This is a genomic window from Gracilibacillus phocaeensis, from assembly GCF_900626275.1.
In the GTDB taxonomy this organism is placed as follows: Bacteria; Bacillota; Bacilli; order Bacillales; family Amphibacillaceae; genus Gracilibacillus; species Gracilibacillus timonensis.
The window spans coordinates 403700-461370 of the sequence record NZ_LR131143.1; the positions used below are offsets into that span (position 1 = coordinate 403700).

At 39.3% G+C, this 57671-nt stretch carries 52 protein-coding genes and 1 riboswitch (2 of these 53 running past the window's edge); of the genes, 10 read left to right on the top strand and 42 right to left on the bottom strand.

What is annotated here, in order from left to right; all coding sequences use genetic code 11:
- Both E0E32_RS06430 and E0E32_RS06435 read left to right on the top strand, forming a co-directional pair.
- On the top strand, positions 1-503 hold the 3' portion of the coding sequence (locus E0E32_RS06430) for an ExeA family protein (RefSeq protein ID WP_066189525.1). Its footprint begins 298 nt before the window's first position; 503 of the gene's 801 nt are visible here — the last part of the coding sequence; the start codon falls outside the window, past its left edge; its stop codon occupies positions 501-503.
- Positions 500-754, top strand: a complete 255-nt coding sequence (locus E0E32_RS06435) for a DUF5348 domain-containing protein (RefSeq protein ID WP_066189527.1) — start codon at positions 500-502, stop codon at positions 752-754. Before E0E32_RS06430 ends, E0E32_RS06435 begins: the two co-directional genes overlap by 4 nt.
- An 83-nt stretch (positions 755-837) precedes the next feature.
- Here the strand turns inward: E0E32_RS06435 and E0E32_RS06440 are convergent, their stop codons facing one another.
- The 6 genes from E0E32_RS06440 to E0E32_RS06465 all read right to left on the bottom strand — a co-directional run bounded on the left by E0E32_RS06440 (position 838) and on the right by E0E32_RS06465 (position 10791).
- On the bottom strand, positions 838-1869 hold the full coding sequence (locus E0E32_RS06440) for a cache domain-containing protein (RefSeq protein ID WP_130859314.1): 1032 nt from the start codon (positions 1867-1869) through the stop codon (positions 838-840).
- A gap of 291 nt (positions 1870-2160) precedes the next feature.
- Positions 2161-3567, bottom strand: a complete 1407-nt coding sequence (locus E0E32_RS06445) for a sulfatase family protein (RefSeq protein ID WP_434059207.1) — start codon at positions 3565-3567, stop codon at positions 2161-2163.
- Positions 3568-3653: 86 nt separating this feature from the next.
- On the bottom strand, positions 3654-5141 hold the full coding sequence (locus E0E32_RS06450; RefSeq protein ID WP_286171763.1) for a sulfatase family protein: 1488 nt from the start codon (positions 5139-5141) through the stop codon (positions 3654-3656).
- 225 nt (positions 5142-5366) lie between these two features.
- On the bottom strand, positions 5367-6725 hold the full coding sequence (locus tag E0E32_RS06455; protein WP_130859316.1) for a sulfatase family protein: 1359 nt from the start codon (positions 6723-6725) through the stop codon (positions 5367-5369).
- 97 nt (positions 6726-6822) lie between these two features.
- Complete coding sequence (locus E0E32_RS06460; RefSeq protein ID WP_130859317.1) at positions 6823-8445, bottom strand: extracellular solute-binding protein; 1623 nt, start codon at positions 8443-8445, stop codon at positions 6823-6825.
- Positions 8446-9069: 624 nt separating this feature from the next.
- On the bottom strand, positions 9070-10791 hold the full coding sequence (locus E0E32_RS06465; protein WP_066188209.1) for a phospho-sugar mutase: 1722 nt from the start codon (positions 10789-10791) through the stop codon (positions 9070-9072).
- 138 nt (positions 10792-10929) lie between these two features.
- On the opposite strand from E0E32_RS06465, the gene E0E32_RS06470 reads away from it, so the two are divergent.
- The gene (locus tag E0E32_RS06470; RefSeq protein ID WP_350308620.1) at positions 10930-12021 is read left to right on the top strand and encodes an AI-2E family transporter; all 1092 of its coding nucleotides are present in this window, start codon (positions 10930-10932) and stop codon (positions 12019-12021) included.
- 131 nt (positions 12022-12152) lie between these two features.
- Here the strand turns inward: E0E32_RS06470 and E0E32_RS06475 are convergent, their stop codons facing one another.
- The 5 genes from E0E32_RS06475 to E0E32_RS06495 all read right to left on the bottom strand — a co-directional run bounded on the left by E0E32_RS06475 (position 12153) and on the right by E0E32_RS06495 (position 16777).
- Positions 12153-12674 (bottom strand): GNAT family N-acetyltransferase, encoded by a 522-nt coding sequence (locus E0E32_RS06475; protein WP_066188213.1) that lies wholly within the window; start codon positions 12672-12674, stop codon positions 12153-12155.
- Between the two features lie 199 nt (positions 12675-12873).
- Complete coding sequence (locus tag E0E32_RS06480) at positions 12874-13605, bottom strand: hypothetical protein (RefSeq protein WP_130859318.1); 732 nt, start codon at positions 13603-13605, stop codon at positions 12874-12876.
- Positions 13606-13760: 155 nt separating this feature from the next.
- Positions 13761-14852, bottom strand: a complete 1092-nt coding sequence (gene dctP / locus E0E32_RS06485; protein ID WP_066188217.1) for a TRAP transporter substrate-binding protein DctP — start codon at positions 14850-14852, stop codon at positions 13761-13763.
- A 52-nt stretch (positions 14853-14904) separates the two neighbouring features.
- Entirely contained in the window at positions 14905-16179 is a 1275-nt protein-coding gene (locus tag E0E32_RS06490; RefSeq protein WP_066188218.1) for a TRAP transporter large permease, read from the bottom strand.
- A gap of 28 nt (positions 16180-16207) precedes the next feature.
- Entirely contained in the window at positions 16208-16777 is a 570-nt protein-coding gene (locus E0E32_RS06495) for a TRAP transporter small permease (RefSeq protein ID WP_066188220.1), read from the bottom strand.
- A gap of 315 nt (positions 16778-17092) precedes the next feature.
- On the opposite strand from E0E32_RS06495, the gene E0E32_RS06500 reads away from it, so the two are divergent.
- Complete coding sequence (locus E0E32_RS06500; protein WP_066188222.1) at positions 17093-17272, top strand: SE1832 family protein; 180 nt, start codon at positions 17093-17095, stop codon at positions 17270-17272.
- Positions 17273-17469: 197 nt separating this feature from the next.
- On the top strand, positions 17470-19263 hold the full coding sequence (gene recQ / locus E0E32_RS06505) for a DNA helicase RecQ (protein ID WP_066188224.1): 1794 nt from the start codon (positions 17470-17472) through the stop codon (positions 19261-19263).
- On the opposite strand, the gene E0E32_RS06510 is transcribed toward recQ, so the two are convergent.
- The 7 genes from E0E32_RS06510 to E0E32_RS06540 all read right to left on the bottom strand — a co-directional run bounded on the left by E0E32_RS06510 (position 19252) and on the right by E0E32_RS06540 (position 28154).
- Positions 19252-19668, bottom strand: a complete 417-nt coding sequence (locus E0E32_RS06510; protein WP_130859319.1) for a hypothetical protein — start codon at positions 19666-19668, stop codon at positions 19252-19254. The two genes, recQ and E0E32_RS06510, sit on opposite strands and share 12 nt — an antisense overlap.
- 96 nt (positions 19669-19764) lie before the next feature.
- Positions 19765-20874 (bottom strand): hypothetical protein, encoded by a 1110-nt coding sequence (locus tag E0E32_RS06515; protein ID WP_130859320.1) that lies wholly within the window; start codon positions 20872-20874, stop codon positions 19765-19767.
- 120 nt (positions 20875-20994) lie between these two features.
- Positions 20995-22233, bottom strand: coding sequence for an aminopeptidase (locus E0E32_RS06520; protein WP_066188234.1), 1239 nt, complete (start codon positions 22231-22233; stop codon positions 20995-20997).
- Positions 22233-24116, bottom strand: coding sequence for an ABC-F family ATP-binding cassette domain-containing protein (locus E0E32_RS06525; protein ID WP_130859321.1), 1884 nt, complete (start codon positions 24114-24116; stop codon positions 22233-22235). The genes E0E32_RS06520 and E0E32_RS06525 overlap by 1 nt, the downstream gene beginning before the upstream one ends.
- Before the next feature lie 46 nt (positions 24117-24162).
- Positions 24163-25605 carry a cardiolipin synthase gene (gene cls / locus E0E32_RS06530; protein ID WP_066188237.1) on the bottom strand — a complete coding sequence of 481 codons (1443 nt, stop codon included), beginning with the start codon at positions 25603-25605 and terminating at the stop codon, positions 24163-24165.
- 118 nt (positions 25606-25723) lie between these two features.
- On the bottom strand, positions 25724-26182 hold the full coding sequence (locus E0E32_RS06535; protein WP_066188243.1) for an Hsp20/alpha crystallin family protein: 459 nt from the start codon (positions 26180-26182) through the stop codon (positions 25724-25726).
- A gap of 124 nt (positions 26183-26306) precedes the next feature.
- On the bottom strand, positions 26307-28154 hold the full coding sequence (locus E0E32_RS06540) for a DUF2207 domain-containing protein (protein ID WP_130859322.1): 1848 nt from the start codon (positions 28152-28154) through the stop codon (positions 26307-26309).
- Positions 28155-28434: 280 nt separating this feature from the next.
- Positions 28435-28536: riboswitch (SAM riboswitch) on the top strand.
- 187 nt (positions 28537-28723) lie between these two features.
- On the opposite strand from E0E32_RS06540, the gene E0E32_RS06545 reads away from it, so the two are divergent.
- The 3 genes from E0E32_RS06545 (at position 28724) to E0E32_RS06555 (ending at position 32598) form a co-directional block, all read left to right on the top strand.
- A complete protein-coding gene (locus E0E32_RS06545) occupies positions 28724-30394 on the top strand; it encodes a PLP-dependent aspartate aminotransferase family protein (protein WP_130859323.1) in 1671 nt (556 codons plus the stop codon).
- Positions 30395-31098: 704 nt separating this feature from the next.
- Positions 31099-31980: an SGNH/GDSL hydrolase family protein gene (locus E0E32_RS06550; RefSeq protein ID WP_066188254.1), complete on the top strand. Its 882-nt coding sequence runs from the start codon at positions 31099-31101 to the stop codon at positions 31978-31980.
- A gap of 12 nt (positions 31981-31992) precedes the next feature.
- Positions 31993-32598 carry a YpmS family protein gene (locus E0E32_RS06555; protein ID WP_066188255.1) on the top strand — a complete coding sequence of 202 codons (606 nt, stop codon included), beginning with the start codon at positions 31993-31995 and terminating at the stop codon, positions 32596-32598.
- 40 nt (positions 32599-32638) lie between these two features.
- Here the strand turns inward: E0E32_RS06555 and E0E32_RS06560 are convergent, their stop codons facing one another.
- From E0E32_RS06560 to E0E32_RS06600, 9 genes are all read right to left on the bottom strand, one after another.
- A complete protein-coding gene (locus tag E0E32_RS06560) occupies positions 32639-33271 on the bottom strand; it encodes a response regulator (RefSeq protein WP_066188257.1) in 633 nt (210 codons plus the stop codon).
- Entirely contained in the window at positions 33268-34305 is a 1038-nt protein-coding gene (locus E0E32_RS06565; protein ID WP_066188259.1) for a sensor histidine kinase, read from the bottom strand. Before E0E32_RS06565 ends, E0E32_RS06560 begins: the two co-directional genes overlap by 4 nt.
- Positions 34302-35021, bottom strand: coding sequence for a cell wall-active antibiotics response protein LiaF (liaF, locus tag E0E32_RS06570; protein WP_130859324.1), 720 nt, complete (start codon positions 35019-35021; stop codon positions 34302-34304). The genes E0E32_RS06565 and liaF overlap by 4 nt, the downstream gene beginning before the upstream one ends.
- Before the next feature lie 79 nt (positions 35022-35100).
- A complete protein-coding gene (locus E0E32_RS06575) occupies positions 35101-35484 on the bottom strand; it encodes a YdeH family membrane protein (RefSeq protein ID WP_066188263.1) in 384 nt (127 codons plus the stop codon).
- 113 nt (positions 35485-35597) lie between these two features.
- Positions 35598-36227, bottom strand: a complete 630-nt coding sequence (locus E0E32_RS06580; protein ID WP_066188265.1) for a PspA/IM30 family protein — start codon at positions 36225-36227, stop codon at positions 35598-35600.
- A gap of 22 nt (positions 36228-36249) precedes the next feature.
- Positions 36250-36558 carry a lmo0954 family membrane protein gene (locus E0E32_RS06585; RefSeq protein WP_066188267.1) on the bottom strand — a complete coding sequence of 103 codons (309 nt, stop codon included), beginning with the start codon at positions 36556-36558 and terminating at the stop codon, positions 36250-36252.
- A 318-nt stretch (positions 36559-36876) separates the two neighbouring features.
- The gene (locus E0E32_RS06590; protein ID WP_066188269.1) at positions 36877-37461 is read right to left on the bottom strand and encodes a DUF3889 domain-containing protein; all 585 of its coding nucleotides are present in this window, start codon (positions 37459-37461) and stop codon (positions 36877-36879) included.
- A 118-nt stretch (positions 37462-37579) separates the two neighbouring features.
- Positions 37580-39748, bottom strand: a complete 2169-nt coding sequence (locus tag E0E32_RS06595; protein WP_130859325.1) for a DNA topoisomerase III — start codon at positions 39746-39748, stop codon at positions 37580-37582.
- Positions 39749-40230: 482 nt separating this feature from the next.
- A complete protein-coding gene (locus tag E0E32_RS06600) occupies positions 40231-41316 on the bottom strand; it encodes a DNA alkylation repair protein (protein ID WP_066188275.1) in 1086 nt (361 codons plus the stop codon).
- An 82-nt stretch (positions 41317-41398) separates the two neighbouring features.
- On the opposite strand from E0E32_RS06600, the gene E0E32_RS06605 reads away from it, so the two are divergent.
- Positions 41399-42505: a YibE/F family protein gene (locus E0E32_RS06605; RefSeq protein WP_130859326.1), complete on the top strand. Its 1107-nt coding sequence runs from the start codon at positions 41399-41401 to the stop codon at positions 42503-42505.
- The gene (locus tag E0E32_RS06610) at positions 42502-43269 is read left to right on the top strand and encodes a YibE/F family protein (protein ID WP_130859327.1); all 768 of its coding nucleotides are present in this window, start codon (positions 42502-42504) and stop codon (positions 43267-43269) included. Before E0E32_RS06605 ends, E0E32_RS06610 begins: the two co-directional genes overlap by 4 nt.
- A gap of 72 nt (positions 43270-43341) precedes the next feature.
- Here E0E32_RS06610 and E0E32_RS06615 read toward each other — a convergent pair whose 3' ends face one another.
- From E0E32_RS06615 to E0E32_RS06685, 15 genes are all read right to left on the bottom strand, one after another.
- Positions 43342-44340, bottom strand: a complete 999-nt coding sequence (locus E0E32_RS06615; protein ID WP_130859328.1) for a Gfo/Idh/MocA family protein — start codon at positions 44338-44340, stop codon at positions 43342-43344.
- 160 nt (positions 44341-44500) lie between these two features.
- A complete protein-coding gene (gene ftsW, locus E0E32_RS06620; RefSeq protein ID WP_130859508.1) occupies positions 44501-45664 on the bottom strand; it encodes a putative lipid II flippase FtsW in 1164 nt (387 codons plus the stop codon).
- A gap of 36 nt (positions 45665-45700) precedes the next feature.
- Positions 45701-46864 (bottom strand): rod shape-determining protein RodA, encoded by a 1164-nt coding sequence (rodA, locus tag E0E32_RS06625; RefSeq protein WP_130859329.1) that lies wholly within the window; start codon positions 46862-46864, stop codon positions 45701-45703.
- Between the two features lie 12 nt (positions 46865-46876).
- Complete coding sequence (locus tag E0E32_RS06630) at positions 46877-47473, bottom strand: helix-turn-helix domain-containing protein (protein ID WP_130859330.1); 597 nt, start codon at positions 47471-47473, stop codon at positions 46877-46879.
- Between the two features lie 116 nt (positions 47474-47589).
- Positions 47590-48420 (bottom strand): carbohydrate ABC transporter permease, encoded by an 831-nt coding sequence (locus E0E32_RS06635; protein WP_130859331.1) that lies wholly within the window; start codon positions 48418-48420, stop codon positions 47590-47592.
- A complete protein-coding gene (locus tag E0E32_RS06640) occupies positions 48420-49316 on the bottom strand; it encodes a carbohydrate ABC transporter permease (RefSeq protein WP_130859332.1) in 897 nt (298 codons plus the stop codon). Before E0E32_RS06640 ends, E0E32_RS06635 begins: the two co-directional genes overlap by 1 nt.
- A 65-nt stretch (positions 49317-49381) precedes the next feature.
- Positions 49382-50653, bottom strand: a complete 1272-nt coding sequence (locus E0E32_RS06645) for an ABC transporter substrate-binding protein (protein WP_130859333.1) — start codon at positions 50651-50653, stop codon at positions 49382-49384.
- Between the two features lie 189 nt (positions 50654-50842).
- Positions 50843-51673, bottom strand: coding sequence for a substrate-binding domain-containing protein (locus E0E32_RS06650; protein WP_130859334.1), 831 nt, complete (start codon positions 51671-51673; stop codon positions 50843-50845).
- Positions 51674-51707: 34 nt separating this feature from the next.
- Positions 51708-51881 (bottom strand): LacI family DNA-binding transcriptional regulator, encoded by a 174-nt coding sequence (locus E0E32_RS06655; RefSeq protein WP_130859335.1) that lies wholly within the window; start codon positions 51879-51881, stop codon positions 51708-51710.
- A gap of 477 nt (positions 51882-52358) precedes the next feature.
- The gene (locus tag E0E32_RS06660; RefSeq protein ID WP_130859336.1) at positions 52359-53387 is read right to left on the bottom strand and encodes a LacI family DNA-binding transcriptional regulator; all 1029 of its coding nucleotides are present in this window, start codon (positions 53385-53387) and stop codon (positions 52359-52361) included.
- Positions 53388-53550: 163 nt separating this feature from the next.
- Entirely contained in the window at positions 53551-54594 is a 1044-nt protein-coding gene (locus E0E32_RS06665; RefSeq protein ID WP_130859337.1) for a LacI family DNA-binding transcriptional regulator, read from the bottom strand.
- 37 nt (positions 54595-54631) lie between these two features.
- Entirely contained in the window at positions 54632-55255 is a 624-nt protein-coding gene (locus E0E32_RS06670) for a YesL family protein (RefSeq protein ID WP_130859338.1), read from the bottom strand.
- Between the two features lie 66 nt (positions 55256-55321).
- The gene (locus E0E32_RS06675) at positions 55322-56152 is read right to left on the bottom strand and encodes a carbohydrate ABC transporter permease (protein ID WP_066188307.1); all 831 of its coding nucleotides are present in this window, start codon (positions 56150-56152) and stop codon (positions 55322-55324) included.
- Complete coding sequence (locus E0E32_RS06680) at positions 56142-57011, bottom strand: carbohydrate ABC transporter permease (RefSeq protein ID WP_066188311.1); 870 nt, start codon at positions 57009-57011, stop codon at positions 56142-56144. Before E0E32_RS06680 ends, E0E32_RS06675 begins: the two co-directional genes overlap by 11 nt.
- A 71-nt stretch (positions 57012-57082) precedes the next feature.
- Positions 57083-57671: the 3' end of an ABC transporter substrate-binding protein gene (locus tag E0E32_RS06685; RefSeq protein ID WP_066188313.1), read on the bottom strand. It continues 737 nt past the right edge of the window; only the last 589 of its 1326 coding nucleotides appear in the window; its start codon lies off the right edge, out of view; its stop codon occupies positions 57083-57085.

Here is a 57671-nt window from a genome sequence, read left to right on the forward strand (position 1 = left end):
TTCGTAAAGTAGATTTATTTCGTCAGATTCAACAAGGAATTGAACGGATGGAGCAGGAGCGTAAAATAACGCCCATATTTATTTTAGATGAAATGCATATGGCAAAAGATGCTTTTTTACAGGACTTAGCTATTCTTTTCAATTTCCAAATGGATTCGTCGAATCCATTTATTCTGATACTAGCTGGTCTGCCGCATTTGAAAACGCGGCTCCATTTGAATCACCATCGCCCGTTGGCTCAACGAATTATTATGAGATACCAATTCCAGCCATTGAATAAAGAAGACGTTACTGCTTATATGGAGCATCAGTTAAAACTGGCAGGGGCAAAGATGCCGATTTTTACAGAGACAGGTTTAGAAGCTATCGCTTTACGTTCGCAAGGATGGCCACGCATCATTAACACATTAGCTTCAAATTGTCTTCTGTATGGAGCGCAGTTAAAAAAACAACAAATTGATGAAGAGATTGTTCGTATGGCAACAGAGGAAAGTGGCCTATGATGCGGCAAGGAATCATGATATTTGATTTACAGGGATGGAAGATCTGGATTGGCCAGCAAGACTATGAAACATTTGAAGGAATGGCTTTTGAATTACGTATTCAAAAGCATTATTTCAAAGCATATTTAGGAAAAGAAGATCAAGAGTGGTATGTGATATTAGATGAAGATGTAGCATTTAATTTACGTGTATTCGAGGTTTACAAAGTTCGTATAGAATACATAGATATCACATCAGGAAATGCCTCTTAAAAGGGGCATTTTTTCTGGAATAGTATCTGAAATAATTTTACAAAGTTTTTTCAAATCGGAAATTAAATGAATAAACGAGCACATTACTCCAGATTTCTCCCTGATATAAAATGGAAAAGGATGTCTGAATTAATGTGGTAGTTTACAATAATATCCGCCATTTTTTTTATTGGTTTAAAATTTTTAAATGCTAAATAGATGGTAAGTATAGAGGCAACAATAGCAATTAGTAATAATACTAAAAACATAAATGTCTTAAATTCTGATACTTTACTAAAAAATTGTTGTGTAGGTAACGCCATAATATAAGACCAATTACTCAATTCAGATTCCACTTTTACTACAGAATGCGTAATATCGTTAACATCTATTTCTTGAATACTAGAATGATCATTGATTATTTTTTCTAATTGATAAGAGGTAAATAAAGAATCATTATTAGAATATGTTGACACTAATTGGTTATTTTGATCAAATACTAATACACTGCCTTCATAACTGCCTAAAGTATTATAAATCATTCTCTCTAAAAAAGCGCTTTCTAATTTCATAAGAACAACTCCATAATTTTCCGTTGCTCTGGAAACCAGAGGATAAAAAAAAGTAGAATCTAAGCCTAATACTTCTTCCTTTGATACGATACTAGGATATTGAATCATTTCCATATTATTCGAAAAAGAATGCCATGATGTATTTTGTGCGTTTGAATATAGTTCAACAAAAGTATCTACTGGCATACGACCATCGCTAGAAGTGATTGTTTCTTCATTTAGATAATACAAGTATATATCATCAATAATGACACTACTTTGCTTATACTTGTATAATCCGTCGATAGCTTCTGGAAGGAACTCAAGTTTGTTAACTCGATAAGGAGTTAATCGAGCATCCATTGCAATGAGAGCTCCAATATTATTTAATTCACTTATACGCGCATCCATAATATTTTTTATATTGTTAAGATTGTTAATATTTGATATTTCAATTTCTTCTCTCAGACTATTAACAGAACTATTATAAAAAAACAAAGATATGATGGAGAAAGGAATGATAAAAATAAGAAAATAGGTTATCACATAGAGAAATTGTAGTCGATTAGTCATTAAAAATTTCATTATTATTGTTCCTCCTCGCGTATTAAGTTTTTACGTATTTTTCTCATCTTTCATTCCTTACTTCATTATATATCACAATCCATATGTGTGACTTTTATATTTTTTAATAGAGGATGATCATCTAATTCCTTAAATTTGTGACATATATAAAATGACCACCCAATACCTCTGTTATTACTTAGAAGTAACTATTCTAATCTCGTTCAGTAGTTAATCTTCTAGCTTTGGGTCTTTTTGTATCCTTAACGTTCATTCAACTTATATAACAACCTAGATTGCTTTTATTTTGTGTTAGTCAAAATCGCAAACTTTTTTCTTTAATAAAAATAATTCCTTTTTCAATTCCTTGACCGTTTCTTGATATTGAGGGTGATGATAAACATTATTAAGTTCAGAAGGATCTTTTTCCAAATCAAACAATTCCCATTCTGGTTCTTTTGGATCATCATAAGAACCTGGAACATTTAAACTTTTACCATAATAGTAAATTAGCTTATGAGTATGAGTACGCACACCAAAATGCGCACCTACTTTATGTGGGTCACTCATATGTTCCCAATAACGATAGTACATTGACTGTTGCCAATCCGCCGGGTTCTTTCCTTCCAAAATTGGTCTTAGGCTTGTCCCTTGCATATCCGTTGGAGCTTCTACTTCTGCATAGTCAAGAAACGTTTGCGCAAAATCTACATTCAACGCAAAAGAACTGGTAGAACTATTCGCCTTAACCATTTTTGGATATCTCACCAAAAATGGCATTCTAAGTGATTCTTCATACATAAATCGTTTATCATACCAGCCATGGTCTCCTAGGAAAAAGCCTTGATCAGAAGTATAAATAACGATGGTGTTGTCTGTTATTCCTTCTGTGTCCAAATAATCAAGCATCCTACCCACGTTATCATCAATTGAAGCAACACAACGCAAATAGTCTTTAATATATCTTTGATAATACCAACTTTTTAATGCCTCAGGAGACAAATCATTAGGTGGATCCATTTTTACGTCTCGTTTTTGTAAATCTCTATCAACCCGCATCACTGCTTCAAAAGCAGCTAATGAGCGGTTTTGATAATCATCATGAAAAGTTTCTGGTTCTTGAATATCAATATCTTCATAAAGGTTCTTGTATTTTTCATCTGGTTTCCATGGTCGATGTGGTGCTTTATGATGGCACATTAAGAAAAAAGGTTTGTTATTATCTCTTTTATTCATCCAGTCCAAGCTTAGATCGGTTATAATATCTGTAACGTATCCCGGATAACTCTTTGTCTCTCCCATCTCTATCATATCTGGATTATTGTAATCTCCTTGATCAGGTAGTATGTTCCAATAATCAAATCCTGTTGGATCACTATTTTTTCCATGCCCTAAATGCCATTTACCAATCATAGCTGTTTGATATCCATTACCCTGTAAAACCTTAGCAACATGCTGTTGACGAGTATCCATTGGTTCCCAAAGTGTCCTGACTCCATTTTCATGATTATATTTTCCAGTCAGAATGGACGCACGACTTGGAGCACAAATAGAATTTGTACAAAAACAGTTATCAAATCTAATACCTTCCTTTGCAATACGGTCAATATAGGGTGTTTCATTGATGCGACTTCCATATGCGCTGATTGCATGTGCAGCATGATCATCACTCATGATAAATAAAATATTAGGTTGTTTCTGTTCGATCAAAAGAATCACCTTTCTTTTTTGTTCCAATTATTGTAATTTTGTGATTAACCATTAATTTTCAAATTATTTTACCATTTATGGATTTATTTGATTACTTAGCTTGATGTTAACCAATGTAATCCCGGCCACGGATCTGCCTCCGTATTTTTCTGTGGTGCACCAGGAGTACTCCTTCCTTCGGTTATAAATTTGGTTAATAAAGAGACTAACTCTTCAACCTTATCTGGATGTTCCCTCACTATATTTCTTTTCTCTTGGATATCTGTTTCTAAATCATATAACTGGAATTCCGGATCCATCTCCGATTCTTCCCCTGGCCTTGGATAACTCCAGCCACCTGAGCCTGGGCATAGCTCCAATTTCCACCGACCTTGACGAATGGAAAATGAACCATTGATAGAATGATGAACAATTGCTTCATGTAATGGCCCGCGTTGTTTTCCCTTCCAGAAAAGTAAATGACTTCTGCTGTCCACCCCTTCATTCTCCTGTAGTGAGTAGCCAATAACCTCTGCTACTGTTGCCATAAAGTCCGCCAAACAAACGGGCTCATCTGTTTGCGTATTAGGTGTAATTTCTTCCGGCCACCTGATCAGTAATGGGATACGGTGACCACCTTCATAAATATCAGCTTTATGACCACGAAACACATAGCTTGGGTTGTGTCCATATCTAGCTAGTTCTTGGTAATTAACATGTGGAGCACAACCATTATCACTTGTAAATATCACTATTGTATTCTCTGATATTCCTTTATCATCTAGCTTTTGTAAAACTTGCCCTACGATGTCATCTGTCATTAATACAAAGTCTCCATAGGCATTAGTACCAGATTTTCCTTGGAAATCAGAACTTGGAAGAATTGGTGTGTGTGGAGAAGTTAATGGGAAATAGACAAAAAACGGGTTGTCTTCACTCACACGATCAATATAGTCTAGCACCTTAGTGGTTATATGCGGTAAGACTTCGTCATGCTTGAAATCTGGGGCTGTATGCCCTTCACGCCACCAGCCGTAAGTAGATTCTTCTTCACTTTGAGAAGTGATGCGGTCAGGCACCTGTGTTACTCGATCATTTTCAATATAAACATAAGGTGGCATGTCCAGTGAAGCACTAATACCGTAATAATAATCAAACCCAAATGCAGTAGGTCCGTTTTCAATCGGCTGTGTAAAGTCAATATCACTATAACCAGGTCCAGTTTTCGTCCAGTCCATACCTAAATGCCACTTTCCCATACAAGCAGTTTGATAGTTATATTTTTGAAGCATAGAAGCCACTGTTAGGCGATCCTCTTCCATCAAATGCGGGCTGTACCCTCCAACAACTCCTTCTTTCAAGCTAGAACGCCAATTATACCGTCCTGTTAGTATGCTATAACGAGACGGAGTGCACACTGCAGACGTCGCATGAGCGTCCGTATAAGAGATTCCTTCAGCAGCAATCCGATCCAAATTCGGTGTTTTCCATTGAGCGTTCTCATTCAAACATGATAGGTCTCCATACCCCATATCATCTGCCAAAATATAAATAATATTAGGCTGTTTCTTACTACTATTATTTCTTTTATTAGCATTTATCACATTCATTCCTCCAGCGTATGAGTCTCACCATAATAATTAATATTAAAAACATTATTACTATTTGCATGGTCTTCTTTTTAGTAAGATAATTCGATTTTGCTATTGGTTCAGTGAAACGCAAAAAGATAAGATAGCTGATGTGAAAATAAACGTTTTTTTCTATATAGTGACTTTTATCTTTATTACAAGCGAAAAATGCACATCAGGCATCTAATTGATAACTTATTATGATAAATCTTCTTTAACTAATGGATCTGATACTTGCTTTTGCCATTCTTGAAGTTTACCCAATAAGTCTTCCAATCTTTGTTTTTGCGACTTGTCATTGGAAAGGTCATTCATTTCCCATGGATCATTTTCAAGATCAAAAAGTTGCATACATGTTGTACCAGCGTCATGTTGCTTAGATCGATCATATTTTATCAATTTCCAACGTTCATCTCGAATCATTCGCTGTACATCTGTATAAACAGCAAAAACCGTCCTCCTTATATAATCTTTTTGCCCAGTCAGTAGTGGCACTAAGCTTTGACCTTCAATGTTTTCCGGAGGTGTTATCTCTGCTAAATCACAAATGGTTGGAAAAATATCATATTGGCACGCCAAACTATCTACTGTTTTACCTTTAGGAATATGTTTACCATTGATTATAAATGGAATGTGAAGGCTGTGCTCATACATATTCTGTTTCGCCATTAGACCATGTTGTCCAACCGCAAGTCCATGATCTGACGTATAAACAATCAATGTGTCCTGTGCCAATCCATTATTAGATAGTGCTTGCAACACCTTACCGATTTGCTGATCAAGATGGCTAATCATTCCATAATATTCTGCAATATGTTTGCGAATCTCCTTGGGCGTACGGGGAAAAGACGCAAGTGCTTCTCCCCGAATATTTATAGCACCAATATCGAAAGGATGCTGACCCATGAAATTTTCAGGAAGTGTAATATCATCAGGATCATACATTTCCTTATATGTCTTTGGAGGTGTACGAGGATCATGTGGAGCCGTTAATGCCACATATAGAAAAAAAGGTTCTTCTTTTTGATAATTATCAATAAATTGAATTGCTTCTTCACAAAATAAATTGGTAGAAAAACGCTCTTCGAAATAGCAATTCTCTTCAGGATAATTTCCCGTTGGATCAAAATCATGTACAGGCACTTTATCATGATCACTCATTCCCCGAAACATAATTTTACTCCCACTAGTAAATCCTTCTGCAAAACTGTTTTTATCATTATGCCATTTCCCTATGGCATGTGTGTGGTATCCTGATTCCCTCATTACTTTTGGAAAAGAAGTCAATTCGGGATTCAATACTTGTAGATTTGGATAGTCTTCTACTTTATTACTGGCAGAAGCACGAAAAGGATTTACGCCTGTATGAAGTGCAGCTCTACTTGGCACACAAACAGCTCCAGTCAAGCCATTCATTGTATACATTTTATTAAATGCAACACCATTTGTCGCTAATGCATCCAGATTGGGCGTTTCTACTTCTGTATTTCCGGATGCACCAATGGCGTCATAACGATGATCATCAGCTATAATAAATAAAATATTTGGTTTACTCATGTGTACTCCTCTCTACGTAATCGTACTAATAGTTGAGCTAATCATTTTTCATTACATTTCTCTATCTATCTTAAAACTTTATAATTAAGATGGAATATTAACTATCAACCCATCGGTCGTATGCTTCCTGGTGAATTTGTACATATTGATCAATATTCATATTTTCAATCGTTTTAATATATGACTCCCAACTAGAAAATGGTTCTACTCCTGTAATAAATTTTGCTTCCATTTGTCTAACATAAGATTCCAAGTCAACTTCAACCGTGTTTACTTTTTCTTGTTCTTCTGTTGTTAAATAAACAAGAGGAAATGGAATTTCTGCAAACGGTTCTATTTTTGTTTCGGTTTCTTCTCGTTCAAATTTTTGATAATCAGATTCTGGAATGCCTCTAATAGGTGCTTTGAAAGTGGGAGCGGAAATCCCAAAATCAGGTGATATGGTTCCACGATATTCTTCTAATGTGTCAAACCCATCTGGTGGATCAAGAAGTACTTTTTCTCCACCTTCTTCATCAGCCCATTCCCAAATGTGACCTTCTGGACCTTGCCCCAGAAATTCCATTCCTTCTTGTGAATAGAACCAATCTACCCAACGAATGGAGGCTTCTGGATATTCATTACTACTAGAAAGGGAAAAAGCTCCTCTCGAAATTCCTGGATTACGAGGTAATAAAGGCTCGTTCGTATATTCACTCGTTAATGGGTAAAGCATAGGATTATTCAAAGCTTCCTCTTCTGTCTCACCGGTAACGAAGAATGAGGACCAAGCCTTAAACACGCCTAATCTATTATCTTGTCCACTTGCCTTTCGCTGTTCTTCAGACTGAGTAAATGTTTCAGGATCCAACAAGTTTTCTTCATAAAGCTTATTCATATACTCTAGATAAGCTTTATAATTTTCTGTAATAGGAGTATATCTCACGTCACCATTAACTTCTTCAATTCCCCACTCTTTTAAGCCGAATGCACCTAAAAACCACAAACGAATACCATCCATTTTAACATCTGTTAATGGGATTTCATCTAATTCCCCATTATCATTTGGATCTTCATCCCTAAAGCGAACTAATAATTCATAGAACTCATCCGTGGTACTTGGTAATTCATCGACTTCTAACGCTTCTAACCAACGTCCATTAAACCATAGTGGATTACTTCCCCAAATAGCAGTTACTTCTTCACTTACTCTAGGTAACGAATAAATATGTCCATCAGCAGTAGTTACCGATTTTTTAATATCTGGATTTTCATCGAACATCTTTTGAATATTTGGTGCGTATTCTTCAATTAATCCTTCTAAAGGTAGTAAATCACCCTGTTCTCCGTAATCAGCTTCCATTCCGGGTGTTAAATTATCCGTTCCTGCCCCATAAATAATATCTGCAATATCACGACTTGCAAATGTTAAATTTAATTTGGTGGCAAAATCACTCATTGGTGGTGTATCAAAATTAAAATTAATATTAGTCATTCCTGCATATTCTTGCAAGATAAGCATATCTTTCCACTCGGCTTGTCCCGTAGATGGCGCCATCATAGATAAGGTGATTTCATCATCTACAATAGGAAAGTCTTCCTTATTTACTGTAATTTCCTCACTGCTCGCGGTATTATCATTTTCTCCAATTTCTTCATTATTTGATTGTTCTGAATTACAAGCAGATAATAACAACATGAAAATAGCTATTGTAAATAAGAACTGAAATGTACTTTTCATTTTTAAATTCAAACCCCTTTTAAGATATTTTTATTTAGACTTATTGGTATAGACTTGTAACATTTCGATTTAAATACAGATTTTTCCTTATTATAGTTCAACATTCTTTCCTCCTCTCCATGAGATCACCCTAATTGTATTCGCTTACAAAAATACTTACAATATGTTATTTTTGCGGAGGTTCATATACAACACAGGCCAGCAACAAAATAACTATGCATACCTATAATAAATAAATAACATCATTTTATAAATGTGTTAATTTTAATACACTATGCGATTTTTGCAAACTAAAAAAGAGAGATAATAAGCAAGTATATAGCAAACCAAAATTCCTCTGTTCTTTAAAGCTAGCGTTAATAATGAAGTAGCAGGATAAAAAATCATCTAGATTTTGGCCTTTTAAAGTAAAGATCAGCTTGCTATGATAGTTTCTTTGGTTTGTCGAAGTGATGCAGGAAGCCTTAAAGTAAGCTGTCATATTTTTCGCAGAACGTTATGTGCTATTAAATCATAGACCACATACCCGAAGGAAATATATTTTGTTTGTTTTAAAGTAAAGAATTTTTATATGCAAAGGAAAACCCACGACATCCTATCGTGGGTTTTTCTTGTGAATTATTCTTATTTCTCATCAATAACTCGATCAATTCTTACACTAACTTCTTCTTGTATTTGCTTTAACAGCTGTTCACTTTCTTCTTTGCTATCCGACTTGACTGCAAAATAACTTTTCATCTTTGGCTCCGTTCCTGATGGACGGAAACATACCCATGCGTCCTGTTCTAACAAAAATTTCACGACATTGGCCTGAGGTAAATCAATGGTTGTCACTTCACCTGATCGGATTTGTGTTCGTTGGCTGCTATGAAAATCTTCAACTGCTATAACTTCTAACCCCGCTAATTGTTCAAATGGCTGCCGACGAACGTCCTCCATTATCGATTCAATTTGCGCAGCACCATCTTTCCCTTTTAGCGTCAATGCTTGTAATTCTTCCTGATAATAGCCGTGACGTTGATACAAAGCCTCCAAGGCAGTTAAGAGTGTTTCACCCTTCAGTTTCCAATAATTCGCCATTTCACAAGCAGCCACCGCAATTTGAACAGCATCCTTGTCACGAACAAAATCACCAATCAAATAACCATAACTCTCTTCATAGCCAAACAAAAAGTGTCTGATATCTGTCTCAAACTCTTTGATCTTCTCTCCAATATACTTAAAGCCGGTCAAGGTATTCACTGTTTCAACTTGATAATAATCAGCAATTGCTCGCCCTAATTCCGTAGTTACCACCGTTTTTATAAATACACCGTTTTCTCGTTGAGGAGCACTCAATTGAGACAGGGTATAATCCAATAACAAGGCACCCAGCTGATTACCTGTCAACACTTGGTAGCCTCCATCTTGTCGTCGGACGGCAACCCCCAATCGATCAGCATCGGGATCAGCACCAATTAAAATATCTGCACCAATCAGTTTACCTTGTTCCATTGCCATTTCAAATGCCTGATGCTCTTCTGGATTCGGTGAAGAAACGGTGGAAAAATCCGGATCAGGTTGCGCCTGTTCTTTTACCACGTGTACATTGTTAAACCCAATTTGCTTCAGGCCTCTCATCACCAAATCATGTGCAGTTCCATGCAGAGAAGTAAAGACAATCTGTAACGACTTCTCCTGATCTTGCTTTTGAATCCCCTTTAATTGACGTAAATAAGCCTGATCTACTTGCTCACCTACCCATTCGAGCAATCCGGCTGCTTCTATTTCCTTTTGAGGTTTCACTGGTACTTGCAGTTCATCAGATACAGCATGCACCTCATCAATCAGGGCTGTTGCTTCTTCAGACAACATTTGCCCGCCGTCCTGATTATACACCTTAAATCCATTATATTCTGGCGGATTATGACTAGCTGTAATCATAATTCCAGCTGCAGTATGTAAATAGCGAACCGCAAACGATAATAACGGTGTCGGCCGCAGCGAATCAAAAACAAACGTCTTGATCCCATGAACACCTAGCACTCTGGCTGCTTCAATGGCGAACTCTTGTGACATATAACGTGAATCATAGGCAATAACCACTCCACGCTCCCTTGCATTGTCTCTATATTTCACGATATGGTTTGCCAAGCCCTCTACTGCTTTACGAACCGTATAAATATTCATTCGATTGGTTCCAGGACCTAACATCCCACGCATACCCGCCGTGCCAAAACTTAGGTTCGTATAAAAGGCGTCCTCTAGTTCTTTCTTATGGTTCATCATCTCTGTTAACTGCTGTTTTAACGGTTCCTCCATCTCGTCGAATGCATTCCACTTTTTTACATTGTTTCTCCAGTCCATATGTCATCCTCCTTACATACTTACTATCTACCATAGTAGCATAGTCATTTTCATGTTTCTATTACTAGCTTAGCTGTTAACCCTATCATCCCGGATTCAACCTGTGGTAAAATGCAAATACTAGCTTCCTATGAAAGGATGATGATTGTGTTTGAAAAGAAAATAAATAAAATTCTTTTCACCTTTATTCTTATTTTTGCTTTAATTTACCTGATCTCTATTACCAAGTTTATTTTCGAACCAGTTTCTGCTTATCTGGCGGCCATTGCTGTCCCTATAATCGGAGCAGGGATTATCTTTTATATCTCCAATCCGTTCGTTAATTGGTTAGAAAAGAAGAGAATTCCTCGTTTAGCCGGTATAGGTATTGTTTTTCTACTGGTCATTGCGGTTATTACAGTGATCGTTATGTTTATTGCGCCAATTGTACAACGACAATTCACCAACTTGATTAATAATATTCCAGACATGTTCGATAATGCACAAAAATTATTTGACTTATGGCAAGAAAATCAAAATGTGATCCCTTCACAATTTGATGATACCATTGAAAGTATCACTAATAATTTCAATACATACGCTGAAGCTATCACAACAGGAATTATCGGAACGATTGGGAGCATATTCGGTTTTGTATTCTCGATTTTTCTGATCCCGTTCTTCTTATTTTTTATGCTTAAGGACGGTCATAAGTTTGTGCCTTTTGTATCACAATTTTTAAGTCCTGCTAAAGCAAAAAGCTTTCGCACTTTGAGTGATAATGTCAATCACACGCTGGCTTCCTTTATTCAAGGACAATTCATCGTAAGTTTATGTGTAGGGATTATGCTTTATATTGGATATTCGTTCATCGGCTTACGTTATTCCCTTTCTTTAGCACTCTTTGGACTGGTTATGAATTTCGTCCCTTTTATTGGACCTTTTCTTTCAGCGATCCCAGCTATCATCGTGGGTTTCTTCCAAGAACCAATCTTGGCAGTATGGGCAACGGTTGTTATGGTGATAGCTCAACAAATTGAAAGTAATATTATTTCGCCTAATGTCATGGGGAAGAAATTATCGATCCATCCACTTACCGTTATCACTTTGATTTTGGCGGCTGGTGGTATTGCAGGATTTATTGGAGTGCTATTTATTATCCCTGCTTATGCAGTTGTCAAGACAACGATTAGTCATTTTTATCACGAATGGAAGAAAAAACAGCCGGAAGAGGATCCGGATTTGTTTTAAAAGAAGGAGGTTAAGGTTACTGTGGCTTTACGCCAGCAATTGGCGAAAGCCCTGTTACCTTAATGTTAGAAGAGCTTGGCTTTGCGCCAAGCATCCATCATACAAGTCCGCTGGTGCTCGTTCTATACTATCTAATTGTTTAATTCTTTTACCATCACATAATTTGTTTGCTCTTCGTCACCTATATAAATCGAATAGGTGCCTCTTGCTTCAAAGCCCATCTTCTTATGGAAATCGATGGCATTTTTATTCTTGCGCCAAATACCAAGCCATATTTCCTTTTTCTGATGTTCTATTGCTGTATCAATTCCTGTAAAAAGCAACTCTTTTCCTAAACCTTGTTCATGAAAAAGGCTTCTTACATAGATTCGTTCAATCTCCATGGCATCTTCTCCAACTTGATAAGTCTGTGCATCTCCTTGATTTAATTTTATATAGCCTGCTAAGACGTCGTCTACATATTGGAATAAAAAGATTGAAGATGGGTTGGATAATTCTATTTTTAGTTGGTCCAGGTTGAAGGCTTGTTCTAAATATTCATTCATATTTTCCGGTGTGTTTAAGTGGCTGTATGTCTCATTGTACGTGTCCGTTCCAATTTGCTGCAACAATTGCAGGTCATCTAACGTACACCTTCTGATAGTCGTTTTCACAGCATCATCTCCTTAGCAAAAAATGTGAAAGTACCTTGATTTTAGTATATTAGCAAATACTCTATAAGTCAATGAAAACGAATTCAGTTTTGTTTTCATGATGGACATAAAGGCTGTCAACGACTTATAAAAATTGATTAGAAAAACGATGGCTTTCGCTTATGATTCATGCGATAAGCCATGTTTTTTAATAGCAGTATTATCCTTGATTAACCGCAATTTCCAAGGCAGTTAATGGATCCGGTACTTTCTCATCAATCATATAAACAGTGCTTCCCTTTTGCCATTTGATGGTTGTTTGTGGGTGCTCATTGAAAGCATTTATTTCTATAATACCACGTTGATCTGGCGCGGGTAGATAGTTATCCTCTAAGTAGTCAACAACCGCTTTTGCCAGGGCTTCATCATCCTCATAATTTGCTACCATATAGGATGGATCTGTCGGAGCATCGACCTCGATTAACCATTTTCCTTCATTCCATGAAATATAAGTGTGTCCAGCAGCCCCTTCGGCAAATCCTTCTATACCATGCCCTAGGTTTATATTGGTGTCCTCCACTTCACGATATGATTCTAGACCTAGCCTGTTAACTGCCTTTTCCTCACTTGCATAGCTTGTTTCGTGTATTTGCTCTTCCTTAGAGGAATCCTGACTATCTGGTTCTGTGTTCGCTTCATTATCAGATACTTTCGCCTGTTCTTCACTACTTTCTTTCTGGTTATCATTAGGTTCGTTTTCTTCCTCATGGTCTGTTGCTTGAGTATCATCTGTATTTGCCTGTTCATTATTTTGTTCTTTTGCGTTATCTTGTTCCGATTCTGGTGATGGCGTAGTTTCTGTTTCTGATGGTGATGATTCTTCCTGACAGCCCACCATTAGTGCACCTATCCATATTAGCAAAAAGAAACTATACAATGTTTTATTTCTCATACTTCTCACTCCCCATGTCTTTTTTTATTCCCTGCTCATAGAAGATTAAAACAATTTTTTGGGTGATAGATACAGTTTGGAAAGAATGTATCTTATTTTTCACATAGAAAAACCACCTTCAACCAAATAAAGTTAAAGGTGGTTTCGATTATTTATTATTCACCAGTTGCGTCTTCAATTTCTTGTTGCAGTTTATCGAAGAGTTCTGGGTCAATACCCTCGACTTCATCGCGATAGTATTGGTGAACTGGTTCAGCAACTTCGCTAAATTCAGCAATTTGATCTTCTGTCAGCTCAATAACTTCCGTTGGGTTTTCGGTATCATCAACCATGGCATCTAAAGCTTCCTGATTACTGCTTTGCTGCTCTTCGAATACCCAATCTTGCATTTCAGCAACGGTCTCATCAATCACTTCTTTGACACTATCATCAAGTCCATTATACCATTCTGTGTTCACAGTAGTCATCGCCACATAATTATTGTGATTGGAAATCGTTAAGGTATCTTGAACTTCATTAAAGCTGGCTGATTCAATATAAAATAGCGGGTTTTCCTGACCATCCACGGTTTCACGATCTAATGCCGTATACAGTTCACTCTGGCTCATGGATTGAACAGTTGCACCATAAGCTGCATACGATTCACGCATTAACGGTGATTCCTGCACACGTGTGTTAAGTCCTTCCCAGTCAGAAGGTGATTCAATTCCTACATTACTTGTCCAAGCCATCGCTCCCTCTGTCCAGAAGGAAAGTGGCGTAATACTATGCTCTTCATATTTAGCACGCAAATCCTCGTTTAGTGCTTCACTATCAGTCAAAATTTGCTGTACTTGTTCTTGATCAGATGGAAAGAAATAGTGTAAAGAGAAAATTTGACCATCCGGTACTTGCCCACCTGTAAAACCTGGAGACATGACCGCAAATTCTACGGCACCCTGCTGTAGCATTTGTGCTTGGTCTACCTCACTACCTAGTCCGCCATATTCAATAGGTTCAATGGTGATTGCACCATCTGTTTTCTCACTAATACGATCAGCAAACTCAGCGGTATACTCATACTGCACTTCACCTGGTACCTCTTCAGAAACAAAACGCCATTCTTGTTCTGCGAATTCACCATCTGCAGTTTCTCCTCCACCATCATCTGAGCCGGAATCATCTCCACCACACGCTGCTAAAACAAAGCTAAGCGCTAAGATAGAGACAAACATGAATAAAAGCTTCTTGTTAAAAATAATAATCATTACCCCCTAAAGATTTTATATAAAACGGGAGAAAACCCGCCTTATTAATTAATTAATTAATTAATACTAATGACAATTGTGGGAAAAATATTAGCAATACCCCAATAATCAACAACATAATAATAAACGGTGGTGTACTCTTAATTACTTCTAAATACGGTTTTTTAAATACGGCACTAGCGGTAAATATATCGACCCCAAACGGTGGTGTTGCGGAACCTAATGCAGCTTGGAAGGTGATAATAATACCAAGGTGGATTAAATCTACCCCTGCTGCTTCGGCTGCCGGTGCAAAGATCGGTGTTAATACTAGAATAACTACGATCGGATCGACAAACATACAACCGACAAAGAAGAAAATACTAACAATAATCAATACATAGGTTGCACTTGGATCTGTACCTAAAACCGCTTCTGTAATTTGTTGTGGAATACGAGCATATCCAATCACCCAAGTAAACAATTGACCACCTGCAACTAGTACAAAAACTGCAGAGGTTACGAGTCCAGTGGAAAGAGCAATCTTTGGTATCTGCTTCCACGGAATCGTGCGATAAATGAATACCTCTAAAATAAGTGCATAAAGCACGGAAATACCTGATGCCTCTACCGGCGTGAAAATCCCTAAATAAATACCGCCAATAATTAACACGGGAAAACCTAAAGGCAAGATAGATTTCCATAAATATTTAAAACGATCTGGCCAGCTAACTCTATCTGCTAAAGGAATATCCTTTATCTTCGCATAAACCACACTATATAAGGAAAATGCCAAGAATACAATCAAACCAGGTATAATACCTGCAATAAACAAGTTTCCGACTGAAACACCGGAACCTGCCGCTAATGCATAAATAATCATTCCAATACTTGGCGGAATTAATAAAGCAATGTCACTAGAATTAATGATTAATGCCATTGCATTTGAATCCTTATACCCTAATTTCAACAAACGCTCTCTCATGGGCCTTCCAATCGCTACAACGGTTGCTTGTGTAGAGCCTGAGATGGCACCAAACATCGAACAAGCAGCTGCCGTTGTGACAGCATAACCTCCACGAATGTGACCGACAAAAGAGCCAATAAAATCTAATAGTTTTTCAGATGTTTTTCCAGATGTCATAATATCTGCTGCAAAAATAAACAATGGAACACATAGTAATACTGGGGATTCAATCCCTGTTAACAGCTGCCCCATTAATAAATCCATATTTACATTCGGATTAAAAATCAGCATGACCACAACAGGCGCCAGCATTAATGGTATCATCATTGGAAAATTCAACAGTAATAAGATAACCATTATCGATAATAACGTCGCTAACATAGGCTTTTCCTCTCCACTCGTTTTCTTCTTACACAGAGATGTCTTCTAATTTGACATCTTGATCTTTGTCATCGTTGTAATCTACGGCATCTGTGCCTAAGTATACCTTGTCTTTTGCCTTAGCCGTAAAATTAATATACGTATTACGTAAGAACTGAACGCCTGCCAAAAGAAATCCAATTGGAATAAAGATCGCCATCAAATATCTTGGCAGTTCTAGCGAGGTAGTAATTGCTCCGGTATTGTATTCAAACATCACGAAGCTGTAACAAAAGTATGCCATGACGAACATAAAGATAGCTGTAAAGAAATTAATAACAATCATCATCACTTTACGCACTTTAAATGGGGCAAAATCGTAGAACGCCGACATACTAATGTGTCGACCTTTTCTTGCGGCATAGGCAATGCCCATAAAGGTGGCGATTACAATAGCAAATTTACTAACTTCATAAGCAAAATAGAAGGCACCGGATGAAAATACCTCTCTCGCAATGACATTACCAGCAATCATGACAGTGATTAAGATAATGGCAAAGGATAGGATAAACTCTTCTATTTTGGTAACAATCTTATCAATCCATTGAAATACCTTCAACGTTTTTCCTCCTTAATCAAGGACTGTTTTACTGTTAAACAGTTGTTTTCTATATTACAGAAAGATTGCAACGCACTCAAATGTACTATACCCTGATTACACGTAAATAAACGACAAATTATCGGGAATACAAAAAATGGGCAGAAATCTCTGATATATAATGGCACATCCTTAAAAATAATCAAAAATCCTCAAAGGAGGCCTAAATCATCTGATATTATTCTTTTTTTAAACAATGGAAATAGAGAATTTGTGACTTGCGAAAAGTGCCTGATTCTATTACGCTAAACGTAAAGCTAATTGAGGTGATGATAAATGGACAGACAGGAGATAGAAAGAGAGATAGAAGATTTGAAAGCAGACTACGCTAGATTATCTGCAGACTTGGAAAAGCTGGTATACGTAGGAGCTAACACAACGGGAAATGAAAAAGAATTAGAACGAATTGAAAAACAGGTGGCGGCACTTCGAAAACAACTACAAACAAAAAGATAAATCGATACAGCTTAAGCATTAGTTGAACCATTTCAGTAGGATACTGGTAACGAGACCCCTCGTAACTCATTACTTACTATTACACCTTGCGCGGGGCCAGATCCAGTTATAGTATTTGTTAGGTCAGGTTTGCCACCGTCGTTTAATGACCAACCATTGTTTTTGCCTAGGAACAGACTTATAAGGGAGGAAAAACCGTGAACGCTTTAGAACTACTGCAAAATTATTATGGATATGATCAATTCCGTTCCGGCCAAGAACAAATTGTACAGAACCTTTTAGATAATCACAATACACTAGCCATTATGCCAACAGGTGGCGGAAAATCGATCTGTTACCAAATTCCTGGGCTCGCGAAAACAGGTACAGCGCTGGTGATATCTCCGTTAATTTCCTTGATGAAAGACCAAGTTGACGCCTTACATACCTTAGGAATTGCGGCAACTTATATAAACAGTTCACTCACAGCGGAAGAACAAGCAGAAAGACTAGCTCAGATTCGCCAAGGACACTATACCTTTGTGTATGTGGCACCAGAGCGTTTTGACTCCCCATCTTTTTTTCGAGCGATGAATCAAATCGAACTTTCCTTGATTGCCTTTGATGAGGCTCACTGCATTTCTCAATGGGGACACGACTTTCGCCCCAGCTATCGAACGGTCATTGAATCCGTACGGCAATTAAACAGACTTCCTGTTATCGTCGGGCTTACTGCAACGGCAACGGCGGAGGTGATTAAGGATATCAAGAAGCTCCTAGCAGTACAGGATCAACATATTGTCAACACCGGATTCGCTCGGGAGAATCTTACTTTTGACGTACTGAAAGGGCAAGATCGAAACCACTATATCGCCGATTTTTTGAATGTACATAAGAACGAAACGGGAATCATCTATGCGATTACACGAAAACAAGTGGATCAGCTGCATCACGCCCTGGAAACGAAGGGCTATTCCGTTAGTAAGTATCATGCCGGATTGTCGGAAGAAGTACGGAAGCAAGCCCAGAATGACTTCATTTATGACAATGCCAAGGTAATGATTGCTACGAATGCTTTTGGAATGGGCATTGATAAATCCAATGTCCGCTATGTGATTCATTATGCCTTACCGAAGAATCTGGAAAGTTATTATCAAGAGGCGGGACGGGCTGGTCGTGATGGCGAACCAAGCCAATGTATCATCCTTTTTTCCGGTCAGGACATCAGTATGCAGAAATACTTGATCGACCAATCGGAAATGGAAGAAGACAAAAAAGCAGAGGAATATAAAAAACTGCAAGCGATGATTAACTATTGTCATACCGAGCAATGTCTGCAGCAGTATATCCTCCATTATTTTAATGATCAGATTTCTTCTATCCAGCCATGCGGACGCTGCTCTAACTGTCAAAAAGATGCAGAAAAAATCGATCGGTCCAAGGAGGCACAGATGGTGCTTTCCTGTGTTAAACGAATGAATCAAAGGTTCGGTGCCACCATGGTTGCCAAGGTTTTAAGAGGGGCGAACGATCAAAAAGTCAAACAATTTCGTTTTAATAAGCTATCTACATACGGATTACTGAGTAAATGGACGGAAAAACAAGTTCTTGCGTTTATCCAGTTCTTAATTGCGGAAGATTATGTCACTTCTTACGGTGGACGATTCCCGACTCTGCAACTTAATGAACAATCCTTATCTATTCTGAAGGGCGAACAGACGGTTTTCGTTTATGAAGCAAAAGTGAAGAAGACAGAAGCTGGCGATTATGATGTTGCCGTCTTTGAAGAGTTACGAAAATTAAGAAAACAGCTGGCAGATGAACAAGCAGTGCCTCCTTATGTAATCTTTTCTGATAAATCATTGCGTGAAATGTCCAATGTTAAGCCAACAACCAAGTCAGCTATGTTACAGATTCATGGGGTTGGCGAGCGTAAGTTTGAACAATATGGTTCGTTGTTTATGGAATGTTTCACCAGCGAAGACACTAACCAACAACCGTTAGGCAGCTAGTAAATGTACAGCGTGGTTTTTTAAGACAAGCAGCGTTCTATCCCATGAAATGGAGATGACGACCGTTTTTACGAGTTGTCGCTGGATTTTGGACGTCATTTCTCGGATGACGGCCGTTTTTCCGGATTGTCGCTGGATTTTGGACGTCATTTCTCGGATGACGGCCGTTTTTCCGGATTGTCGCTGGATTTTGGACGTCATTTCTCGGATGACGGCCATTTTTCCGGATCCTCGCTGGATTTTGGACGTCATTTCTCGGATGACGGCCATTTTTCCGGATCGCCGCCGGATTTTGGACGTCATTTCTCGGATGACGGCCATTTTTCCGGATCCTCGCTGGATTTTGGACGTCATTTCTTGGAGGACGGCTATTTTTCCGGATCGTCGCTGGATTTTGGACGTCATTTCTTGGATGACCGTTTTTTGTGTTCTCCAAATACAGATCTACTATTTGAACATCCACACCTCGGCTCAGCTCTTAAAAAGCATTGTCTTTTCGTTTTACACATTATACTTATGCCAAAACCGGAAAATCACTAAGATTACTTTTATAATGATTAAAGCGACCGTCCAGAAAAGTATATTCATCATGTTTAAAAGAAGGGCAGACCCATATAAAGAAGGTACTTCCATGATAAGAGAGGCAACAAATAAACCAATACTAGTACCAGCCATCACTACTACAGCATAGAGAAGCGGATTATACCACTTTGTATACCGTCGCCAAAAAACGTAAACACACGGAATCAATAGATTGATGCCGAGATAGCCAAACAATATAATATCTGTCATCTCGACGATCCCTTCACTATCTGTTGCTGAACTCGGCATAATTATACTTCCGAATAATAGCGCATAACCAAATAAGATCCATAATACATTTCTCTCTGCCTTCTTTGTCTGAGAACGGGTAATGCTCTCTGTCTTAGATCGAACTTCTTCCTTTACTTCTTCTGGCATCCAGATCTGAAAAGGATTACGATAGCTTTCTTCGCCGATATACTCACTAACGATATCCTGACGAGTCCCCTCAACTTCTGAAAAATCCACTTCACTGTAGGCTTGTGCCCTTAGTGCTTCACTTAAATCGTAGCCTGTATAAGTGACAAGGGGGACCTTATCTTCTATACGCCTCATCCATTTCTGCCATTCATCCCTTGATTCAAATTGTTTAAAAAAATAGTTGCCTTGATGCATAATGATCATTAGAGAACCGAACCGAAAATAATTCCGCCCTTGGGGTACCGGCATTCGATATGTAAAAACCCCTATCAACACATGATCTATGTTTTCAAACGGTATGTGATTCTCGTCATTTATCCCTTTGGATGTATTTTCCCAGTATTGATGGAGACCCTCGTTGTCTAATTCAAAGCTATAGATCGTCTGTTTTTTCGACGGATAAAAGACAAACGCCAAAGCACCCATTATCAATCCAATGAATGAGAATAACAATAACAACGGCCATAACCCACTATCCATAACCACATAAATACCACCAATTAGAAAGGCCAAAGAAATGACCCCAAATATACCAGAAGCAATAAAAGCAGGGACTTTGCTTTTTCCTTCCATCGAGTTTGTATATGTAATCGGCTCATCTTCCATCATTACTACCCTCACTTCCCAAGAATCTACTTGAACATGTTGTATTTCTAGTAAACGTTACCTAACTTCCTTGTATTATAAAAAAAGACCATGAGGACAATAACTCCCTCATGATCTTTTCTTTTAATCAAATGAAATCGCCCAAGCGCCTTGACGAAAGACTGGCTCTAAGGTTCCGTCTGCCGTCTCTCCATCAATATCTAAATCCGCTGAACCAATCATAAAATCGACGTGGACAAGGCTGTCATTAACACCATGCTGATCCAGCTCCTGCTCATCCATATCTGACCCACCTTGTAAATTGGTTGGATATGCCTTACCTAAGGCAACATGACAAGAGGCATTCTCGTCATATAGTGTATGGAAAAAGATCAAATCAGACTGTGAGATCGGAGAAGCGTGTGGAACGAGTGCCAATTCTCCTAATCGTTGAGCCCCTTCATCGGTATCCAATAAATGCTTCAAGGTCTCGTATCCCTGCTCTGCCTCAAAGTCGACAACCTTACCATCTTTAAAAGTGAGACTAAAACCATCGATAAGATTACCACCATATACCAGCGGTTTGGTGGCGGTCACTTTGCCGTCTACTTGATACTTGTTCGGCATAGTGAAGACTTCCTCTGTCGGCATATTCGGATTGAAATGATTACCGTTTGGAATCACGGCTCCGCCACCCTTCCAAATGTGTCCCTCCGGTAAACCGAATCGGATGTCGGTACCCTCAGATTTGAAGACTAATGCCTGATAAGCCTTGCCATTCAAATAATCACAAGCCTTACTCAAAGTACGGTTATGTTCATCCCAAGCAGCAATCGGATCTTCTTGATCCACACGAACAATATGAAAGATTTGCTCCCATAATTGTTCCACCGCTTCTTCCATTGGTAAATCTGGGAATATTTTTTCTGCCCAAACCTTCGTTGGTATGGAAATAATCGACCACGGGATGCGATCATTCATAATATACTTACGGAATTCTTTCAAGGCTTCGCCACTTGCCTTGTTTGCCTTAGCTATTCTGGATGGATCCACATCTTTCAACAAGTCTGGATTGGCGGAACTAATCGATAATAACGCTGCTCCATCTTCTGCAAAAGATAATTGTTTGGCAATCTGCCAGTCAGGAATGTTGGTTAGAGTTTCTTCCGGAGCATTTTGGAATTTCAATAAAGACAATTCATCATCCGACCAATTGATATGGACATTTTTTGCCCCCATTTCCCATGCCTTTCGTGCAACGATTCGCACAAAATCTGCTCCTTCAATCGAGGCATTAATCATTAATGCCTGATTCTTTTGTAAATTGACACCTGTTTTCAAGGCCAATTCGGCATATTTCTCCATTAATTCACGTTCTGCCATTATGACTCCTCCTTGATTTCTTCGATTCGCAGGGATAAGGTCTCCCATCTCTCCATTTTTTCTTCTAGTTCTTGCTCTAATTGATTTTGTTGTTCATACAGTGGTTGAATCTTGTCAATGTCACTACCTGCCTGCTCAATTTCTGCAGTCACCTGTTCTAACGTCTCTTCCAATGAGGTAATATCTTCCTCGATCATATCCCACTCTTTCTGTTCATAAAAGGACAACTTTTTCCTAGTACGCTTTGGTCTCGGATGGTGGGACGACTTTTGTTCTTCTTTAGGCTGTTCACGTTCTATCTCCCGAAACGCTGCATAATTACCGTAAAAAGTAGTCAGTGTGGTTTGCCCAGTAAAGGCAATTAACTGATCCACCACTTTATCGAGAAAATAACGATCGTGCGAAACCGTAATCACTACCCCAGGAAATTGTTCGATATAATCCTCAAGTACGGTTAAGGTTTCTGTGTCTAAGTCATTGGTCGGTTCATCTAGAAAAAGTACGTTAGGCTCTTCCATTAATACCGTCAGTAAGTATAGACGTCTGCGCTCCCCACCTGACAGTCTGCGGACATAGGTCCACTGCTGAGAACGCGGAAACAAAAAACGTTCCAGCATTTGTTCTGCGGTAATCGTCTGCCCATCTGTTGTGGTAACCACTTCAGCAACCTCGCGCACTAAATCAATGACCCTTACCGATTCTTCTAGGGCTGGATGTTCCTGCGTATAATAGCCAATCTTCACCGTCTCCCCAATATCTATCGTACCACTATCCGGTTTGACGAATCCAGCCAAAATATTCAGCAAGGTTGTTTTCCCACTTCCGTTTGCCCCTACAATCCCTATGCGATCTCCTGGCTGAATCAAACAATCCAAATCTTTGAATAACAAATGACCCTGATAAGACTTGCTTAGCCCCTGTGTTTCGATCACCTTCTTGCCTAGTCGTTTGGCTCCTATTTGAAAATCCAAGGACTGCTTATTCGTAGCAAACGTCTGCCCTTTCATTTCTTCTACCCGATCGGCTCTGGCCTTCTGTTTCGTTCCTCGTGCTTTCACACCGGATTTCAACCATGCAATCTCTTTCTTCAGGATATTCTGATGCTTTTGCTCTGCTTGCACCTCCTGTTCCTCTCGCCTAGCCTTTTCTTCCAGAAATATCTGGTAATTACCTTCATATTGATATAGATTGCCCTTATCCAATTCAAACATACGATTGGTCATTCGATTCAGAAAGTAACGATCATGGGTAACGAGTAGAATCGCGCCATCATAGGAAGGTAAAAACTCTTCCAACCACTCAATCGTATCGTTATCTAAGTGGTTAGTAGGTTCATCTAAGATCAACAGATCCGCTGGCTGAATGAGCGCTTTAGCAATGGCAATACGTTTACGTTGACCTCCTGATAGCTGTTTCACTTGCTGATCAAAAGCAGGAATACCCAGTCTTGTCAGAATCGTTTTGGCCACGGTCATGGCTTCCCATGCTTCCAATTGATCCATTCTTTCTTGACGCTGAATAAGTTGTTGCTGCAACGTCTCATTATTAGGCTCTTTTTCCAGAGCTAACACAGTGGATTCATATTGTCTTAAGGCAACCATCATAGCTGTATTTCCATAATAAATTTGATCTAGCACAGTATCTTCTTCGGCTAGTGATGGCGTTTGATCCAGGTATTCGATTTTATAATCATTTGGATGTTCCAAGCTGCCACTTTCTGCTTGATCTAAACCTGCCAACACCTTTAATAGGGTGGATTTTCCGGTTCCATTCACTCCAACCAAACCAATTCGATCATGGTCCGATATGGAAAAAGAAATATCTTGAAGCAATGGCTTGTCTCCATATGTTTTGACGAGATGATTTACTTTTATCGTACGCATGGTATCTTTCCTTTCCAGTTCTATGTATCCATAGCAAGCAAATACGCTATAAGATCGGGGATATCAATCTTGATACCGCCTCTTTCACCTTGATCATCACCGAACGTTGTTGGTACAGTTCATAGGTAAGCCTTGTCGAGTGTTCCATATCTTTTTCAAATTCGTCTACTAGCATCTCCGCTAATGTTTCATTATAGAGAAAGGCATTGATTTCAAAGTTCAATCGAAAACTCCGCACATCGATATTTGCCGTACCAACGGAAGCAATCTTACTGTCTACGACTATCATTTTGGCATGCAAGAATCCTTGTTGATAGGTATACACGGTAGCACCGGACTTCAACAGCTCACCGATATAGGAATAGGTTGCCCAATATACAAAAGGATGGTCCGGTTTATTAGGAATCATAATACGCACATCTACCCCGGATAAACAGGCAATCTTGACGGCATCGAACAAGCTCTCATCCGGTATAAAATAAGGCGTTTGAATATAGACATAATCCTTGGCAGACATGATCATCTTCATATAGCCATGCTTGATCTGCTCCCATTCCGAGTCCGGTCCACTCGATACAATCTGCATCCCGATTTTTCCAGTTGGCTGTGCTGCATAATAACGTTCATTATATTCGATATCATGACGAGAAGCCTGATTCCAATCCAATATAAAACGAGTCTGTAAATGTTTCACAGCACTGCCGGTAATACGCAAATGAGTATCTCGCCAATAACCAAATTTCTGCACCTTACCAATATATTCATCCCCGATATTAAAGCCGCCAATATAAGCAATTTTACCATCAATCACTGCAATTTTCCGGTGGTTCCGATGGTTTATTTTTAAGTTCACTTTTGGAATTAATGGCGGGAAGAAACCCTCTACTTCTGCCCCAGCCTGACGCATCTTTTTGATTAACTTTCTTCTAAAACTCCGTGAACCTAAATCATCATACAAGAAGCGAACTTCTACACCTTCTCGCGCCTTCTTTGACAATGCCTCCGTGATGCGCTTGCTTAAGTCATCAGACCGGACTATGTAATACTGTAAATGAATATGATCCTTGGCGTTCGCAATATCTTCCAGTAATGAATGGAACTTACGCTTACCATCGGTGAAGACTTTCACATCATTATCATGAGAATAAATCGCGTCACCATTTCGCAGATGCAAATAAAATAAATCCTTATATTCATTAAGCCTAGTATCTTCTAAGACAAATTGGTCACTTTCCAATTCCCGCAGCTGGTGCTGAACAGCCGTCTTGACCCCAAGCTTACTTTTCGTATCCCAGGTAAATATCGGCTTCTTACTGAGCTGACGGCCAAAGATAAGGTACAGCACAAACCCTACTAAAGGGATGAAAGTTAATACAAGTATCCATGCCCAAGAGGAAGTAGCACTTTTTCGTTCTAGAAAAATAATAACCATGGATAAGATGATATTAAAGATAAGAACAGCGGTTATAATCATTTGTGTAATAGCCATTATGTTACCCCCCCTCCCAAAACACGGTCAAACAAAAGGAATTCAGTTACATATTGCTAACTTGCATCCCTTCTAATATAGCATACTTGCCCACAGCCGGACAGTAAACACTACCGCTTCACTCAACCTCTATCGTATCATATTCTTTGTCTATTTTATTGCCGCTAATTTCTAATACTCCATCTCGAAATTTGGCCTTTATTGTGCGCTTATCAATTGGTTGAGGCAACGTGATAATCCGTTCTTTGCGCTGCCTGCGTCTTTCTTTGTAAAGGTAGTGGATCTCTTCCTGATAAGACTCGGTTGCTTCTTGATAATCCATCATAATGGTGATTTGACTGGGAGCCGTCAATTGCACATGTACTTGTTCTTTTTTCAGACCTGGTAAATCTACCCGGATCAATATTTGACGATCTGTTTCGGCAACATCTACTGGGATACGTCGAGGAAGATTAGCTTGTTCAAAGAATTGATCAATGGTCTCCATCACATTTCGCTTAGGCTTCTCGTATAGTAAAGCGTCTAACCTTCGAATCAAATCATCCCCCCATTCGGACATTCTTTTGTCTTCTGACATAGGCTCACCCCCTATATAAATGTATCCATATCAGTTTATGCAGCAACCAAAAAAATGAGCTTGTGTCCTATAGAAAAAATCATGTCATCTCCATTCCCTTCCTTAAGGGAGCAAAAGCCTTTTTTTAAAAGGCCCCCGCTCCTCCACCTCCACCAGGGGAACTACCGGTTGTTCCGGCAGTAGAGCTGGCTGCTGCTGAATAGAGGATAAAGTGACTAGAATCAAAGGCAGAGGCAACCGGAAGAGCAGACATCGTCACCAACAAAGGGGCAAGGGTTACATCCGCCTGATATTTCTGTTCAAATACCTCTCCTTTTCCTAACACGATCGCATTCTCTATTCTTTTTTCAAGTAAAGCTTGATCACTGCTTATTGGATAGCGGCCTTCTTGATACAAATCGGTGACCTGTTTAACAGCATAACGGAGCTGTCTTATTTCTTGCCCCCAATAATATGCTGGAACCAATAAAAGCACGAGACCGCTGATCAGATAAAAGATGATCGTCCAAATGGTTCCAGTATCCAGTGTAAATGCAACCAATGAAGCAAAAATCACAAACAAGTACAATAAAGGAAAGACAAATTTTTGACGATGAAAAATAAGACTGACCACCGTCACTACCGCTAAGATTATTGTCAATATCAACTGAGTAGTCGGTGTCATCGGCTGAATCGTTAGCTGATAATAAAACATTCCAGCCACCAGTAAGCTCATGATTAGTGATAATCCGGAATAAAAGCCTACCGGTTTACGTTCGGTATTTGCTTCCATTTCTTGCTTTGCTTGTTTACTCCACTCAGAAAATTGTTCATACTGCTGCTTCGCCTGTTGAGTTCGTTCTTTTTCAGGCATATCTGGATCATCTTGCAGCGACTCCAATAAGAAATATTCTCCTTGTTTGTCCTTTTCCGTAAATAACCATTCACGTAATCGTTGATCGGAGGGACTAAGGTTATTTGGATTATTGTCCCATGTAAAACGATAAGCAGTGTCCTCTTCCTTTCTTTCTGAAGGTACTTCTGTGAAATGAACAATCCCTCGTCTGCGTAAAGAGAATAAGGCAGCATTGATACTATGGACGTCAATATTATACCACCTGTGAATATAACTTAGTAATAATGGATCTGTTTCCTCTACCACTCGAATTAATGAATCCATCTCTTTCGATCCACGATAACGATTAGGATGAATACGATAAATCACTAGTGTCACACCTAATAAAAGTAGCAAGCCTGCCACTACAATTGGCGTAAGAAGAGCTGTCTTTTCCGGTAGATTCTCCGCCCTTTGCGCCAACTGTGCCTCTTCTTCCAAAATGGAAGTCTCCATCATTTCCGCTTGATCTGTTTCCATTGCGTTGAGTTGATCAGCCGGGAAAACCAAACGAAATTGGGTGGTACCTCCTGCCTTGACTAGATCATTGCTATAGGTGATACCATCTTCTGTCTCCGTCAACTCACCATCTGCATCGTCCTTTAAGAAATAATGGAAATCCTCTGCACTTTGGTTAGGTAGATGGAGTTGGATCGAAATATCATGAAAATCCGTTTCATTGGAGTCGTCAAAGAATGCATAAGTCAGATCGGCGACATCCTGATACTTCGTAACCGAACCGTCAACCTCATAGGTGTATAATACTTGTTTGGTCTCATTCTGGGAGGGTGTATGCACTTTCCACGTATCGTCATCTTCTTCCACCTCTAATGGCTGCAGGTTATTTGTGTCGGCATCGATCGTTTCTCCATTGGCCAAATACGCTTGAAAATGATGGTCATCTGATTCGATCGTTCTTGTCATTCCTTCAAAAGAGCCGTCAAAGGTATAGGTATATAGCTCACGCACCTCCATCGTACCTTCGTCTGTAATATATGCGTCCATGTCCACCTTATCGATCGTAAATGTATCCTCCTCCGAACAAGCGGTTAAAAAAATAACCAGCAAAAAACCTAGAATCATGGTGCCTTTTTTCATGATAAGCACCTCCTTTTCCTAATATAGCTATACCCTTTTATACGCATGATCAATGGCTTTTGTTTCAATATTTCAAAAATAAGGTATCCACATGTTCTATCTATTGATTAAAATGCAATGATACGAAGTTGCCATTTAAACACTTGTCATCTATTCGACTATGGCGCTATGATTCATTTCTTGATCTAAGTAAGTATAAAGTCATGAAAATCAATGAATATTTTAGTTGACGACCATCAGTTCTTCACGTATACTAAGATCAATTCTATATTCGTACAAGCTCTTATTGAGAGTGGCTGAGGGAATAGGCCCTGTGAAGCCCAGCAACCGTCTTTATTGACATGGTGCTACATCCTACAGGGTATAACCTGAAAGATAAGAGAAGGTCTGATGAATGCATACGTCCTTCTTACCTTTCACAAGGTTAGTGGGACGTTTTTATGTTATGCTGAGAGTACATACAAACAAGAGCTCACTAAGACATCAATGATTTTCCACTACCATACAGTGGGGAGTAGAACCAATCTTTACGGCATGATAATTTATCCAATACAAGGAGGTTTTTACAAATGACAAATCCATTTCAATTTCCGAAAAATGAAACAAACTTGCTTCACGCTGGACAGCAGGTAGATCCAACGACAAATGCCAGGGCAGTGCCAATCTATCAAACGACATCCTATGTGTTTAATGACGCCGAACATGCCCAAAACTTATTTGCCTTAGCAGAGACTGGTAACATCTATTCCAGAATCATGAATCCTACAGTAGACGCATTCGAACAACGGATGGCCATATTAGAAGATGGGGTAGCCGCCGTAGCTACAGCTTCTGGGATGTCTGCTATTACACTCGCAATCTTAAATCTAGCCAATTCGGGGGATGAAATTGTAACCGATAGCAACCTGTATGGCGGAACCTATAATCTGTTTAGAAATACATTGCCGAACTATGGCATTAACGTTATTTTTGTAGATGGAGCAGACCCAGAAAACTTCCGTAAGGCGATCACACCAAAAACAAAGGCCGTCTTCGGCGAGGTGATTACTAATCCAAGCTTGAATGTATTCGATATTGAAGCAGTGGCTGATATCGCTCATGAGAACGATATTCCGCTAATCATTGATAATACCTTTGCGACACCTTATGTCTGCAAACCGATTAGTTGGGGAGCGGATATTGTCGTTCACTCTGCAACAAAATGGATTGGCGGACATGGTACTACAATTGGAGGTATCATGATTGACGGTGGACGTTTCAACTGGAATAACGAAAAATTCCCTGGCTTTATCAAACCGGATGAATCCTATCATGGCATTCGCTATGGTATTGATCTTGGTGCGGCTGCTTTTGCACTGAAATTCCGGGTTCACTTATTACGTGATATCGGACCTGCCTTAAGTCCGCAAAATGCCTTCTATTTCTTACAAGGATTAGAAAGCTTACATTTACGGGTCGAACGTCACCATGAGAATGCCCAAGCCGTTGCTCAGTATCTCCAGAAACATCCACAAATAGAATGGGTAGCTTATCCAGGATTGGAGGAACACCCTTCTCATCAGCTTGCACAGAAATATTTGCGTAACTATTACGGTTCTGTGATTACTTTTGGTATTAAGGGCGGAAGAGAAGCAGGCCGAAAATTGATTGATAACATTACCCTATGGTCTCATGTGGCCAATGTAGGCGACGCCAAATCATTGATTATCCACCCTGCTTCCACTACTCAGCAGCAGCTAAGTGCAGAGGAACTAGAGGCTTCCGGAACAAAAGAAGAGCTCGTCCGATTATCTGTTGGTTTAGAAGCTCCAGATGATATCATCGCCGATTTAGACCAGGCGATTGCCAAGGCAACCAACAGTGAGCCAACTATTCACATCAGTAAGGAACAAGCGATCGAATGGGCCCTATCTTCCCCTTTCGATCGTGAAGGCGGAGACATTCGTCCGAAAAATATTCTGGTAGCTGGTGATATCGATCATTCGATTGCCGCCGTTAAACTTCAAAAGCTTGGCTACCATGTCACTGCAGCAAATCAAGCAGAAGAAGAGATTGATCTATTGTTTATTACAGATAGTGGACAAGCTCAGGACTTCTATAGCGATCAGGCAAAGATTGTCTGGTTTGCAGCAGGACAAACAGACGCCGATGTCAAAGCAAAGGCAGAGGCCAACGGTCAAATTGTGGTTGAAGATAAATGCCCGTTTGAAGAAGCAGATCGATTACGTCGCGGAAAATAATCGTTGTCTAGTCTCATCACCTTGACGCAACAAGCAAAAAAATAGGAAGAATAACCGTAATGAGATAATCATTGCGGTTATTTTTTAAATGAGATAAGAAAGCATATAATCTTTGGTATAACAGGACTTGGAATGATTTTGACCTTGAACGAGAGTACCGATAAGATGGATTATGTTAAGTAGCACACTTTCCTTAGTGGTGAGTTTGATCGTTTTATCTGTGCGAAGCAAACGCTCCAGGAATAGGCTACGCTTTCCATGGGGCCGGCTTCAGCTAACTAAAAAGTGCTTTTCTTTTTCAAGTTAGCTGAAGCCGTGCCTGCGGAAAGCGAAGTGGTTGGCTAGAGCGTTGTCACGCACACACAATCTCTCAAAATAATGACATAGCTACTTTACATAATCCTATCGGTAGTTCTGTATCTACTTTGAGTGGTCGGTAAAGGGCCGGACGGATTTTAGGCCGTTTTTTTAAGAATAAGAAAACAGGCGATTGATTCTTCTTATCATTGAAAGCTTCAGACACTCACCCACAAAAAACGTATATTTCTCATTCAATTAATCGATCACGGTTACAAGTCTCCTCGTTCAAACGAATCCTTGAAGTAGGAAATCAGAATATTATGGCATATGTGCACCGCCATGTTAATATTGATAAGATAAGGGTATAAAATATTAATGAGATTATGTATTGTGGGTGTATGCAGATGAGCAAAAAAAGATTAATTATGCTGTTCATCATCATTGTAGTGATCGGAATAGTTTTGTTTCTCTTTTTACAACCAGATAAGAACGAGCAGAGACAACCAGAGCAAAACCCTCCCTCTACCGAAGAGGAGACAGAAGAAGAAACACCAGAGGATGAACCGCAAGAGGAAGAAGAATCGCTTGCTCAGACTGTCCGTGACAGGGTCATAGGTGCACTTAATTTTTTGCAAAGTGATACTCATATTGTTGCGATTGGTGACTCGCTCACACAAGGTGTTGGTGATGAAGACGATAATGGTGGGTATGTAGGTATATTAGAAGATCAGTTAGATGAGGAGAACATCCATGTAACCTTTGATAACTTTGGTGTGCGAGGTAATCGAACAGACCACTTGTTAAGACGATTAGAAGATAATCCGGAGATTACCGATTCATTAGAGGACGCTAATATGGTATTAATAACGATTGGTGCCAATGATATTATGCAGATTATGAAAGATAACTTTATGAATCTTACAGAAGAACCTTTTATCGAAGAACGACAACCATACAGCGATAGACTAAGACAGATTCTCGAAAAGATCATGGAAACCAATCCAGATGCTAATATCTATTTACTTGGTTTCTTTAACCCGTTTGAATCCTATTTCAGTGATATCGAGGAACTCAATCAAATTGTTACTAGGTGGAATAATGCCAGCCTGCAAGTGACCAATAACTTTGAGCAGGTACACTATATTCCGATGCAGGATATCTTTCAGTACACGGATGAAGAAGTATTTTCAGAGGATAATTTCCACCCAAACCACCGTGGATACCAATTGATGGCAGAACGCGTTATTACCTATTTACAAAATGATTTACAAGATGCTCAAGGCTAAAGGATGACCATAATGGAAGAAAAAAAATTAACCAATTGGAGAAAATTATTTATCACATTGTTAGCGGTAAACGCCGTGCTTATCTTCGGTGTTATTCTGTTTATCTTCTGGCCTGTGCCTGGGGAAACACCGCCTGATAAACAGTTTATTGAGGATGATGCGGGGGCTGAATTCACGATCCGCTCCAGCAAAGAAAACTTGAATGAACTAGTCAATGCCTATTTAGATAAACTGCCTAAACAAGAAAACATACAATATGCTGTAAAGTTTGATGAAGAAGTACATTTGATGGGATCGGTGGAGGCCTTCTCCCAAGAGGTTCCTGTTAATATTACCTTTGAGCCGATTGTCCAAGAGAATGGCGATATCTTATTACAGTCAACCGGTATGTCGTTGGGATTATTGCGATTACCACAGGATCGTATCCTCCAATACGTGAACAGTCGAATTAGAACACCTGAATGGATTACGATCAGCCCGAAGGATGAATCTATCTACATTGCCGTTACACAAATGAACCTTAGGAGTAACTTTCGCGTCAAGGCACAACAAATTAACTTGGAAGATGATAACATCAGTTTCCGGATTAAGGTCCCTAACAAAACATTGGGTTTGTAGGTGGAATCGCACAATAACCGCTATAACAGGCTGTCTTCCCTTAGCTGATCAATCCATTTTGATAGGCATAGACAGCTGCTTGTGTCCGATCTTGCACTTCTAATTTACTAAGGATATTGCTGACGTGAACCTTGGTTGTTTTTAAAGCGATAAACAATTCATCAGCAATTTCTTGGTTTGTTTTCCCTTGTGCGATCAACAATAGAATTTCCATCTCGCGTTTTGTTAGACTATCATGCTGAGACTCTTTACTGCCACTTGAAAATTTCTGCATCATTTTTGCTGTCACTTCTTTTTCTAATACCGATTCGCCATGATAAGTGTCGCGAATAGCTCCAGCAATCACATCGGCTTTGGATGTTTTTAATAAATAGCTGGTTGCCCCGGCTTCTAATGCAGGATACACCTTGTCATCATCAATAAAACTAGTCACAATAAGAATCTTTGCCTCTGGCCACTGTTGTTTGATTTGACGTGTTGCCTCAATTCCGTCCATCTCTTCCATAACCAAATCCATTAGAATAATATCCGGTTTTAAGTCAAGGGCCAGCGTTACTGCCTTCTTGCCATTATCCGCCTCTGCTACTACTTCAATATCTTCCTGTGTGTCTAAATAAGCACTTACTCCAATCCTTACCATTTCATGATCGTCAACAAATAAAACGCGGATCATGTTTCTTCACCTCCATCACTGATTAGTGGTACACGTACTTCTACCTTCGTTCCCTGTCCTTTGATACTTACCATGCGCAAATTGGCACCGACCTCAGCCGCCCTTTCATACATATTCGTCAATCCATAGGATCGGTCTCGTTTATCTTGCACATCAAATCCAATTCCATCATCAGTTATGCGTAAAATGAGGAAGTGTTCTCGTTCGATTAACAAAACAGCCAGTTTATCAGCCTTAGCATGACGCAAAGCGTTGGAAATAGCCTCTTGTAAGATACGGAATAGTTGGTCTTCAATCCCTTTACTTACGGTGATATCTTCTAATTGCCAGGTGATGTCCATTGGGACCTTAGCATGGAGTTCTGCTAGTAATTGTTCCACACCTTCATTTAACGTTTTATTTTTTAACTGTACAGGTCTTAGATGTAGTAATAACGCCCGCATCTCCAGCTGTGACTGCTGGATCATTGCTTCAATCTGCTGTAATTGCTTAGTCATCTTATCACTTTGTCCCTTATTGGCTGTAATCACGGCTGACACTAACATCGAGGCGGCAAATAGTTCTTGACTGACGGAATCATGCAACTCACGTGCCAAGCGATTACGTTCTTCCGAGATCACTTGATTAATCGTTTCTTCCTGGTCACTTGCACGTTCTTCAATCAATTTCTGCGTACGTCTCGTTTGTTCCTGAATATACTGTTGAACTTCTTTTAACTTTGCTAATACATCATCCATCTCTTCAAAAGAAACTGGATCAGAGAAGGATTGATTTTTCAAGATATGGTGCAAGCTTGTCTCTACATATTGTAGTCGCCGCTGCCAGAAAATGGTCATCACAATACCAATTACGGACCCGAAAAGAATGGTAATCATGGGTAGCATCACGATAAACGGGATCTCAAATACCTTATTTGTCCACAAATCACTCCAATCCTCAATCGGAAAAGCAATATAATAAATAGACCCCAACATACCCAATAACAAAAAGGCGAATAAACAGGTTAAAAAAATCATGCGTGTATATAATTTCATCCTCTTTTCACCTCAAACTTTCCAGCTATCATTTGGGTGAAAATTCGGACGCGTTGATCCGATATCTCAAAGCCTTTTGTCTGCACTTGAATATGTCGATTGAAGGCATTTTTTTCTTCATGCTCGAATGCATAAATGTCACCAAAAAGTACGGTATGATCCAGGATAATTTCGACATCATAAGGCACAATAATCGTTACTTTTCCAGCTAGTTGCCGAATCACAATAACGGCGTCATCATCAGGTAGCATGGTATTATTTAAGTCAATCACCACATCTCCTATGGCCGATTGAAAATTCAAATCCTGCCAGACAAAACCTTGCTCGGTGGTATGATACTTACCGAACCACTCCGTTTGTATCACTCGATCTTCATATAAGGATTCTTCATCGATGTTAAGATATTTGGGCTCCGGTTCTGCCTCTTTCTGTCTTTGTTGGTACCAATGCCAGACAAAGTAGATCACCACAGCGAAAATAACTAGCCTTAGTACATAAGTGTTTAGCGCGGCAATAAAAATAAAAACAACTCCGCCCCAGAAGATCGTTTTTCCTGTCATCGTATGAAAAGATCTTCTTCCCAAGTAGATTCCCACAGCCCCAAGTGCAATCAAAAAAAGGAGGCCTGGATCTATAAATAAAATTTCAAATAACAAGAAAACGGCACCTACAATGATGAGTACCTGCAATACATCGCGGTTGTTTTTCTTGGACATATAGATCGCCTCCTTCCCCTTTGTCTATTTAATAAACTGCCTGTTATGTATGATTGTTCTTTATGTAATAGGGGTAAGCTCAGGCGGTTTTCTCGACTGGCTTGGTTGTTCCCGCTACAATAGTCACCACGATACTGCTAATACTTATAACTGCCCCTAACACACCAGCGGCACTTATCATCGTACCATCCTCAACAAAAAAACCTACTGGTATCAACACGATAAAGGACATCGCGATAAATCCTTGATATACTGCTGAAGCTATCTTGACAACAATATGATTAAAAAATGCCAATATGACAGGGGGCAAGAAGAAAAAGACAACTACCCCAATCGCTAGCCATAATCCCCATGGCTCATCGAAGGAATTAGCATTTGTTCCGATTGGATTTTTCGCCCCTGCTAAGATAAGACCAATCGCCACCAGGAGCGTCAATACAACCATGGTCACTCTTTTTATCATTATCATACTCCTTTCTGATAGAAGGAAAAAGGCGCAGCGCATATGCTGCACCTTGTTAACAACCTTTTCCTTTCCGATCATGACATCATCCATGATTATAGAATAACATGTTTTTAGCTTGATTTTGTAGCCTTTTTTTCTAATTCTTGAAAACGGGCGTCTAACGTGTGTAAACGATAGTCGGAACGGACACGTTGCTCAATGCGTTCAATATAACTTTCCAATTCGGCAAATTTAGAAGCGCTCTTGGAAACAAGCTCCGTTTCTAACACCTTGTTCATTCCTTGTGTGGTGCGAGCAACATTCTCCCGGCTGCGAAGCTCCAATCTTTTTACATAGAGATCCTTCAATTTCTGTTTCATTTGGATATATTTTGTTTCGAGCATTTCCAAATCTTTAATGGACTTATCAGACATTTCATCCAAATGGACTACACGTGCCTCGAACTGTTCTAACTCCGTTTTTGCCTCTGCTAACAGATCTGTTTCATTCATTTCCTCTGCTAGCTGCACTTGGCGCTTACGTTTTTCTACCATGGTTTTCGCTTGATTTCGTTCCCGATCAATATCATGTTTGATCTCATATTGCTTGTCCATAAGGTGTTTGATTTTCTTAACTTCTTGCTCGCATTCACGAATATACTGATTAACGTGTGCTATTGGGTTCTTTTCCTCCTTACGATCGATAGCGTCATTTAAATCTGCCATCACGGTGTCTTTAATACGAGTAAATAAGTTTGCCATTGTAAATTCCTCCTTGAGTTTATTAAATGTTTTCCCATTCTAAGTAGTCTTTTGACTGTTTTTCTTCTTGATATTTCTTATAGGCATAATACAAAACGACCAAGGCAGCGATACCGATCAAGGCTGGGATATTGGATAGTGACATCGATACACCGATTAACACTACGATTGCCCAACCAACCTTACTACCGGTTGTGTCTGCCAGGATGAATTTCTTCACTCCGTAATAAGCAATTAACACACTGATGGCAAGCATGATTATGGATCCTAAATTGGTTAGCAACACAATACCGGCGATAATCGCTAAACTGACGATTAAAAATGTTTTCATCTGCTTTGCCTCCTTCCATACTTATATGATAGCTGGTTTCAAGGCTTTTCAAAACGGGCTGTGGATATATTTTGCAATAGGACTGGAGGCGTAGGGTGGGTAGGACTTGTGGGAGTGGAGACAGAATAGTTGATGGAGCAAGTCAGTGAGAGAGTGGCGGGAGTCATAATGGCGATTAGAACTGGCAGTGGTTTTCGTGCGCCTATAGATCGAACCTTATGGACTGGGTAGAACAATTTCTGCTCCTCGGTTCGTAAGATTCAAATATATATAATATGCCACCAAAAAAGCACCCGTCCCATCACGAGTGCTTTCTTCTTATCTCTCTTTAAAATCAAAAGATATCACCCTATCGGTAACCGGGTTATAGATGACCGTGCCGCGTAGATTTAATTGCCCTTGATTGGATTGTAGCACAAAATCATATACCTCTTTCACTTGATTGTTTTCTGGCTGACTTCGTTCTACCAAACTATAGTCCGTCACTCGAGCATTTGGATAAGCTACTTGGATGACTTCCAACAGATATTTTCCCCATTTCTCCTCGGCAAGATCTGGAGATGGCTGAAATTGGATCGGGATTACACCTACTGAAGGATTAACACCCAACGCTTCAAAGGCCATGCGATGCAAGTTCAGCTGATTAGCTGGCACATTTGGCACAGAATCAACCACTGTTACTAATACCTCTCGAGCATTTTGCGGATTAGTGACTTTGATCAACTGACCACATTGATAAGGCGACAGACTACTTACCGCCACCGTCATATGCTGATTATACGACCATGGTATATTGCATTTTGTTGTTGTCCCTCCTGTTGTCCAAGTTGCCTGACCAGCTATGGTTTGCTGACGCATATCATAGGCATAACTTGAATAGTAGGGATATTGATATGGATTCATGTACACTCTCCCCCTTTATGCTTCATTCATTCTATTATATGAAAGCATAGGCGGATGGTGTGACACAAAACACCATATCCATAAAAAAAGATGACACCAAGTGATGTTACCTTTTTATTTATTCATCTTTTTTCAGCTTGGCTAGAGCATCCGCCAAGGCTGTATTGGAAAAGCCTTCATCCTGCTTATTTAAATACTTATTCACATCTCGTTTCGTTGCCTTGTTTTTCCCTTGTTTTTCTTTTCGTTTTTGGAAAGAGGATAATTTTTCATGGTAACCACAAACACAAGAAAAGGTTTGACTGTCACCTTGACCACGCAGTTCCATCCGCTTATGGCAATTCGGACAACGGGCATTCGTCTTCTTGGCGATTGGCTTGCGTTCACCACATTCCCGATCTTGGCAAACGAGCATGCGTCCCTTTTTACCGTTGACCTCTAGCATCAACTTACCGCATTTCGGACATTTCGTACCAGTCATATTATCATGTTTGTAAGTAGCACCACTATTTTTCACCTGATGAACTACCTCTCTGGTATATCCTTTGATTTCATTAATAAAAGCCTGTTTCTTCAATTTTCCATTCGCAATTTGCTGTAGTTTTTCTTCCCACTGGGCAGTTAACATTGGAGAACGTAATTCTGCCGGAACCAACTCTAATAACTGCCTTCCTTTCGATGTAAGGTACAGATACTTCCCTTTTTTCTCCATATAAAAGGTGTTAAATAATTTCTCAATAATATCCGCTCTGGTAGCTACTGTACCAAGTCCACCTGTTGCCTTCAGTGTTTGGGTCGCCTTTTTATCCTCTCCGTCTAAAAACTTCGCTGGATTTTCCATAGCAGACAATAAGGTTCCCTCTGTTAAACGCTCTGGTGGTTGTGTTTCTCCTTCATTTAAGGTGAGTTTGACACCATGCCAGCTATGACCTTCCTTAATATGATTAATCTTCTGTTCTTCTTCGTTATCTTCTTTCTCGTTGTATAGCACTCTGAAGCCTAAATCGATCACATTTTTTCCAGAAGCGGTAAACACTTCCCCACCCATCTGCGAGGTTAGCTGGACTTGTTCAAATTGATAAGGCGGCAGTAATACCGCTAAGAAACGTTTGATAACCAGATCATAAATTTTTTGCTCTTGATCGGTTAAATTGGACAGATAGACAGGTTCCTCGGTTGGTATAATCGCATGGTGATCCGATACCTTGCTATTATCGACAAACGATTTATTGCCTTTAATCGGTTTTTTCTTGATTTGATTCGCCGCCTTGGCATAGGGTCCTATGCCACAACCATCTAAACGTTCCTTCAAGGTTGGTACGATATCTGTTGAAATGTATTTGGAATCAGTTCTTGGATAGGTTAACACCTTGTGCTGCTCATACAATTTTTGCATAATCGACAAGGTTTGTTTCCCTGAAAAACCAAATATCTTATTGGCATCCCGTTGTAAATCAGTTAAATCATATAAGGTTGGCGCATAATTTTTCTTTTGTTTTCTCTCTATTTTCGTAACGGTTAAATCTTGGTTTTGTAATTTATGAAGAAGCTCTTGCGCCTGATCATGGTTAAATAGACGAGTCTCTCCATTACTTTTACGCCAAGTTAATCTTATATTGTCCTTGGTACGAGCCTTTATTTGATAAAATTTCTTCGGCTTAAATTCCTTAATCTCTTGTTCTCGCGCAGCAACCATAGCAAGCGTTGGTGTCTGCACCCGTCCACTTGATAATTGCGCATTAAATTTGGTCGTTAATGCCCTCGTAGCATTAAGTCCTACATACCAATCTGCTTCTGAACGTGCCACCGCTGAATAATAAAGGTTTTCATAGTCCTTGGCCGGTTTTAGGTTTTGAAAGCCTTGCTTAATTGCTTGGTCGGTGACGGAAGAAATCCATAGTCGCTTGACCGGTTTATGGACGCGAACTTTATCCAATATCCAACGAGCTACTAATTCCCCTTCTCTACCAGCATCCGTTGCAATAACAACGTCCTTCACATCTTTGCGGATCAACTGATTCTTGACCGTTTGGAACTGCTTACCTGTCTGCTTAATCACTACCAATTTCAAGCGGTCTGGCAGCATCGGCAGCTCTTCCAGTTTCCATGTTTTATATTTTTGATCATAAACCTCTGGATCTGCTAATGTTACTAGATGACCCAAGGCCCATGTCACGATATATTGCGAACCTTCCATAAAGCCGTTTGCTTTTTTACTGCACTTTAAAACACGGGCAATGTCTCGGCCTACGGAAGGTTTTTCTGCAATTACGACTGTTTTACTCATAATAGACAATCCTTTCTACTGCTTCCTGCTAACTACTTTACCACAAAAATGACTTTGCTAAAAACCTTACGTATGGGATTAACCGGTTGGAAAAGCGCTGATAGCTAGGATGATGAACGTATGATAGGCTCCCCTAGCTCGGTACAAAAACTGCTCTTGTTGATTTGTTGACTATTAGATCCATTCTTACGGACAAAATTTCGGAGGTTGGCGGTTTTTTGTCCGTGAGATTCATTCTTACGGACAAAACTTTGCGGTTTGACGGTTTTTTTGTCCGCGAGATTCGTTCTTACGGACAAAACTTTGCGGTTTGACGGTTTTTTGTCCGCGAGATCCGTTCTTACGGACAAAACTTTGCGGTTTGACGGTTTTTTGTCCGCGAGATTCATTCTTACGGACAAAACTTTGCGGTTTGCTGGTTTTTTGTCCGTGAGATTCGTTATTTGCCTTTCTCCTACTGCTTATTATGACAAGCAAGCCTTTTAGACAGTTAACTGAAACTCCTGGCTCTGCTTGTCTTTACCGTTTATTCGTATCGTTAGCCGGTGGAGACCAGCATAATGTTTTCTGGTGGTAAGATTCACAAACTTTTGCTTGCGAATGATCTCTGTTTCGCCCGGTGCAAAAAGTTTATCGGATAATTGAAAAATTTTACGGCTTTGTTTCCCATTTGCTTTGACAAAATCAATGGCATATTCAACTCGCAGCTTTTGCACTGTATCAGTCGGATTAATTACTCGAAATGAAAAAGTCAGTGTCTCTCCTAGGGTCAATTCCTCGCTTGATAAACGGAAGTCTTCCACCACCATCGCCTCCGCGTCAAGATAACCAAATAGCGATAACACCTCTGGTTTGCCTTGCTTTAGAAGAGTCCGGCTGCCATGGCGCAAAATCCAATCCGTCTCCTCCCGCTTGCCACGCCATTTTTGAACAATTGTCTGAACCAAGTCTGGATGATCCTTGGCGATATCATTGAGATTATTAGCGACGCTTTTCTGGACATACTTGGAGGAGTCTGCTTTGAGCTGTTCCAGAATAGGCAGAATGGCCGAGGGATCTTCACGGAAAAAGGTTAATGGAGCGGCCCAAGGCAATTTGGGACGGCATCCTTCACTGGCTAAACGACGCACATGCTCATTATCATGCTTCGACCACTGCCGCATCTGTGCCATCATTCTATCTGGATCATTCTTGATAAATGGTCTTACAGCAAATTCCGCACTGGAACCTTGTGTAAACATCTCTAGTGCCTGTATCGAAATCTCCCAATGATCTTGACCGAATCGTTCTACAAAATCTGGGAAAATTAAATAAGGAAAACCTGTACATTGCGGAGCTATCCCCAACAAAATAGTAATGGCCTCTGCATAGTCTGCGGGCAAATGTTCACCTATGCTCTCTGTGATCCGACGCATACGCTGTTTCAATTCAAGCGTCTCCCAATCTGTATGATAAACAGCAGCAAGAAACCCTGCTTGGTCAAAGCTTGGATAAACCTGTGTTATTTTTTCCATCAGTTGTACCAAAAAAGCATGATTATAGACCTCTTTTAATGGCTCAGATGACATTTATTTCTCACTCCACTTCCAAAAATGTTATGATAGTATATCGAATAGTCTCTACCATCATACCACGGTTAGGGTGATTATATTGTATACATGGTTAAAAAAACGAACCAAAACACAACTTATAACGGTTTGCCTTTTGTTAATCAGCTGTATTGCATCACTTATCTTTGTCTATCATAACCACGATTTTTATGATCGCACCATCGTCAAGGTAACAGATGTGACGGAAAGCAGCCAAGAAGAAACGACAGATGAATATGACAACAAAGATATTCGTGTCACACAACAAATAACGGGAGAAATCCGTAATGGCGAAGAAAAAGGCGAAACCATAGAACTGACCAATACCTATTCAGAATCCCTCGGGATTGAATATCAACTATCTGCTGGCACCGAGATTTTTTTGGCCAATGATGGCAGCTCTATTAGTGATATTAAACGGGATAAATACTTACTCTGGGCGGCATGGGCGTTCCTGCTTATATTATTGGCAGTAGGTAAATCAAGGGGAGCTCTGTCTGCGATCAGTCTGGCAGTAAATGCAATTATCCTCTCCGTTTCTTTAGATATCTACTTGCAAAATGGCAACCTGAGCCTATTTGTCATCAGCGGGATTAGCATCGTGATTTTCACCATATTATCTTTGTTGATGGCCACGGGTTTCAATGAAAAAACTTATACAGCAATTATTACAACACTAATTGGCACCTTTCTCTCGTTGCTTATTACCTATATTGCCTTGCGTGTAACAGGCGAGCAGGGGTTGCGTTATGAAGAGATGTCGTTTCTCACTCGTAATCCGTACACGGTCTTTATGGCAGGCCTGTTGATCGGCTCATTAGGGGCAGTAATGGATGTGGCAATCACGCTATCTGCCTCCATTTTCGAGATGTTTGAGAAGAATCAGCACACCTCGATCGCCACTTTAAAAAAAGCAGGATTTGAAGTTGGAAAAGATATTATGGGAACCATGACGAATATTTTATTTTTTGTCTATATCAGTGGATCGATTCCGATGCTTTTACTCTATCTCAAAAATGAATCGCCACTAGGGTTTACCCTGACGATGAACCTATCGCTTGAATTAGCTCGGGCATTGGCTGGGGGGATTGGTATCGTGATAACCATTCCACTTGCCATCTATATCTCGATCTTCTTCATCAAAAGAAAGCAGGCGAGTCTATCATGAATGTATTAGTATTGCTAGCGATCATCCTATTTTTCTTAATGGCATGGGTTGGCGGGAAGAAAGGAATTAAGTCGTTCAGCGCCTTATTTATTAACTTTCTGATTGTGATCGCAACGGTATTGGTGATGAATGATCCTGATGCTCACCCAGTCTTGTTAACCATCGTCGCGTGTGGATTGATCAGTGCTACCAGTCTCTTTTTTATCAATGAGATCAATAACAAAACCGTCCTTGCCTTTTTTGCGTCGATTGTCACAATTGTGGCGTTGTTATTCTTTATTATTCTGTTGACAGAGCAGTCAATGATACAAGGCTTTGGCGAGGAAGAATCCGAATCGCTGACTATTTTCTCTGTGCACATTGGACTTAACTTCGTTCAAATAGCGGCCTCGGTTATTATCATGAGTACGATCGGGGCCATCTTGGATACGGCCATTTCCATCACGTCACCTATGCGGGAAATCCATGATCAAAACCCAGATATTTCTAGAAAAGATCTTTTTTTGGCCGGCATTCGGATTGGTCGAGACATCTTAGGCACGAGTACCAATACGTTATTCTTCGCCTTTTTCGGCGGTTACATGGGACTAATTATTTGGTTTAAGGACTTGGATTACTCGATTGGAGATATCGTGAACGCCAAGGTGTTTAGTGATGAGATGATTACGATACTTATCTCTGGAACAGGGGTCGCAGCGGTTATACCCATTGCCGCTGCAATGAGTGCCTATTATCTGACACGAAAAAAGGTGCGCGAGGATTAGCTCGATAAATGCGTAGAGAGTCTGAAATGGTACAAAAAGGAAGCAAGGATCTCCCCCTGCTTCCTTCTACCATTATTTCGTTATGATGTCTTCCAACGATACCCTTTCACCTGTTTCATTGGACTTTGCAGCCGCTTGATTCATCACGGTAAGGTTATAGAAATCCTCTGGTTTCAGGCTTGGTTCGGCCGTTTTGTTAATAGCCTGTACCCATTGCTCCATTGGCATTGGTGCCGAAACCGGGTCTGTTACCTCTTTCCACTCTCCACCTGCGCGCAGGCGTACCGATTCATCTTCTACTATTAACGTTCCTTCTGTACCATATAACTCTAACAAGAAGGGACTTCCGCTGGACAAAAAGCTTGTTTCTAAAATACCGATCGCACCAGATTGGTAGTCTACCAATACTGCTGCATTGTCGTCCACCTCATACTGATCGCTTGTTGATTGTAATACAGCAGATAGCGATCGAGCTGGTCCTGCCAGACGATTACTTAAATAGATGCCATGGGCACCCAAATCAATTAACGCCCCGCCACCACATTGTTCTTTATCAAAGAAGTGTGGAGGTAACCAGCCTGTTGCACTGTTCTCCGATGGCACAGCCCCATTATGGGCATATCGGCAACGAATAGTGGTGAGTGTACCTAAAAGACCTTCGTCTAACACCTTTTGAGCACGTAAATAGTAATCTTCTGTTAACCTTGGCAGGGAAACCATCAGCTCTACACCTGCTGCTTCAATGGCTTTCATGATTTCCTGATAGTCATCTACGGTAATCGCTAACACTTTTTCCGTAAACACATGCTTCTTATACTGCGCTGCCTTGACAATCACTTCTTTATGCATATTAGTTGGGGTATCAACGATTACTGCATCAATATCTGATTGCGACAACAACGCATCCAAATCTTCATAAAAAGGCACCGCTAATTCTTCTGCCCATTGCTTTCCTCGTCCCGGTTCTTCATCCCATACGGCGCTTATCTGGATACCATCATTTGCTTTTGCCTGTTGTGCATAATCATTGGCATGCACGTGCCATCTGCTTAATAAGGCTACATTTAACATTTTATTCCTCCACTCCTTATGTAAGTTACCTATTTATATTCGCTAACCATGAGCTAACTGTAACCCTTTTCACTCATTCTAATCTAGTATAGCAAATCCTCAAAGACTTGACTAATCATAGCATTCAAGAACGGCAAAGTAAGCAATAGCTCCAACGCTTTTATCCCCACTCTGCCACATGAGACGATTTCCTATACTGCTTATATCGTTTTCTATCCTTAGATTCTCTGTTGTTTCGGTTATGTGATAGACTTTTTTGCGAATATGACGAGATATTCAAGAGAATGCCTACTTCTATCATCGTAATCATTAATGAAGATCCTCCATAGCTAACGAATGGCAATGTAATGCCGGTTATCGGAAGCAAACCCAAGATCGCTCCTAAATTAATAATGGCTTGCATCAATAACTGAAAAGTGAGCCCAATAGCAAGTAATCTACCAAATAAATCTGGGGCACGGCGACCGATTTGTACACCTTTCATCATTAAGAATAGGTAAAAACCTACTACTATCAAAACCCCCAAAAGACCTAATTCTTCCGAGATAATCGACATGATAAAATCGGTATGCGCTTCGGGCAGATAACCAAGCTTCTGTACGCTTTGCCCTAAGCCTAGTCCCCATACGCCGCCAGTATGAATCGATATATAGGAATTCACCAGCTGATAACCAGCCCCATCTGCATCAGCAAATGGATTGGTGAAAGAAGTGAGTCTTTCCAGACGATAAGAAGATCGGACCGCAAAAAATATAAACCCTGTTACAGCGAAAGACATTAAAAACAACAGGTAACGATACCGAACCTTGGTAAAAAAAAGCAGGACACTGCAGGAACAGACAATCAGCGTTGCGGAACCTAAATCAGGTTGTACCAATATCAATCCAAAGACGACTACTAACACGATTAGAGGTGGTATTACCCCTTTACCAAAATGATTAATCAACGCCTGTTTACGGCTGTAAAAATAAGCAAAATAGATGAGCAGACTTATTTTGGCTATTTCAACAGGCTGAAATTGAAAACCGCCGAGCCCCAACCACCTTCTAGAAAAATTACGCTCGATACCTATTTGTGGAATCAGCACCAACACCAGTAAAAGGAGGGTAACGAGCAATAGTACAGGACTCAACTTCCCATATATTCGATAAGGAATACGCAACGCTAATAACAAGCATAATAAACCAACGCCCGCCCAGAATAATTGTCTATTGACATAATGGCTGGCATTGTCAAAACGTAGATAAGCATAAGGAAAACTGGCACTGTAGACCATCACTATGCCAAAAGTGAGGAACAATATAAATACCACCAATAACGGCATATCCACCTTTCGCCATTGCCCCAATCTTCCCCCTCCTTACGTTTCCATTCCATTCTCTGAAGAAAATAGATAATTCTTCGTGCGTAAATAAATACTTTGTACCAAACCTAATGCCAGCATATTGGTAATCAGCGCACTCCCACCATAACTAATAAACGGCAGTGCAATACCTGTTACAGGCATTAAACCAATCGTCATACCGATATTTTGAAATACTTGAAAGGCAAACAAAGCGACAACTCCAACACAAATATAAACAGCAAAACGATCATTCGCTTTTAAGGTAATCACAATAATGCGATAAATTAATAGAAAATACAATACAATCAACAAACTGCCGCCGATAAAACCAAATTCTTCTCCAATCACGGCAAAAACAAAGTCAGTATGCGCCTCAGGAACACGTCCGCTCTGCACTTGAAAACCTTGATTGAAACCAGAACCTGTGAAATGGCCTGCCCCAATACCCAACTTGGCTTGATCTAACTGATAAGAAAAATTCATGGAGTACTCAGCAGGATCTAGCCAACTGTTGATACGGCCTAATTGATGAGGTTTCAAAAAGGTAGAAAGGATGTCCTGATGGTTTTGAAACAAATACCACAAGAAAACCATGCCACCACTTATAAGCAGGGTCATACCAGTTAGCAGCTTATTATTCATATTGGATGTAAATACAATAGTAAAAGCTGCCACTGCAATCAAAAGAGCCGAACCCAAATCCGGCTGTACCAGAATCAAGAGGAAGGGGCAAGCAACTAAAAGTAGCACTTTGCCTATCACTGGAAGACTTTGAAGAAAGGACATTTTCTCTGCGCCTGCCTGGTGAAAAATAGCTGCCAAATAAATGACAAGGATGATCTTCATCAATTCAGAAGGCTGTAATTCCATAAACCCCAAATTAATCCATCTCTGTGATCCATTACGCTCTATACCAAAGAAACGGACAAACAATAGTAAGGCAAGGCCTGCCAAGTATAAGTAAGGTACCCACTTTTCCAACAGCTCATAGTCAAATTGGGCAACCACCAGCATCAATACACCACTAATGACATACCAAATCAATTGCCTGCTTGCAAAATAAAAAGACTCTCCCCCCGTATACTGTCCCGTACCGCTATATACAGCCGTGACACTAATGAGGAACAACCCAATTAAAATCATCCATATGATATAATCTCCAGCAGGCTTCTTAAGCATCGTTTTCCCTCACTATTTCACAGACATCGATTGCAGCACATATTGAATCACTAATGCATCATCTAGATATCCGACTGGAATTAAATAGTCAGGGAGAATGTCTATCGATGTAATAAAATAAAACAGGGCGCTACCCATTAATAACAGCTCACTTCTGGGCCTTTTCCCCTCTTTAAATGCAATATACATAGATTCCAGTTGCTCGACCATAGGCCCCTGCCCCTGTATGGATGATAGTTTTTCTTTAAATTGCTGCAATATTTTTGTTTTCCCTTGTGGTGTATTACTTTTTTGTTGATACTCGGTGATGGTATCTTTCAGGCGTTCTTCAGAAATATCCTCTACTGGTAATTTCATATCATAAATAATCCCCCGTACATGCGCTAAAGAAATAAACGCCTCTTCTGGTTTTTTCTCAACCAAATCCGTTAAAGGCAGATTCAAAACAGCAGCTATCGATTGAAGATGCTGCAATGTCGCTTGACGTTTTCCATTGATAATACGAGAGATGGTAGACACGTTAATATTAGTTTGCTTTGCGAGCTGACGCATACTGATATTTTGCTCCACCAATTTTTGTCTAATAACCGTTTGATACGTTTCCTTCATCCGACTTCCTCCTTTTAAGGAATAGCTCCATCTTACCTAGGTGTTGACAATATGTCAACACCTAGCAATAAAAAACACTCCGCTTGGTAAATGTATAACCAAACGGAGCATCTGTTTTAACCTTTGACTGAGCCAGCTGCCAATCCTTTGATAAAGTATTTTTGTAATAATAAAAACAAAATAACCATTGGTAACATGGCTATAATTGCTGCAGCCGCCACCAAATTTAAGTTATTTGTATTTTCTCCAAAGAATCCTGATAATGAAACGGTCATCGTTTGCACAGAAGCATCTTGTAAGAAGAAAATAGCAAATTGGTAATCGTTCCATATATAAACACACGAAATAATTAAAATAGAGGCTGTAATAGGTTTCAGTAATGGAAATACAATCCTAAAAAAGATACCCACCGTATTTGCGCCATCTATTCTTGCTGCTTCTTCCAAAGATTTTGGAATGGTTGAGCGAATAAAACCAGCATATAAAAATATAGTTAAAGGCAGGAAGGAAGCCACATTGTTTAATACTGCTACTGTTCGTGTATTCATTAAACCGATATCCACTACTAGTTGATAAAGTGGCACTAATGCTGCCAGCGGAGGTATGACCATGATTGAAATAAAGAATACATACATAAACTTATTCAGTTTTGTTTGTCTTCTTGCCAATGGATACGCAGCCATAGAACCAAAAACAATTAATAGCAGCGCTGCAAAAAAAGTAATAATTGATGTGTTTAGCAAAGCAGTACCTAAAGTGGCTTGTTCCCACGCTTCCCTAAAGTTTGGCCAATTGATTTCTGTCGGAATACTCCATTTTGAACTAAAATCTCCCCTTGCTTTTAAAGCAGTGGTGATCAAAATATAAAAAGGCACAAGATGCAATAGGGCTATAATAATTGCCAGAATAGATAAGATTGTTTTCTTTCTTTTAGAAGTGTAATCCATTATGCTTCAACCTCCTTTCGTCTAAAGTACACAAGTGCAGTAAGACTTAAAATTAATATAATCACCATCATTAATACACCTTGTGTAGCAGCGTACCCAGCATCTTGACGTGAGAAATATAAATCATACATAAAAGTTGACATGGACTGTGAAGCATTACCTGGTCCGCCACTAGTTAATGAGATGATAACATCAAACAATTTAAGCCCACCAATGATATTGATTACCATGTTAATTGTGACAGATGGCATAATCAATGGTAATGTAATATTCTTGAATTGTTGAAATGACGTCGCACCATCAATATCGGCTGCTTCATAAAATTCTTTTGAGATACTTTGTAAACCTGCTAAGTAAATAATCATTGCAATACCAACAAATTGAAAGGTATTTACAAAGACAATAATCCAAATGTTTAATGAAGGATTGCTTAAGGCATTTATCGGTTCCATTCCTAACCACATAAAGATATCATTTAAAGCTCCTCCCTGATACGCAAAGAAGAAATACCAAATATAGCCCATGATTAGTGGACTTATAATAACTGGTAAATAAACAATGGTTCGAGTGACAGCTTTAAATTTTATACTTTGATTTAATAGCAATGCATAAGCTAAACCTACAATATTTTGAAAAATCGTACTCCCTAATCCATAAAGTAATGTATTTCTAACTACCGTCCATGTATCAGGGTCTGTTAGCATTCGAGTATATTGATCTAGACCGATAAAATTGGATGTTTGCGAAAATCCATTCCAATCTGTAAAAGAAATCCGAATTCCGTTTAAAAATGGATACACAATAAAAAATCCAACAAACAAAAAGGCTGGTAAATACATCCACCAAAGTGATGATGTCTCACCCATCTTTCTTTTCTTAATGGTTTTAATACTCATTATATTCAACCCCTATTGCCAAATAACGAGTAAGAGTAATACTCTCACTCGTTACTCAAATTATTTTATTCCGAATCTTCTTGTTGTAATAAACGGTTATATTCTGTTTCCATTTTTTCCGATACACCTTCTGGAGTCAAAGAACCGGAAAGCAATTCTTGTCCTGCAGTTCCCATTGGTTCCCACATACCACTTGGCAAGAATATGCGATCAAAATAAGGTTCTACCTGAACATCAGCATATTCATCGTAGTCAGATTGATAGTATATATCTGCCGAAGCATTTGTTAAACCTGTAGGTAACCCTGTTCCCTCCGCAAGTTCTTTAACAATTTCAGGTTGTGCTAAAAATTCAATAAATGTTCGTGCTTCTTCTGGATGTGATGTATCTTTCCAAATGGCAAAGGTGTGACGTTCACCACCAATCCAACTCTGTTCTCCACCTTCATGAATTGCAGGGACAGGCATTACACCTAATTCAACATCCGTATTCAGTTCACTAACAGCTTGTATAGGTGTTGTCCCCATTACAAAAGCCATTTTATTTTGAGCTAATAATTGTGTTTGTTCATGTGTTTGAGCAGTTAAGGCATCAACGTTCAGGAGTTCATTTTCTTGCATTTCAAGTAATTTATCAGCTAAATATGTGTATGGTTCCCAGTCGAATGAACCTTCCAATAGTTCTTCACTATAATCGTGATCTGGATGAGTTATTAAAAGAGGAGTAGCAAACTCATCAAAATACTGTCCAAATGAACCTTCCTCACTACCTGCGAACCACAATGGAGCTACTTCACCGTCACTTTCATTTTTGATAGTTTCAAGAGCATTCATAAACTCATCAATTGTTGTAGGAGGATCTATACCATATTCATTTAATACTGTTTTATTATACGTTAAACCATCCTTAGCTTGATTGATCGGGTAAGCATAAACTTTCCCTTCTTCATCTTTAAATATAGTATCTAATGCTGGATCCAGATCTTCTACCCAATCCATATCTTGAAGATCCATTGTGTATTCACCATATCTATTTTGTGCCCAGCCATGTGTATCAAACAGGTCTGGCATATCGTTAGCAGCCATTTTTACTCGTAATTGACTTTCATATTCACCGGCTGGAAAATTATAATCAATTGTGATATCTGGATTTTCTTCTTCAAATTGATTAATCACATCTTCCATGGCTGCTTGATCTGATTCATTTGTGACCGTTGAAAATAATGTTAACGTGACAGCACCATCACTATCACCAGTGGAATTATCATCACTAGCACAACCAATTAGTGCAATACATAAAAACAAGCCTAACAATGTGTAAACAAGTGTTTTTTTCATAATGTTACTCCTTTTTAAGAAATTCTTCTTTGTTGAAAGAAACACTATTCTTTTCTATAATTACATTATCCGTGCTCTCACAACAAAGAGTGCGGTAGTACCTTTATAGTCCTAGAAATTGCCCTCGCAAAGCTTTTCTAGGGCTTTTTACAAAATTCAACATCACCCCCTTTGATTTAGTAAAGTTTTTTATCTTTTCATCGCTCCACAACTTTCTCTTTCAATTAACTCTATAGGAACAGTTACTTTCAGTGGAATGTCTCTCCCCATAAGGCGTTCCATCATTAATTTAGCTCCTACGTTACCCATTTCTTCAGCAGGAACTCTTACTGTCGATAAAGGACTACTTGCGTACTTGGCCATTTCTATATCATCAAAGCTAACAATTGCTACTTTTTCGGGTACTTGTATTTGTGCCTCTTGTAACGCACGTAATGCTCCTATCGCCAGTGGATCACTGGCAATAAAAAATGCCTCTGGCAAATTTCCTTGTTGTATAGCGACATTCATTAATCGATAGCCATCAGACATAGTGAAATCACCAATAAATTCATGTTTAGAATCATATAACCCCATTTTTTTCATTTTTTCTTTATAAGCAAGATATCTCTCATCTACATTCCTTCGTTTCATTTTTTTAGTGTGCTCTGTTTGATCACCTCCTAAAAATCCAATCTTTTTATGGTTTAATTTTAACAAATGGTCTAAAGCAATATTCGTGGCTTTTTTTAAATCAATAATCACGGAATCATATTCATCTTCATTTGGTGAATAGTCAATGTATACGAAATGATTTATTTTTCGGCTTAATTGTTCGACAACTGTTGTATCAATACCACCAATTACAATTAAGCCATCAAGTTCCTCGTTGATGCTAGGTTGTTCTAAATTTAAATTGGACAAACGATAAATTTCTGCACAGTCCAAACCTAACTCTTTACAGTGATTTTCTACTCCTTGTCTGATTGAGAGAAAATATGGGTCACTAAGCTCCTCTTCAAAGGATTGACATAACAACATACCGATTTTATATTTTTCTTTATGTTTAGTAAAATTATTGTTTTGCCTTTGTTTTTTTTTTGGTTTTGTAATTCAAACTTTGAGCCACTGTTATAATTCGTTGTCTAGTTTCATCAGTTACGGATATTGAACGATCATTATTCAATACTCTTGACACAGTAGAAGAAGATACTTCTGATTTAGCTGCAATATCTTTTATTGTAGCCATAGAAAAACTACCCTCCTTTGTTTACTAAAATAGTTCAATAAATTAGTAAACATTTCATTGAATAGAGTGTAGCAAATTTTTTAAGCGGTTTCAATAACTTTTTTATATTTTTGATAAATATAATAAGATAGTCATAAAACACTTCACACTTCAAATAAAAAGTGTTTTATGACAGCTTTATATTAGATTATGATTTGTTTACTAAAAATTTATTTTGATCTTATTCAAAACTAAAGGGATATTTGATTACATACAAAAATCCCCTGAACGTTACATACATTAATTTGATAAAAAAGTAGACAATTCAATTAGAAGGAGAATTTAAGGATAACCATTTTTCATAATTCACACTAGCCAATTAACATTTCCAATAATAGTGGCACATTTTCATCCGACATGGATCCGTTCTTGCTGGATGTTCAACAAAAAATTGGTTTCCTCCTCTAATAAAATCGTTAGAACCTGAAGTATAGATTGCTATTTTGCTTTCACTCCACAACTATCTCGTTGGACAAAGGAAGTTGGAACCGTCACTTTCAAAGGAATCTCCCTTCCTTTCAATCGATCCAGCAACAATTTAACACCTGTCTCCCCCATCAACTCTGTTGGTACATTTACAGTAGACAATGGACAACTGGCAAACTGCGCCATTTCCACATCATCAAAGCTCACTATCGCTACATCTTCTGGAACCATTATTCCTTTTTCTTGCAAAGCTCGTAAGGCCCCTACTGCCATCGGATCACTCGCAATAAAATAGGCTTCCGGTATATTTCCTCTTTCCAGTGACTTCTTCATCAAACGATAGCCATCCGTCATCGTGAACTCGCCCACCAGTACATGTTCTTCTATAAATTTATCAAGCTCTTTCATTTTTTTCGTGAACACTTGAAAGCGCTGATCCTCAAACAGACGTTTTTGATTTGCCTTCATATATTCTGCTTGTTCCCCACCAATGTAACCAATTCGTTGATAGCCTGCCGAAAACAGATGGTCGACTGCCATATTCGTCGATTTCTCGAAATCCACTACCACCGAGTCGAAGCGATTCTCATCTGGTGCATAATCGACAAAAATCAGATGTTTTACCTTCTGTTGTAATTGCTCAACAAGATCCATATCTACTTTGCCGACAATAATCAAGCCATCCAGCGTTTTATTCAGCTGAGATACTTGAAAATTGTAGATACGGTAAATCTCATTGACCTCCACACCTGAATCCCGACTTTGCCGCTCAATCCCCTGCCTGATAGATAGAAAATAAGGGTCACTTAGCTCCTCTTCCACAGATTGGCACATGAATAGGCCAAATTTGATGGGTTCTTTTTTATCGACATTTTGTTTCTTCCTAACTCGAACCGTTTGATAATTTAGTTGCTTCGCCACTTCCAATATTCGATTTCGTGTCTCTTCCGTTACTGACAAAGACCTGTCATTATTCAGCACCCTTGATACAGTCGCTAATGACACCTTTGATTTTTTTGCAATATCCCTAATTGTCGCCATAATCGGTCGCCCTCTTTTTAGTAAAAATATAGTTTAAATTAATTTTATTAACTAAAATTTTATCTGGTGTACATACTATCAAATTCATAAAGCGGTTTCAAGTGTTTTTCTTTAGATCTATTAAAAAAATCGAGAGAAGCTGTCTTTAGGACGCTTCTCTCGATTAAAGATTCTCGCTTTTTATATTTTTGGAACCACAACTTTCTCTAATCACCAATCGTGTTGGCACAATTACTTTTAACGGGATTTCCCTTCCTTCTATCCGATCGATCAACAATTTCACGCCTGTCGCCCCCATTGTCTCGATTGGAACGTGAATCGTAGTAAGAGGAGAACTCGCAAATTGTGCTAACTCTACATCATCAAAACTAACAAGAGCCACCTCATCAGGTACCGCCATTTTTTCTTCCCTGAGGGCTCTTAGGACACCAATTGCCATCGGATCACTCGCAATAAAATAGGCATCTGCTATATTCCCTTTGGCGATGGCTTCCTTCATCAAGTGATACCCATCTGACATGGTAAAATCTCCAACATGAACATGTTTCTTCTTATATCTCCCTGCTTCTTTCATTTTCTCAATAAATGCCGTATGACGCTCATCTTTACTCTTTTGTTTGTCTTGCCCATTGATAAACTCAAAGGTATAACCGCCAATGAAACCGACTGTTTTAGCACCTAATTGAAGTAAATGCTCGATTGCCAAATTCGTTGATTTTTGAAAATCAACCATTACCGAGTCATATTGGGTTTCATCTGGTGAATAGTCCAAGTAAACCACGTGTTTTACTTTTTCTCGTAAAATAGGAGGCAATGCTGGGTCCACCTTGCCAATTAAAATCATCCCATCTAACCGTTGATACAGTTGAGTTGGTGTAAAATTACGCAATCGATATATCTCGGTTACTTCTATCCCGCTTTTCAAACATTGTTCTTCTACTCCTTTTCTTAATGTGAGAAAATAAGGATCCTTCCATTCCTCTTCCAATGACTGACATACCAGTATCCCCACTCGATAAGACTGCTTTTTTGCACTATTCTTTTTTTTGCGTAGTTTGATGGTTTTATAATTTAAATTATCTGCTATTGTCATGACACGTTGGCGTGTTTCTGCTGTAACGGAGAGGGTCAAGTCATTATTCAGCACTCTTGAAACAGTGGCAGGAGAGACATTTGCCTTTTCCGCTATGTCTTTTATTGTTGCCATATATTATTGCCACCTTTTTTATAGTAACTCATCACCTTTAACTCTCTTGCACGCGAAGCAACTCTTGTTTTTCTGCAACCCTAGTAAACACATACAAACACGTTCGCATCGTAATATAGGCTGTTAGACTTCCAGAAAAGAAGAGGATGGCATAAGGTAAAATAAACATACACAACAGCATAATAGCCAAGCTGATTAGCATTCCTATATTTGCCAACGGATGGCTCAGCATTAAATAGAAGGCATATTTACATACTTCTTTTAACGAGACTTGATAATGTACATACACCGGAATGACATATAACATCACTAAACCAATGACGATCATCACTGTAAGCAGCGGCCATTTAATCATCCCGTGAAATCCACTATGATAATAGGACATATATTGAATGTTGACATAACACAGAAAGGAAACGGCCAGAAAAATAAGACCTATGACATTGCTTTTCACAAACTCTTTCTTATAGATTGAATAAAACATTCGGAAGTCCCATTCTTGTATATTTCCTAATAACCAACGCCTAATAATCGTAAACATGGCTACCGTCGCCGGAAATAAACCAAAGACAACCAAACCTAGTATGGTGAAAATAAGCCATAACACGTTCAAATAGGCCATCCTAGTAATCCATTCCATCCCGTTCATTACGCTTTTCACACTAGCACCTCTTTTCCTTGACGGACCACCTGCAGCAACCGTAGATTGCTGCAGGTTCGTTTTAGACTAACCTTTTATACCCGTTAAGGTAATCCCTTCAATAATATACCGCTGGGCAAATAAATAGACGATAATCACCGGTACAATCGAAATAGTCGCTCCCGCCATCATATATGACCAGTTGGTCACGTATAAACCTTTAAAATTGTTCAGTAAAAGCGGAACCGTAAAATTAGTCGGTGTAGATAAATAGATTAAGGCATCAATAAAATTATTATAGGTCTGCATAAAGATAAAAATAGACATCGCAGCAAGCGCTGGTCGAATTAATGGCAGGATCACACTCCAATATATTCTGATTGGATTGGCTCCATCCATTATCGCCGCTTCCTCTAATTCTTTAGGGATGCCTCGGATAAATTGACGCAGCAAGAATACTGCAAAGGCGTTAAATAAAGCACCAGGGATAATTAAAGGCAAATGCGTATCTAGCCATCCTAACCAATCCATAATTAAATATAATGGAATCATGGTCACTTGCTTTGGAATCATCATCGTTGCCAGGAATAAAATAAACAGGACACCAGAACCTTTAAACCTTAATTTAGCAAAGGCGTAGGCCGCCATGGAGCCTGTGAATATCTGTCCTACCACGGCAATCGTTGTAATATAAAAGCTATTCCAATAGGCACGCCCAAACGGCATGGCTTGAAAGGAATCAATATAATTTTGCCAAACGACTGGGTTGGGAATCCACACCGGTGGAATCGCAAAAATTTGCGTCATATCCTTCAACGAGCTACCGATCGTCCAGAGAAAAGGGAAGACCATCAGAAAGGAACCAATAATCAAGACAATATGCAGCAATACTTTTCCAAACGATAACTTAGTCTTCATAGTATACCCACCTTTTCTGCAGTGTGAACTGTATCAAGGTAATGATCAAAATAACCACGAACAAAACCATAGCAGCAGCCGAACTCATCCCAAATTGAAAATCGATAAAGGCATTTTGATAAATATGATATACCATCGTATAACTTGCTTTACCTGGCCCTCCCTGTGTTAAAACAAAGGCTTGGTCAAACACTTGGAACGAGCCAATCAGCGCCATAATCGTTAAAAAGAAGGTAGTTGGCGACAACATAGGAAGCGTAATCTTATAGAATTGTTGAAACTTGGAAGCCCCATCGATTTCAGCAGCCTCGTAGTATGTTTTCGATATTCCTTGCAACCCAGCTAAGAAAATGACCATATTATAACCCAATTGCCACCAGATACTTAAGATCGCAATCGAGATCATCACAATACTGGTATTGGTTAACCAGTTCGGTCCGTCTATACCAATCGCCGCAAGCATTTGATTTAAAATACCAATATCCCCATTTAAAATCCACATCCAAATGACGGCGATAGATACGGAACTAGTGACTACTGGCATAAAGAAAAATAAACGATAGAATTCTTTCCCTTTTATCTTATTCAAGGCAATCGCAAGTATAAGCGATAACAGCAACCCTACCGGCACCGTTAGAATGGTATATAAAATCGTATTATAAGTAGCCGTCCAAAAATCAGATTGGGTCAGTTGGTTGATATAATTACTGATTCCTACAAACGTTCGTTGGCCAAAGCCATCCCACTTCATAAAGCTTAAAACAAAGGCAGAGATCAATGGAATAATGGCAAAGGCGAGTAAACCAAGCAATTGTGGCGTTAAAAACAGGAGTCCCCATTTTGCATTTTGTTTCTGCACGTTTCCTTCCACCCTTCTTTCCGTAGTATAGGGAAAGGGCAAGCCATTGCACTCACCCTTTTCACGATCGTTTACTCTTCGTTACGATATTCTTCGATCATATCTTTGCCTACTTGATCAATCTCTGCTACTGCTGCATCCAGTTCTTCTTCCCCTAGGTATAATAAATCTAAAATACTATTTATTTCTTCATCTAAGCCCGGAATAGTTGTCTGTTTATCTTCCACCATGCCAATATTTCTCACATCTACTAAATAACTCGAGTGTTCTGGGATATCAGCCTGCTCTACAATATCATCGGCAGCTTCTACAGAAGGTACCGCATTCCCCCCATCTGTCAATCGGGCACGCTGACCATCCTCTGAGGTATAAAAGGACAAGAATTTTATGGCCTCATCTACGTGATCCGAATGCTCCCCTACCGACAGATAAGCAGTAGCAATACCTGCTGTTTCCGTTTGCTCACCAGTATTGGTCGGCCAAGGAATATAATCAAATTCTAATGCTTCATTCTCACTAAACATCGGCGTCAGCCATCTGCCCGCTGCTACAAATGCCGTTTGATTGGACATAAACATCGCGTCTGGTCCTTGCCCTTCCGGTAACGCTCCTGCATAGGTGAAATTACCAGCCGCAATATTTTCACTTACATAACCAAAC

Bases quoted from the DNA above. Each gene is read 5' to 3' on its own strand.
- E0E32_RS06650 (WP_130859334.1), bottom strand. From the start codon at position 51,673: ATGTTGTTATGTCAATCCTTTGAAGAGGAGCTTAGTGACCCATATTTT.
- cls (WP_066188237.1), bottom strand. From the start codon at position 25,605: ATGGCTATTACACAAATGATTATAACCGCTGTTCTTATCTTTAATATC.
- E0E32_RS06635 (WP_130859331.1), bottom strand. From the start codon at position 48,420: ATGGATTACACTTCTAAAAGAAAGAAAACAATCTTATCTATTCTGGCA.
- E0E32_RS06465 (WP_066188209.1), bottom strand. From the start codon at position 10,791: ATGGACTGGAGAAACAATGTAAAAAAGTGGAATGCATTCGACGAGATG.
- E0E32_RS06630 (WP_130859330.1), bottom strand. From the start codon at position 47,473: ATGAAGGAAACGTATCAAACGGTTATTAGACAAAAATTGGTGGAGCAA.
- E0E32_RS06660 (WP_130859336.1), bottom strand. From the start codon at position 53,387: ATGGCGACAATTAGGGATATTGCAAAAAAATCAAAGGTGTCATTAGCG.
- E0E32_RS06595 (WP_130859325.1), bottom strand. From the start codon at position 39,748: ATGAGTAAAACAGTCGTAATTGCAGAAAAACCTTCCGTAGGCCGAGAC.
- E0E32_RS06435 (WP_066189527.1), top strand. From the start codon at position 500: ATGATGCGGCAAGGAATCATGATATTTGATTTACAGGGATGGAAGATC.
- E0E32_RS06525 (WP_130859321.1), bottom strand. From the start codon at position 24,116: ATGCGTACGATAAAAGTAAATCATCTCGTCAAAACATATGGAGACAAG.
- E0E32_RS06480 (WP_130859318.1), bottom strand. From the start codon at position 13,605: ATGAGAAATAAAACATTGTATAGTTTCTTTTTGCTAATATGGATAGGT.
- dctP (WP_066188217.1), bottom strand. From the start codon at position 14,852: ATGATTATTATTTTTAACAAGAAGCTTTTATTCATGTTTGTCTCTATC.
- E0E32_RS06645 (WP_130859333.1), bottom strand. From the start codon at position 50,653: ATGAAAAAAACACTTGTTTACACATTGTTAGGCTTGTTTTTATGTATT.
- liaF (WP_130859324.1), bottom strand. From the start codon at position 35,021: ATGTCCAAGAAAAACAACCGCGATGTATTGCAGGTACTCATCATTGTA.
- E0E32_RS06600 (WP_066188275.1), bottom strand. From the start codon at position 41,316: ATGTCATCTGAGCCATTAAAAGAGGTCTATAATCATGCTTTTTTGGTA.
- E0E32_RS06470 (WP_350308620.1), top strand. From the start codon at position 10,930: ATGATGATTGTGTTTGAAAAGAAAATAAATAAAATTCTTTTCACCTTT.
- E0E32_RS06590 (WP_066188269.1), bottom strand. From the start codon at position 37,461: ATGAATCCATATCAATATCCCTACTATTCAAGTTATGCCTATGATATG.
- E0E32_RS06500 (WP_066188222.1), top strand. From the start codon at position 17,093: ATGGACAGACAGGAGATAGAAAGAGAGATAGAAGATTTGAAAGCAGAC.
- ftsW (WP_130859508.1), bottom strand. From the start codon at position 45,664: ATGCCGTTATTGGTGGTATTTATATTGTTCCTCACTTTTGGCATAGTG.
- rodA (WP_130859329.1), bottom strand. From the start codon at position 46,864: ATGCTTAAGAAGCCTGCTGGAGATTATATCATATGGATGATTTTAATT.
- E0E32_RS06550 (WP_066188254.1), top strand. From the start codon at position 31,099: ATGAGCAAAAAAAGATTAATTATGCTGTTCATCATCATTGTAGTGATC.
- E0E32_RS06575 (WP_066188263.1), bottom strand. From the start codon at position 35,484: ATGATAAAAAGAGTGACCATGGTTGTATTGACGCTCCTGGTGGCGATT.
- E0E32_RS06490 (WP_066188218.1), bottom strand. From the start codon at position 16,179: ATGTTAGCGACGTTATTATCGATAATGGTTATCTTATTACTGTTGAAT.
- E0E32_RS06585 (WP_066188267.1), bottom strand. From the start codon at position 36,558: ATGAAAACATTTTTAATCGTCAGTTTAGCGATTATCGCCGGTATTGTG.
- E0E32_RS06610 (WP_130859327.1), top strand. From the start codon at position 42,502: ATGAATGTATTAGTATTGCTAGCGATCATCCTATTTTTCTTAATGGCA.
- E0E32_RS06655 (WP_130859335.1), bottom strand. From the start codon at position 51,881: ATGGCTACAATAAAAGATATTGCAGCTAAATCAGAAGTATCTTCTTCT.
- E0E32_RS06545 (WP_130859323.1), top strand. From the start codon at position 28,724: ATGACAAATCCATTTCAATTTCCGAAAAATGAAACAAACTTGCTTCAC.
- E0E32_RS06510 (WP_130859319.1), bottom strand. From the start codon at position 19,668: ATGACGTCCAAAATCCAGCGACGATCCGGAAAAATAGCCGTCCTCCAA.
- E0E32_RS06580 (WP_066188265.1), bottom strand. From the start codon at position 36,227: ATGGCAAACTTATTTACTCGTATTAAAGACACCGTGATGGCAGATTTA.
- E0E32_RS06515 (WP_130859320.1), bottom strand. From the start codon at position 20,874: ATGATGGAAGATGAGCCGATTACATATACAAACTCGATGGAAGGAAAA.
- E0E32_RS06560 (WP_066188257.1), bottom strand. From the start codon at position 33,271: ATGATCCGCGTTTTATTTGTTGACGATCATGAAATGGTAAGGATTGGA.
- E0E32_RS06540 (WP_130859322.1), bottom strand. From the start codon at position 28,154: ATGAAAAAAGGCACCATGATTCTAGGTTTTTTGCTGGTTATTTTTTTA.
- E0E32_RS06615 (WP_130859328.1), bottom strand. From the start codon at position 44,340: ATGTTAAATGTAGCCTTATTAAGCAGATGGCACGTGCATGCCAATGAT.
- E0E32_RS06440 (WP_130859314.1), bottom strand. From the start codon at position 1,869: ATGAAATTTTTAATGACTAATCGACTACAATTTCTCTATGTGATAACC.
- E0E32_RS06455 (WP_130859316.1), bottom strand. From the start codon at position 6,725: ATGAGTAAACCAAATATTTTATTTATTATAGCTGATGATCATCGTTAT.
- E0E32_RS06555 (WP_066188255.1), top strand. From the start codon at position 31,993: ATGGAAGAAAAAAAATTAACCAATTGGAGAAAATTATTTATCACATTG.
- E0E32_RS06535 (WP_066188243.1), bottom strand. From the start codon at position 26,182: ATGTCAGAAGACAAAAGAATGTCCGAATGGGGGGATGATTTGATTCGA.
- E0E32_RS06665 (WP_130859337.1), bottom strand. From the start codon at position 54,594: ATGGCAACAATAAAAGACATAGCGGAAAAGGCAAATGTCTCTCCTGCC.
- E0E32_RS06675 (WP_066188307.1), bottom strand. From the start codon at position 56,152: ATGAAGACTAAGTTATCGTTTGGAAAAGTATTGCTGCATATTGTCTTG.
- E0E32_RS06640 (WP_130859332.1), bottom strand. From the start codon at position 49,316: ATGAGTATTAAAACCATTAAGAAAAGAAAGATGGGTGAGACATCATCA.
- E0E32_RS06460 (WP_130859317.1), bottom strand. From the start codon at position 8,445: ATGAAAAGTACATTTCAGTTCTTATTTACAATAGCTATTTTCATGTTG.
- E0E32_RS06520 (WP_066188234.1), bottom strand. From the start codon at position 22,233: ATGGCAGAACGTGAATTAATGGAGAAATATGCCGAATTGGCCTTGAAA.
- E0E32_RS06565 (WP_066188259.1), bottom strand. From the start codon at position 34,305: ATGAAATTATATACACGCATGATTTTTTTAACCTGTTTATTCGCCTTT.